This window comes from Isoptericola sp. Y541 (assembly GCF_059445465.1).
In genome coordinates this window covers 221,382-277,128 of sequence record NZ_JCAIUJ010000005.1, presented here as the reverse complement: position 1 = coordinate 277,128, position 55,747 = coordinate 221,382, and the positions used below count along the sequence as shown (strand labels likewise).

General features: G+C 73.7%; 55 protein-coding genes and 1 pseudogene (2 of these 56 only partly in view). 15 read left to right on the top strand and 41 right to left on the bottom strand.

Annotated features, from left to right (window positions below; translation table 11 throughout):
• The 3 genes from AC1C2V_RS13330 to AC1C2V_RS13320 form a co-directional block, all read right to left on the bottom strand.
• Positions 1 to 904 carry the 5' portion of a hypothetical protein gene (locus tag AC1C2V_RS13330; protein ID WP_495390104.1) on the bottom strand. 752 nt of this gene lie to the left of the window's left edge, so 904 of the gene's 1,656 nt are visible here — the first part of the coding sequence; its start codon is at positions 902 to 904; the stop codon falls past the left edge of the window.
• Entirely contained in the window at positions 901 to 1,176 is a 276-nt protein-coding gene (locus AC1C2V_RS13325; RefSeq protein WP_495390103.1) for a hypothetical protein, read from the bottom strand. Before AC1C2V_RS13325 ends, AC1C2V_RS13330 begins: the two co-directional genes overlap by 4 nt.
• A 145-nt stretch (positions 1,177 to 1,321) precedes the next feature.
• Positions 1,322 to 2,218, bottom strand: a complete 897-nt coding sequence (locus tag AC1C2V_RS13320; protein WP_495390102.1) for a sigma-70 family RNA polymerase sigma factor — start codon at positions 2,216 to 2,218, stop codon at positions 1,322 to 1,324.
• A 129-nt stretch (positions 2,219 to 2,347) separates the two neighbouring features.
• Here AC1C2V_RS13320 and AC1C2V_RS13315 point away from each other — a divergent pair, with 129 nt between their 5' ends.
• Both AC1C2V_RS13315 and purB read left to right on the top strand, forming a co-directional pair.
• Positions 2,348 to 3,694: an FAD-binding oxidoreductase gene (locus tag AC1C2V_RS13315; RefSeq protein ID WP_495390101.1), complete on the top strand. Its 1,347-nt coding sequence runs from the start codon at positions 2,348 to 2,350 to the stop codon at positions 3,692 to 3,694.
• A 120-nt stretch (positions 3,695 to 3,814) separates the two neighbouring features.
• Entirely contained in the window at positions 3,815 to 5,338 is a 1,524-nt protein-coding gene (purB, locus tag AC1C2V_RS13310) for an adenylosuccinate lyase (RefSeq protein WP_495390100.1), read from the top strand.
• A gap of 110 nt (positions 5,339 to 5,448) precedes the next feature.
• On the opposite strand, the gene AC1C2V_RS13305 is transcribed toward purB, so the two are convergent.
• The 3 genes from AC1C2V_RS13305 to AC1C2V_RS13295 all read right to left on the bottom strand — a co-directional run bounded on the left by AC1C2V_RS13305 (position 5,449) and on the right by AC1C2V_RS13295 (position 7,882).
• Positions 5,449 to 6,504, bottom strand: a complete 1,056-nt coding sequence (locus AC1C2V_RS13305; RefSeq protein ID WP_495390099.1) for a hypothetical protein — start codon at positions 6,502 to 6,504, stop codon at positions 5,449 to 5,451.
• On the bottom strand, positions 6,501 to 6,893 hold the full coding sequence (locus AC1C2V_RS13300; RefSeq protein WP_495390098.1) for a PadR family transcriptional regulator: 393 nt from the start codon (positions 6,891 to 6,893) through the stop codon (positions 6,501 to 6,503). Before AC1C2V_RS13300 ends, AC1C2V_RS13305 begins: the two co-directional genes overlap by 4 nt.
• Before the next feature lie 149 nt (positions 6,894 to 7,042).
• Positions 7,043 to 7,882 (bottom strand): helix-turn-helix transcriptional regulator, encoded by an 840-nt coding sequence (locus AC1C2V_RS13295; protein ID WP_495390097.1) that lies wholly within the window; start codon positions 7,880 to 7,882, stop codon positions 7,043 to 7,045.
• A gap of 113 nt (positions 7,883 to 7,995) precedes the next feature.
• On the opposite strand from AC1C2V_RS13295, the gene AC1C2V_RS13290 reads away from it, so the two are divergent.
• Positions 7,996 to 8,781, top strand: coding sequence for an SDR family oxidoreductase (locus AC1C2V_RS13290; protein ID WP_495390096.1), 786 nt, complete (start codon positions 7,996 to 7,998; stop codon positions 8,779 to 8,781).
• An 11-nt stretch (positions 8,782 to 8,792) separates the two neighbouring features.
• Here the strand turns inward: AC1C2V_RS13290 and AC1C2V_RS13285 are convergent, their stop codons facing one another.
• Positions 8,793 to 9,764 carry an SH3 domain-containing protein gene (locus tag AC1C2V_RS13285; RefSeq protein ID WP_495390095.1) on the bottom strand — a complete coding sequence of 324 codons (972 nt, stop codon included), beginning with the start codon at positions 9,762 to 9,764 and terminating at the stop codon, positions 8,793 to 8,795.
• Between the two features lie 203 nt (positions 9,765 to 9,967).
• Here AC1C2V_RS13285 and AC1C2V_RS13280 point away from each other — a divergent pair, with 203 nt between their 5' ends.
• On the top strand, positions 9,968 to 11,644 hold the full coding sequence (locus AC1C2V_RS13280) for a glycoside hydrolase family 10-like protein (protein ID WP_495390094.1): 1,677 nt from the start codon (positions 9,968 to 9,970) through the stop codon (positions 11,642 to 11,644).
• 77 nt (positions 11,645 to 11,721) lie between these two features.
• Here the strand turns inward: AC1C2V_RS13280 and AC1C2V_RS13275 are convergent, their stop codons facing one another.
• A complete protein-coding gene (locus AC1C2V_RS13275) occupies positions 11,722 to 12,966 on the bottom strand; it encodes an SGNH/GDSL hydrolase family protein (RefSeq protein WP_495390093.1) in 1,245 nt (414 codons plus the stop codon).
• Between the two features lie 118 nt (positions 12,967 to 13,084).
• Positions 13,085 to 14,653, bottom strand: coding sequence for an AbgT family transporter (locus AC1C2V_RS13270; RefSeq protein ID WP_495390092.1), 1,569 nt, complete (start codon positions 14,651 to 14,653; stop codon positions 13,085 to 13,087).
• A gap of 109 nt (positions 14,654 to 14,762) precedes the next feature.
• Here AC1C2V_RS13270 and AC1C2V_RS13265 point away from each other — a divergent pair, with 109 nt between their 5' ends.
• Entirely contained in the window at positions 14,763 to 16,124 is a 1,362-nt protein-coding gene (locus AC1C2V_RS13265; protein WP_495390091.1) for a M20 family metallopeptidase, read from the top strand.
• 84 nt (positions 16,125 to 16,208) lie between these two features.
• Here the strand turns inward: AC1C2V_RS13265 and AC1C2V_RS13260 are convergent, their stop codons facing one another.
• Genes AC1C2V_RS13260 through AC1C2V_RS13250 form a run of 3 tightly spaced genes read right to left on the bottom strand, consistent with a single transcriptional unit; the run spans position 16,209 to position 17,576 of the window.
• A complete protein-coding gene (locus tag AC1C2V_RS13260) occupies positions 16,209 to 16,463 on the bottom strand; it encodes a hypothetical protein (RefSeq protein ID WP_495390090.1) in 255 nt (84 codons plus the stop codon).
• A complete protein-coding gene (locus AC1C2V_RS13255) occupies positions 16,447 to 16,584 on the bottom strand; it encodes a hypothetical protein (RefSeq protein ID WP_495390089.1) in 138 nt (45 codons plus the stop codon). The genes AC1C2V_RS13260 and AC1C2V_RS13255 overlap by 17 nt, the downstream gene beginning before the upstream one ends.
• Positions 16,581 to 17,576, bottom strand: a complete 996-nt coding sequence (locus AC1C2V_RS13250) for a metallophosphoesterase N-terminal domain-containing protein (RefSeq protein ID WP_495390088.1) — start codon at positions 17,574 to 17,576, stop codon at positions 16,581 to 16,583. The genes AC1C2V_RS13255 and AC1C2V_RS13250 overlap by 4 nt, the downstream gene beginning before the upstream one ends.
• 260 nt (positions 17,577 to 17,836) lie before the next feature.
• On the opposite strand from AC1C2V_RS13250, the gene pgm reads away from it, so the two are divergent.
• Positions 17,837 to 19,534 carry a phosphoglucomutase (alpha-D-glucose-1,6-bisphosphate-dependent) gene (gene pgm / locus AC1C2V_RS13245; protein ID WP_495390087.1) on the top strand — a complete coding sequence of 566 codons (1,698 nt, stop codon included), beginning with the start codon at positions 17,837 to 17,839 and terminating at the stop codon, positions 19,532 to 19,534.
• 75 nt (positions 19,535 to 19,609) lie between these two features.
• Here pgm and AC1C2V_RS13240 read toward each other — a convergent pair whose 3' ends face one another.
• Together AC1C2V_RS13240 and AC1C2V_RS13235 are read right to left on the bottom strand one after the other, a co-directional pair.
• Positions 19,610 to 20,608, bottom strand: coding sequence for a GmrSD restriction endonuclease domain-containing protein (locus AC1C2V_RS13240; RefSeq protein ID WP_495390086.1), 999 nt, complete (start codon positions 20,606 to 20,608; stop codon positions 19,610 to 19,612).
• Complete coding sequence (locus AC1C2V_RS13235) at positions 20,605 to 20,934, bottom strand: GNAT family N-acetyltransferase (RefSeq protein ID WP_495390085.1); 330 nt, start codon at positions 20,932 to 20,934, stop codon at positions 20,605 to 20,607. Before AC1C2V_RS13235 ends, AC1C2V_RS13240 begins: the two co-directional genes overlap by 4 nt.
• Before the next feature lie 58 nt (positions 20,935 to 20,992).
• Here AC1C2V_RS13235 and AC1C2V_RS13230 point away from each other — a divergent pair, with 58 nt between their 5' ends.
• The gene (locus AC1C2V_RS13230; protein WP_495390084.1) at positions 20,993 to 22,273 is read left to right on the top strand and encodes an MFS transporter; all 1,281 of its coding nucleotides are present in this window, start codon (positions 20,993 to 20,995) and stop codon (positions 22,271 to 22,273) included.
• 65 nt (positions 22,274 to 22,338) lie between these two features.
• Here AC1C2V_RS13230 and AC1C2V_RS13225 read toward each other — a convergent pair whose 3' ends face one another.
• On the bottom strand, positions 22,339 to 23,664 hold the full coding sequence (locus tag AC1C2V_RS13225) for an MFS transporter (RefSeq protein ID WP_495390083.1): 1,326 nt from the start codon (positions 23,662 to 23,664) through the stop codon (positions 22,339 to 22,341).
• 30 nt (positions 23,665 to 23,694) lie between these two features.
• Positions 23,695 to 24,879, bottom strand: a complete 1,185-nt coding sequence (locus tag AC1C2V_RS13220) for a VIT1/CCC1 transporter family protein (protein WP_495390082.1) — start codon at positions 24,877 to 24,879, stop codon at positions 23,695 to 23,697.
• Positions 24,880 to 25,162: 283 nt separating this feature from the next.
• On the opposite strand from AC1C2V_RS13220, the gene AC1C2V_RS13215 reads away from it, so the two are divergent.
• Positions 25,163 to 25,771 carry a ribonuclease H family protein gene (locus tag AC1C2V_RS13215; protein WP_495390081.1) on the top strand — a complete coding sequence of 203 codons (609 nt, stop codon included), beginning with the start codon at positions 25,163 to 25,165 and terminating at the stop codon, positions 25,769 to 25,771.
• A 10-nt stretch (positions 25,772 to 25,781) separates the two neighbouring features.
• Positions 25,782 to 26,705 (top strand): DNA-3-methyladenine glycosylase family protein, encoded by a 924-nt coding sequence (locus AC1C2V_RS13210; protein WP_495390080.1) that lies wholly within the window; start codon positions 25,782 to 25,784, stop codon positions 26,703 to 26,705.
• Between the two features lie 72 nt (positions 26,706 to 26,777).
• Here AC1C2V_RS13210 and AC1C2V_RS13205 read toward each other — a convergent pair whose 3' ends face one another.
• The 4 genes from AC1C2V_RS13205 to AC1C2V_RS13190 form a co-directional block, all read right to left on the bottom strand.
• Positions 26,778 to 26,963: a hypothetical protein gene (locus tag AC1C2V_RS13205; protein ID WP_495390079.1), complete on the bottom strand. Its 186-nt coding sequence runs from the start codon at positions 26,961 to 26,963 to the stop codon at positions 26,778 to 26,780.
• A gap of 155 nt (positions 26,964 to 27,118) precedes the next feature.
• Positions 27,119 to 27,799, bottom strand: coding sequence for a DsbA family oxidoreductase (locus tag AC1C2V_RS13200; protein WP_495390078.1), 681 nt, complete (start codon positions 27,797 to 27,799; stop codon positions 27,119 to 27,121).
• 85 nt (positions 27,800 to 27,884) lie between these two features.
• Positions 27,885 to 29,402, bottom strand: coding sequence for a flotillin family protein (locus tag AC1C2V_RS13195; RefSeq protein ID WP_495390077.1), 1,518 nt, complete (start codon positions 29,400 to 29,402; stop codon positions 27,885 to 27,887).
• Between the two features lie 55 nt (positions 29,403 to 29,457).
• Positions 29,458 to 29,922: an NfeD C-terminal domain-containing protein gene (locus AC1C2V_RS13190; protein ID WP_495390076.1), complete on the bottom strand. Its 465-nt coding sequence runs from the start codon at positions 29,920 to 29,922 to the stop codon at positions 29,458 to 29,460.
• A gap of 168 nt (positions 29,923 to 30,090) precedes the next feature.
• Between AC1C2V_RS13190 and AC1C2V_RS13185 the strand changes: the two genes are divergently transcribed.
• Together AC1C2V_RS13185 and AC1C2V_RS13180 are read left to right on the top strand one after the other, a co-directional pair.
• The gene (locus AC1C2V_RS13185) at positions 30,091 to 30,729 is read left to right on the top strand and encodes a histidine phosphatase family protein (RefSeq protein WP_495390075.1); all 639 of its coding nucleotides are present in this window, start codon (positions 30,091 to 30,093) and stop codon (positions 30,727 to 30,729) included.
• Between the two features lie 43 nt (positions 30,730 to 30,772).
• Positions 30,773 to 31,306 carry a PH domain-containing protein gene (locus AC1C2V_RS13180; protein ID WP_495390074.1) on the top strand — a complete coding sequence of 178 codons (534 nt, stop codon included), beginning with the start codon at positions 30,773 to 30,775 and terminating at the stop codon, positions 31,304 to 31,306.
• A 7-nt stretch (positions 31,307 to 31,313) separates the two neighbouring features.
• On the opposite strand, the gene AC1C2V_RS13175 is transcribed toward AC1C2V_RS13180, so the two are convergent.
• Positions 31,314 to 32,225, bottom strand: a complete 912-nt coding sequence (locus AC1C2V_RS13175; protein ID WP_495390073.1) for a CPBP family intramembrane glutamic endopeptidase — start codon at positions 32,223 to 32,225, stop codon at positions 31,314 to 31,316.
• A 168-nt stretch (positions 32,226 to 32,393) separates the two neighbouring features.
• Between AC1C2V_RS13175 and AC1C2V_RS13170 the strand changes: the two genes are divergently transcribed.
• Positions 32,394 to 33,674 (top strand): sensor histidine kinase, encoded by a 1,281-nt coding sequence (locus AC1C2V_RS13170; RefSeq protein WP_495390072.1) that lies wholly within the window; start codon positions 32,394 to 32,396, stop codon positions 33,672 to 33,674.
• A 4-nt stretch (positions 33,675 to 33,678) separates the two neighbouring features.
• On the top strand, positions 33,679 to 34,356 hold the full coding sequence (locus AC1C2V_RS13165; protein ID WP_495390071.1) for a response regulator: 678 nt from the start codon (positions 33,679 to 33,681) through the stop codon (positions 34,354 to 34,356).
• Between the two features lie 99 nt (positions 34,357 to 34,455).
• Here the strand turns inward: AC1C2V_RS13165 and AC1C2V_RS13160 are convergent, their stop codons facing one another.
• From AC1C2V_RS13160 to AC1C2V_RS13090, 15 genes are all read right to left on the bottom strand, one after another.
• Positions 34,456 to 36,042: an HNH endonuclease signature motif containing protein gene (locus tag AC1C2V_RS13160; RefSeq protein WP_495390070.1), complete on the bottom strand. Its 1,587-nt coding sequence runs from the start codon at positions 36,040 to 36,042 to the stop codon at positions 34,456 to 34,458.
• 484 nt (positions 36,043 to 36,526) lie between these two features.
• Positions 36,527 to 36,880 carry a 4-carboxymuconolactone decarboxylase gene (pcaC, locus tag AC1C2V_RS13155; protein ID WP_495390159.1) on the bottom strand — a complete coding sequence of 118 codons (354 nt, stop codon included), beginning with the start codon at positions 36,878 to 36,880 and terminating at the stop codon, positions 36,527 to 36,529.
• 155 nt (positions 36,881 to 37,035) lie between these two features.
• Positions 37,036 to 37,896 carry an alpha/beta fold hydrolase gene (locus AC1C2V_RS13150; protein WP_495390069.1) on the bottom strand — a complete coding sequence of 287 codons (861 nt, stop codon included), beginning with the start codon at positions 37,894 to 37,896 and terminating at the stop codon, positions 37,036 to 37,038.
• On the bottom strand, positions 37,893 to 39,338 hold the full coding sequence (locus AC1C2V_RS13145; protein ID WP_495390068.1) for a lyase family protein: 1,446 nt from the start codon (positions 39,336 to 39,338) through the stop codon (positions 37,893 to 37,895). Before AC1C2V_RS13145 ends, AC1C2V_RS13150 begins: the two co-directional genes overlap by 4 nt.
• Positions 39,316 to 40,152 carry a protocatechuate 3,4-dioxygenase subunit alpha gene (pcaG, locus tag AC1C2V_RS13140; RefSeq protein WP_495390067.1) on the bottom strand — a complete coding sequence of 279 codons (837 nt, stop codon included), beginning with the start codon at positions 40,150 to 40,152 and terminating at the stop codon, positions 39,316 to 39,318. Before pcaG ends, AC1C2V_RS13145 begins: the two co-directional genes overlap by 23 nt.
• Positions 40,149 to 40,964: a protocatechuate 3,4-dioxygenase subunit beta gene (gene pcaH / locus AC1C2V_RS13135; RefSeq protein ID WP_495390066.1), complete on the bottom strand. Its 816-nt coding sequence runs from the start codon at positions 40,962 to 40,964 to the stop codon at positions 40,149 to 40,151. The genes pcaG and pcaH overlap by 4 nt, the downstream gene beginning before the upstream one ends.
• The gene (locus tag AC1C2V_RS13130; protein WP_495390065.1) at positions 40,961 to 42,187 is read right to left on the bottom strand and encodes a 4-hydroxybenzoate 3-monooxygenase; all 1,227 of its coding nucleotides are present in this window, start codon (positions 42,185 to 42,187) and stop codon (positions 40,961 to 40,963) included. Before AC1C2V_RS13130 ends, pcaH begins: the two co-directional genes overlap by 4 nt.
• The gene (locus AC1C2V_RS13125; protein ID WP_495390064.1) at positions 42,184 to 42,840 is read right to left on the bottom strand and encodes a 3-oxoacid CoA-transferase subunit B; all 657 of its coding nucleotides are present in this window, start codon (positions 42,838 to 42,840) and stop codon (positions 42,184 to 42,186) included. Before AC1C2V_RS13125 ends, AC1C2V_RS13130 begins: the two co-directional genes overlap by 4 nt.
• On the bottom strand, positions 42,837 to 43,526 hold the full coding sequence (locus AC1C2V_RS13120) for a 3-oxoacid CoA-transferase subunit A (RefSeq protein ID WP_495390063.1): 690 nt from the start codon (positions 43,524 to 43,526) through the stop codon (positions 42,837 to 42,839). Before AC1C2V_RS13120 ends, AC1C2V_RS13125 begins: the two co-directional genes overlap by 4 nt.
• Positions 43,523 to 44,794, bottom strand: coding sequence for a thiolase family protein (locus AC1C2V_RS13115; protein WP_495390062.1), 1,272 nt, complete (start codon positions 44,792 to 44,794; stop codon positions 43,523 to 43,525). The genes AC1C2V_RS13120 and AC1C2V_RS13115 overlap by 4 nt, the downstream gene beginning before the upstream one ends.
• On the bottom strand, positions 44,791 to 45,621 hold the full coding sequence (locus AC1C2V_RS13110) for an IclR family transcriptional regulator domain-containing protein (protein WP_495390061.1): 831 nt from the start codon (positions 45,619 to 45,621) through the stop codon (positions 44,791 to 44,793). Before AC1C2V_RS13110 ends, AC1C2V_RS13115 begins: the two co-directional genes overlap by 4 nt.
• On the bottom strand, positions 45,611 to 46,474 hold the full coding sequence (locus tag AC1C2V_RS13105) for an ABC transporter ATP-binding protein (protein WP_495390060.1): 864 nt from the start codon (positions 46,472 to 46,474) through the stop codon (positions 45,611 to 45,613). Before AC1C2V_RS13105 ends, AC1C2V_RS13110 begins: the two co-directional genes overlap by 11 nt.
• Positions 46,475 to 47,281, bottom strand: coding sequence for an ABC transporter permease (locus AC1C2V_RS13100; RefSeq protein WP_495390059.1), 807 nt, complete (start codon positions 47,279 to 47,281; stop codon positions 46,475 to 46,477).
• A gap of 85 nt (positions 47,282 to 47,366) precedes the next feature.
• Positions 47,367 to 48,179 carry an ABC transporter permease gene (locus AC1C2V_RS13095; protein WP_495390058.1) on the bottom strand — a complete coding sequence of 271 codons (813 nt, stop codon included), beginning with the start codon at positions 48,177 to 48,179 and terminating at the stop codon, positions 47,367 to 47,369.
• Positions 48,176 to 49,144: an ABC transporter substrate-binding protein gene (locus tag AC1C2V_RS13090; protein ID WP_495390057.1), complete on the bottom strand. Its 969-nt coding sequence runs from the start codon at positions 49,142 to 49,144 to the stop codon at positions 48,176 to 48,178. The genes AC1C2V_RS13095 and AC1C2V_RS13090 overlap by 4 nt, the downstream gene beginning before the upstream one ends.
• A gap of 340 nt (positions 49,145 to 49,484) precedes the next feature.
• On the opposite strand from AC1C2V_RS13090, the gene AC1C2V_RS13085 reads away from it, so the two are divergent.
• Complete coding sequence (locus AC1C2V_RS13085; protein ID WP_495390056.1) at positions 49,485 to 50,693, top strand: hypothetical protein; 1,209 nt, start codon at positions 49,485 to 49,487, stop codon at positions 50,691 to 50,693.
• Here AC1C2V_RS13085 and AC1C2V_RS13080 read toward each other — a convergent pair.
• The gene (locus tag AC1C2V_RS13080; RefSeq protein WP_495390055.1) at positions 50,647 to 51,309 is read right to left on the bottom strand and encodes an MOSC domain-containing protein; all 663 of its coding nucleotides are present in this window, start codon (positions 51,307 to 51,309) and stop codon (positions 50,647 to 50,649) included. The two genes, AC1C2V_RS13085 and AC1C2V_RS13080, sit on opposite strands and share 47 nt — an antisense overlap.
• Before the next feature lie 73 nt (positions 51,310 to 51,382).
• Between AC1C2V_RS13080 and AC1C2V_RS13075 the strand changes: the two genes are divergently transcribed.
• Complete coding sequence (locus tag AC1C2V_RS13075; RefSeq protein WP_495390054.1) at positions 51,383 to 52,669, top strand: NAD(P)/FAD-dependent oxidoreductase; 1,287 nt, start codon at positions 51,383 to 51,385, stop codon at positions 52,667 to 52,669.
• 134 nt (positions 52,670 to 52,803) lie between these two features.
• Here the strand turns inward: AC1C2V_RS13075 and AC1C2V_RS13070 are convergent.
• From AC1C2V_RS13070 to AC1C2V_RS13055, 4 genes and pseudogenes are all read right to left on the bottom strand, one after another.
• Positions 52,804 to 53,028, bottom strand: a pseudogene (locus AC1C2V_RS13070) (amino acid permease); the annotation flags it as partial.
• A gap of 131 nt (positions 53,029 to 53,159) precedes the next feature.
• Positions 53,160 to 54,284, bottom strand: coding sequence for an FtsX-like permease family protein (locus tag AC1C2V_RS13065; protein ID WP_495390053.1), 1,125 nt, complete (start codon positions 54,282 to 54,284; stop codon positions 53,160 to 53,162).
• Positions 54,281 to 54,955: an ABC transporter ATP-binding protein gene (locus tag AC1C2V_RS13060; protein ID WP_495390052.1), complete on the bottom strand. Its 675-nt coding sequence runs from the start codon at positions 54,953 to 54,955 to the stop codon at positions 54,281 to 54,283. Before AC1C2V_RS13060 ends, AC1C2V_RS13065 begins: the two co-directional genes overlap by 4 nt.
• Positions 54,952 to 55,747, bottom strand: the 3' portion of a protein-coding gene (locus AC1C2V_RS13055) for a peptidoglycan-binding protein (RefSeq protein ID WP_495390051.1). The gene runs 335 nt beyond the window's last position; the window shows 796 of its 1,131 coding nt (coding positions 336–1,131); its start codon lies beyond the right edge, outside the window; the stop codon is at positions 54,952 to 54,954. The genes AC1C2V_RS13060 and AC1C2V_RS13055 overlap by 4 nt, the downstream gene beginning before the upstream one ends.

The window sequence follows — 55,747 nt, the reverse complement described above, 5'->3', positions numbered from 1 at the left end:
CCGCCCCGCGCCGGCCGACGACGCCGCTGCCGAAGGGGTAGAGGTCGGCCGTGCGGGCGAGTGCCTCGGCGACGGTGCCCGACGGGCAGTCGGCCCAGTCGGGCGGCGGGCCGGCCAGGTCCGCGTCGGTCAGCGGCAGCACCCGGACCTCGGAGGCGGGCAGCAGCGCGTCGACGACGTCGGACAGCGCCCCCGCGCCCCGCGTCAGGCCGCCCGCGCCCCAGCCGACCCCGGTGACCGCCTCGTCCGCGTACGGCGCGAGGACCCGCCACACGTTCGCCACCAGGCCGTCCGACGGGTCGGTCGCCTCGTGCGTCGCCGGCGGCGGGGGCGCCACGGCCTCCGGGGCGGTGACCCCCACATCGGCGACTCCCGCGTCGGCGCCTCCCGCGTCGGCGCCTCCCAGGCCCTGCCACCACTGCATCCCCTGCGACGCGGCCACGAAGGCCCGCGCCGGCGGGGACGCGGCCACCGCTGCGACCACCACCCCGACCCCCAGGCCCTGCCACGTCAGGAACGCCCCGATCGTGTGGTCGAGGAACGTCTCCGCGCGGCGGTAGAGCCCGGCCGCGAGGCGCAGCCGCAGCGCGCACCGCTCGACGCGGGACGCACGAGACCCCAGCCGTGCGCCGGCGGCGGCGACCCGCTCCGCCATGGCACCCGCCGCCGCGACCTCCCGCCCGTCGGCACGCGGCGCGAAGGGCGGCGCCAGCGGGTCGGGCACCCACGTCCATCGCAGGAGGACGCCCTGCGCGCTCGAGCAGCGGCGCGAGGCCTGCCGCAGCCGCTCCGCCGCGGCGTCGAGCAGCGCGGCCGCGCCCTGCACGGCGTCCGCGTCGACCCGCGTGAGCCCCGGCCCGCCCGAGATCGTCAGCGTCTCCCGCGGGGGTACGCCCCTGGTCATCGGCCCAGCACCGCCGCCAGGTCCTCGAGGCCGCGCAGGTCGCCGTCGAGCCCGGCCAGGAGCGCCGTCATCTCGTCCCGGAACCGCTGGGCCGCCTCCGACTCCCACGCGATGCCGAGGCTGCGGCGGGCGCCGGCCGCGGCGTCGACCACGTCCTCGCGCGCGGCGAGCAGGACGGCGCGCGCCTCGCCCCCCGCGGTCGCGCTCGATGCGCCGAGGGCGGTCGCCGGAAGGAGCGCGGCGGTGGTGTCGGGCGGGACGGGAGTGGTCATGCCGGGACGCTAGGCCGGGCGACGGGCGTCCCGGCCGCTGGTCGGGCACGCCTGTGCACCGCGCCCACCTGGGGACAGGCTCCGCGCCATGGGACACCGCGCCGCCGTCCGGATCAGCCGCCGTCCGGATCAGCCGCCGTCTGGATCACACGGGCTGCGCGACCTCGGACAGGCGTTCGCGGTCGGACAGGATGTCGATTCCCACCACGCGGCCCCCGCGCACCGTGAACGCGAGCACCGAGAACACCGTCCCGTCGTCGAGCACCGTGACGAGCCCGGGCGACCCGCCCACGAGCGCGAGGCGCGAGAACCCAGCGGTGCCGAAGTGCAGCCGCGCCTGCTCGGCCACGGCGCGCGCGCCGCGCAGCAGCCGGGACATCTCGCCCGGGCCGTAGTCCACCCGCACCGTCACCTCGGGGTCGAGCAGGGCGAGGAGCCCGTCGAAGTCGCCGGCCTGCGACGCCGCGAGGTAGGCGGACACGACCTCCCGCCGCCGAACGATGTCGTCCTGCACGGGCACGGCCTCGCGCACCTTGCGCCGCGCCCGGCTGGCGAGCTGGCGCGTGGCGGCGTGGGACCGGTCCACGATCGGCGCGATCTCCTCGAACGGCACCGAGAACTGGTCGTGCAGCACGAAGGCGACGCGCTCAGCCGGAGCCAGCGTGTCCAGCACGACGAGCAGCGCGACGCCGATCTCGTCCGACTCGATCGCCTGCCGCTCGGGGTCGTCGAGCCCGTCGGCCGGCGACACGAGAAAGTCCGGCAGGTGCGCGTCGCCCACGGACTCCCCCAGCGACTCCCACGCCGCCTCCCGGCGCGTGGACCGCGAGCGCAGCAGGTTGAGCGCCACGCGGCCGACGATCGTCGTGAGCCAGCCGCCGAGGTTCTCCACGCCCGCCGTGCCGGCCGACTGCGCCCGCACCCAGGCGTCCTGCACCGCGTCCTCCGCGTCGGCGGCGGAGCCCAGCACCCGGTACGCCACCGAGCGCAGGTGCGGTCGGAACGCCTCGAACTGATCCGCCATGAGCTGGTCCGTGCTCACCGGTCACACTCCTTCGCCGGGCCGTGTCAGAGAGATGACAGCAACCGCTGCCGGTACCCACCGAGCCGTGCCACCCAACCACGGGGCCACGACACCGGCCGCACACGACCGATCATCCGAGGAGCCCGCATGACCCACCTGACCTCTTCCGACACCCTCTCCCGCACCCTCACCGTCGCCCTCACCGGGCGCCTGCTGCTCCCCGGCGACGACGGCTTCGAGGCCGCCTCCACCCCGTGGAACCTCGCCGTGCGGCAGCCCGTCGCGGCCGTCGTCGAGGCGGCCGACGCCGACGACGTCGCCGCAGCCGTGCGGTCCGCGCGGGACGCCGGGCTGGCGGTAGCCGCGCAGTCGACCGGCCACGGCGCGTCGGGAGACGTGGCGGACGCAATCCTGCTGCACACCCGGGCGATCGACCGCGTCGAGGTGGACCCGGCGCGGCGGGTCGCCCGGGTCGGCGCCGGTGCCTCCTGGGGCGCCGTGCAGGCCGCGGCCGCCCCGCACGGCCTCACGGCCCTGCTCGGCAGCGCCCCCGGCGTGGGCGCGGTCGGCTACACGCTCGGCGGCGGGCTCGGCTGGTTCAGCCGCGCCCACGGCCTCGCGGCCGACCACGTGCGGTCGTTCGACGTCGTCGACGCAGACGGCGCACCCGCCACGGTCACGGCGGAGTCCGACCCGGAGCTGTTCTGGGCGCTGCGCGGCGGGGGCGGCGACCTCGCCGTCGTGACCGCGATGGAGATCGACCTGGAGCCGGTGCCGGCGTTCTCGGGCGGCAAGGTCGTCTGGCCCGCTGAGCGCGCCGCCGAGGCCCTCGACATCTTCCGCGAGGTCACCGCGGCGGCCCCGCCCGAGCTCAGCCTGTGGCTGTCCCGCGTCGAGGCGCCCGGCGCCCCGGCCGTCGTCGTGCACGCCGCCTTCCTCGGTGACGCAGGAGCAGCGCGGGAGCTGCTGGCGCCGTTCAACGCCGTGCCTGGCGCCCTCGGGCCGGACGTCGACACCGCGATCGGCCCGGTCGGGCTCGCCGACATCGGCGACATCACCGCCGACCCGACCGACCCGGCCGCGGGCCGCTCGCGCGCCGAGCTCCAGTCCCGGATCGACGACGAGGCGGTGGACCGCCTGTTCACGACGCCGGTCGCGCCGCTGCTGATGCTGCAGCTGCGGCACCTGGGCGGCGCGCTCGCCATCCCGGGGGACGGCGCCGGCGCCCTGGGAGCGATCGCCGAGCCGTACCTGCTGTACGCGTTCGGCCTGGCGTTCGAGCCGGGGCTCGCGGCCGCCGTCGGCCACCGGCTGGAGGCGCTGCCCGCCGAGCTCGCCGGGCCGGGAACCCTGCGCAAGCCGGCGACGTTCCTCGCCCCCGGCGAGAGCGCGGCGGCCGCGTACGACGCGACCGCCCTCGCCCGGCTGCAGGAGCTCAAGCGCGCCCGCGACCCGCACGGCACCATCCGCGGGAACTACCCGCTCCTCGGCTGATGGCACAGATCCCCGGACGAGCGAGCCGTCGGTCGAGCCTGCACCGTCCTGAGCCTGTCGAAGGGTCGCGACCCCGTGGCCTCGGCAGGTTCGACCGGCGGGATTCGCCCTCGTGGGAGAATGTGGGCCGTGACCTCCCCCGCGCCGCAGACCTCGCCGACCGACGTCCAGCCCGCCCGCGTGAACCTCGCCGACGTCACGCCGCCCATCGCGCTCGGCCCGCTCGACGGCCGGTACCGCGGGGCCGTCGCGCCCCTGGTGGACCACCTCAGCGAGGCCGCGCTGAACCGGGCGCGCGTCCACGTCGAGGTCGAGTGGCTGGTCACGCTGTGCAATGGAACTGCGGGCAACGGCCCGTCGACGAACGAGGGCGAGGCCCCGGGCGCCGTCGTCCCCGGCGCCCCCACTCTGACCGACGCCGAGATCGCGTACCTGCGCACGATCCCCGCCACGTTCGGCGCGGACGAGATCGCCGAGCTCGCCGCCATCGAGCGCGAGACGGTCCACGACGTCAAGGCCGTCGAGTACTTCATCAAGCGCCGCATCTCCGCCGCCCCCGACGTCCTGGGCGCCACGAACCTCCCGGCCGCGAGCGAGCTCGTGCACTTCGCCTGCACCAGCGAGGACATCAACAACCTGTCGTACGCGCTCATGGTGCAGGGCGGCGTGCGCGACGTCTGGCTGCCCGCCGCGACCGACCTGGCCGACCAGCTCGCCGGCATGGCTCGTGAGCACGCCGACGTGCCGATGCTGAGCCGCACGCACGGCCAGCCGGCGACGCCCACGACCATGGGGAAGGAGCTCGCCGTCCTCGCGCACCGCCTGCGCCGCCAGCTGCGCCGCATCGAGGGCGCCGAATACCTGGGCAAGCTCAACGGCGCCACCGGCACCTACGGCGCGCACACCGTGGCCGTCCCGGGGGCCGACTGGCCCGCCGTCTCGAAGGCGTTCGTGGAGCACCTCGGCCTCACGTGGAACCCGCTCACCACGCAGATTGAGTCGCACGACTGGCAGGCGGAGATCTACGCCGACGTCGCCCGGTTCAACCGCATCCTGCACAACCTCGCCACCGACGTGTGGACGTACATCTCGATGGGCTTCTTCACGCAGATCCCCGTCGCGGGCGCCACGGGGTCGTCGACCATGCCGCACAAGGTCAACCCGATCCGGTTCGAGAACGCCGAGGCCAACCTCGAGATCTCCTGCTCGCTGCTGGACACCCTGTCGGCGACGTTGGTGACGAGCCGCCTGCAGCGCGACCTCACCGACTCCACCACGCAGCGCAACATCGGCCCCGCGTTCGGGCACTCGCTGCTCGCGATCGACAACGTGCGGCGCGGCCTCAAGGCGCTCAACGTCAACGCCGCCCTCATGGCCGACGACCTCGACCACAACTGGGAGGTGCTCGGCGAGCCCGTCCAGTCGGCGATGCGCGCCGCGTCCGTCGCCGGCGTCGAGGGCATGGAGGACCCGTACGAGCGCCTCAAGGAGCTCACCCGCGGCCAGCGCGTCGACGCCGCGCGGATGCGCGAGTTCGTCGCCGGCCTCGGCCTGCCCGACGACGTCGCCGCGCGCCTCGCGGAACTCACACCCGCGTCGTACACGGGCGTCGCCGCGCAGCTCGTCGCGGACTACCTGGACTGACGGCCACACCCGGCCGCCGAACAGGCGGTTGACACCGTTATGGGCCTCAGACGCCGCCCATAACGGTGTCAACCGCTTGTTCGGCATCGCGGCGGATGCCCACTCGCGGATCAAGCGGCGCGCGACGTGCCCGGCGCCCGGCGTCCACCAGCGGCGGACAGGAGAGCCCGGTGTGAGGCACGCGCCTCGGCCAGCTCGTCGAGTCGGTTGACGAGCCAGCGCATCGCAGTCGTCGCGGCAATCGCGAAGGCGAGCAGCGCCCAAATATTCCCGAGGTCCACCGTCTCCGGATCGAGGGATCCCGACCAGAAGAACGACGAGCGCGCCAGCCCGACGGCAATGACGACCCCGGCGAGCGCCGGCACAGCGTCCCTCGTCCGCGGCCACAGAAGCCCGAGGCCGAACAGGCCCGCCAACGGGACGACGATCGCCTGCGCGGTCCACGTCGTCGAACCGACCCCGGACCACCAGGGCGCCCCGACGTGTGCCGAGTCGGCGAACGTCGCCGCAACGTAGCCGCCAACTGCCGACACCATGAGCGACAGGACGGTCACGGCGCGGCGCCAGTCGTGTCCCGTCACGCGGCAGCGCGCATGCTCCACGACGGCGCCCGCGTGGACGACCAGCCCGACCATCCACCCCGCGTCGAGGTATGCGGCATACTCGCGGCCGGTGAGGGCGAGCACCGCGACCGTCACGACGGCGGCAGCCGCGGCCGTCGCGACCAGCACCCGACCCGTTCGCGCGGCACCAGCAAGGAGCGCGACGACACCGACCGCCCAGATCGCCCAGGGCAGGGCCATGGGCACGGTCGACACGAACGACGGCGCACCGGCGCCGGCGAGGAGGGCCGAGGCGGCGGCCAGCGCCCTCGCCGCCGGGATCACGAGAAGTATCGGGAGGCCGGCGAACAGCACGCCGGTGCCCGAGCGGCGCTGCCCCGGCGTCGACCCCAGCGGCGCGAGCAGCCACTCACGCACGGCGGCACCGAGCAGGTCGTGACGCTCGCCGCGGGTGGGGCGCGACTGCCCGGGCTCGGCACCGTCGAGCAGGTGGCCGAGCATCTCGGCCTCGTGCGCGCGGCGATACGTGTAGGGGAAGAGCCGCAGCAGCCGGCGGTAGTCGCGGACGAGCACCGGCGTCACGGGCATCTGAGCGTCGCTCATGCCGGCACCTCCCCCAGCCCGGCCGCGGCGGGGCGACCAGATCGCGCGGCCCGAGAGCGCTGTGCCTCGAGCCTCTCGAGCGCCTGCCGCGCCTGGACTTCGGACCGCCGCGCCTCGACGTCGAGCCGCGTGCCACCGTCCGCGGTCAGCCGGTAGTAGCGCCGCAGCCGCGAGTCGACCACCTCCTCGTGGTCCACCTCGACGAGCCCAGCCGCGACGAGCCGGTCGATCGCGCCGTAGAGCGTGCCGGCACGCAGGGCGACCCGCCCGTCGGAGCTCGCCTCGACGTCCTGGGAGATCCCGTACCCGTGCGACGGCCCCTGCGCGAGGGCGGACAGGATGAGGAACGCCGGTTCCTGCAACGGTCTGCTAGCGGGCTTCGATGCCATGCCCGGAAACATACCATCGTCACGAGACTATCCCTGCCGACACGCGTCACTGCCGCGCCGCACGTCGTCGAACAGGCGGTTGACACCGTTATGGGCGGCGTCTGAGGCCCATAACGGGGCCAACCGCCTGTTCGGCGCCCTGCCGGGGCCTACTGAGCCATCGCCTGCCGCCCGAGGACGGCGAGCAGGGCGAGCTTCTCCTCCGCCTCGGAGCGGGGCGGCGCGGTGAGCACGAGTAGCGCCTGGGTCTGGTCCTCCGTGAACAGCACCTGGCAGTCCAGCTCGATCGGGCCGACCTGCGGGTGCAGCAGCGTCTTGTGGTCAGCGAAGCGCTGCGACACCTCGTGCCGGTCCCACAGCTCGGCGAACTCGTCGCTGCGCGCCCGGATCGCGGCGACGAGCTCGCCCGCCCGCGAGCGCGGCCCGAGCATCCCGTGCGCCACGCGCAGGGTCGACACGAGGGCCCGGGACTGCCGGTCCCGGTCGCCGGTGGGGTACGTCTCCCGCTCGGCGGGGTCCGTGAACCAGCGGTAGGTGTCGCTGCGCGCCCAACCGGTCAGCCCCGAGCGGTCGCCGAGCAGCGCGATGGCGAGGTCGTTCGCGACCAGGGTCTCGGCCAACGCGGACAGCACCAGCGCGGGCGTGTCGGACAGCCGGTCGAGCACCCGGCGCAGGGCGGGCGAGACGTGCGACGACATCGTGACGCGGTCCGGCGCGCCCCGGCCCGCGACCCGGAACAGGTAGTCGCGCTCGTCGTCGGTCAGCCGCAGGGCCCGCGCGAGCGACGCCAGCATCTGCTCGCTGGGCTGCGGGCCACGCTGCTGCTCGAGGCGCGTGTAGTAGTCGGCCGACATCGCGGCGAGCGCCGCGACCTCCTCGCGGCGCAGGCCGGCGGTCCGGCGTCGCGCCCCCGCCGGCAGGCCGACGTCGGCGGGCCGCACCGCCTCGCGGCGGTGGCGGAGGAACTCGGACAGTGCGGCGCGATCCATGTGCCCATCGTCCGACGTCGTCGGCCCGTCGGCCAGGCCCCAGCCAGGGATCGCCGGTCCCCCGATGACCGCTCCTCTCCCGCCCGCCACCCCGGCGACGCAGGGTGGACGGCATGGACATCACCCGCAGCACCGTCTTCATCCCCGGCGCGACCAGCGGCATCGGGCTCGCCCTCGCGCTCCGCCTCCAGGCCCGCGGCGCCGCCGTGATCGTGGGCGGCCGGCGCACGGCCCTGCTCGACGAGATCGTCGCGGCCCACCCCGGCATCGATGCCGTCCGCATCGACACCGCCGACCCGGACAGCATCACCGCCGCCAGCCGCGAGGTCCTCGAGCGGCACCCGGATCTCGACGCCGTCGTCGCGATGGCCGGCATCATGCAGGTCGAGGACTGGACGTCGCCGGACTTCCTCGCCACGGCCGAGCGGACCGTGGTCACGAACCTGCTCGGCCCGATCCGCCTCGCCGCCGCCTTCCTGCCGCACCTGCGGACCCGGCGGGCCGCAGGTACGAGCGCCGCGTTCGTCACCGTCTCCTCGGGCCTGGCGCACGTGCCGCTCGCGGTGACGCCCACCTACAACGCGACCAAGGCCGCGATACACCGGCTCAGCGAGGGCATCCGGCTGCAGCTCGAACCGGTGGGCGTGCAGGTGATCGAGATCGTGCCGCCGTCGGTCCGCACGGCGCTCATGCCGGGCCACGAGGAGAACCCGATCGCCCTGCCGCTCGACGATTTCGCGGACGAGGTGGTCGACCTGCTCGCCACGCAGCCCGACGCCCACGAGATCCTCGTCGAGCGCGTGAAGCTCCTCCGGTTCGCCGAGACGTCGGGCGCGTACGACGCGACCCTCGCGCACCTCAACGCGACCGACCCGCACGCCGTCGCGCGCAACGCCTGATCGGCGCTGGTTCACTGCTTCTTCGTATTGAGGTACTTCGCCGCGACGTAGCCCACCTTGCCGTTCACGGAGATCTTGACCCATCCCTTCGAGGGCTCCCAGATCTTCTTCACGGCCTTGCCCCGGTTCATCGAGGTCAGGACCTTGCCGCTCGTGCTCGGCTTGGAGCGCAGGCGCAGCCCGTTGACCTCCACGTACCGCGTGCCGAGAGAGGTCAGCGTCGGCGAGACGTAGGACGAGTGCATCCAGCCGGTGGTGCCGTCCCGCGTCACCTTGCGCCACACGCCCGAGCTGGCGCCCGGCTTGGCCGTCATCACCCGGTTGACCCGAACCTCGCGCACCACGCGGTAGTTCGTGCCCGGCCCGGACCGCAGGTTGACCTTCGTGGTCGTGTAGTAGGTGCACGACTTCGGCACGGTGCGCTTGTACGCCCACGCGGCGCCCGCGGTGAGGGACGCGCCGTGGTTCTTCATCCAGGGCAGCGGGTCGGTGGTCTTGCCCGACCCCTTGTACGCGCCCTTCCAGATCTCCAGGTGCAGGTGCGGGGCGGTCGAGGTGCCGGAGGTGCCGACGTCGGCGATGCGCTGCCCGCGCTTGACGTACTTGCCCTTCTTCACGTATTTGTCGCCGTCGATCACGTGCCCGTAGACGGCGAAGACCTTGCCACCGTTGGCGTTGGACCGGATCACCACCACCTGGCCGAAGCCGGGCGCCGACCCGGCCTTGATCACCGTGCCCGGGGCCACGGACTTGATCTTGGTGCCCTTCTTGGCGCCCATGTCCTGCCCGAGATGAGAGGCGGACGCCGCCTTGATCGGCATGCACCGGGGCCCGTAGTACGACGAGAGCCCGTAGGACTTGTCGGGAAGCGGCCGGACGGCGGCCGACGCGGCACCGGCACCCACGACCCCCGTGCTCAGCGCCACCGCGGTGGCGATCCCCATCGTGAAGCCGGTCGTGATGATGCGTCGCAGAGTGCGCACAGCCGTTCCCCTCAGCGTCAGCGTCCCTCGGGCACCCTTGCCCAGACGCACGGTAAGCACGGGTTGTCCAGGACGCACCCGGGAGCGGAACCCTCCTGCCGGATGACGTGAACCTTCCCGTCAGGGTGCAACTGTGAAACTCTTTTGCGTGTCGCGGGGCGCGCCCCGTGACACAAGGGATTCCCGACCACCGGAGGCCTGCAATGACGCACTCGTCCGCTCCCCACCTCACGCCGGCCGGCGACGGCACCGTCGCCGCCCACGCCGTCGACCGACGCCGCTTCCTCACGCTCGCCACGGCCGGCCTCGCCGGCTCGGCGCTGTCGGTGACCGTCGGCTCGATGACGCCCGCCGGCGCGTCGTCCCTGGCCGGCTCGGCCGCCTCGCGTACCACCGAGCAGCCCACCGACCTCCCCGCCGCCCGCAAGCGAGAGCTGCGCGCGATGTGGATCTCGTCCGTCGTCAACATCGACTGGCCCTCGCGCACCGGCCTGAGCTCCGACGAGCTCAAGGCCGAGTACCGGCACTGGCTGGACGTGGCGGCCGGCATGAACCTCAACGCCGTCTTCGTGCAGGTACGCCCCACGGCGGACGCCTTCTGGCCCAGCCCGTACGAACCGTGGTCGCAGTACCTCACGGGCACCCAGGGCGGCGACCCGGGCTTCGACCCGCTGGGCTTCATCGTGGCGGAGACCCACGCCCGCAACCTCGAGCTGCACGCCTGGTACAACCCGTACCGGGTGTCGATGCAGACCGACCCGGCGCAGCTGATCCCCGAGCACCCGGCCCGGCAGCACCCGGACTGGGTGTGGCCGTACGGCGGCAAGCTCTACTTCGACCCCGGCCTGCCCGAGGCGCGCGAGCACATCTACCGCGCCATCCTGCACAGCGTGGAGCACTACGACCTCGACGGCGTGCACTTCGACGACTACTTCTACCCCTACCCGGTGGCCGGCCAGCCGCTGCCCGACGCCGCCACGTACGCCGAGCACGGCGGCGGCTTCGCGACGATCGAGGAGTGGCGGCGGCACAACGTCGACGAGTTCGTGCGCGAGATCTCCGTGCGGATCAAGGACCTCAAGGGCTGGGTCAAGTTCGGCATCAGCCCGTTCGGCATCTGGCGCAACGCCTCGACCGACCCGAACGGCTCGGACACCGCCGGCTCGCAGTCCTACGACAACCAGTTCGCCGACACGCGCCGGTGGGTGCTCGAGGGTTGGCTCGACTACATCAACCCGCAGATCTACTGGCAGTTCGGGCTCGCCGTCGCCGACTACCTCAAGCTCGTCCCGTGGTGGGCCGACCTCGCCGCACAGTCCGGCACGCACCTGTACATCGGCGAGGCGCTGTACAAGGTGACCTCGGGGGTGTTCACGGACCCCGCGGAGATGACGAACCACCTCACGTACTGCGCCGAGGTCACGGCCCAGGGCACGCCGGTGCACGGCAACGTGTACTTCTCGGCGGTGCACGTGCCGCAGGACCCGCTGGGCTCGATGTCGCAGGTGCGCGCCGACCACTACGCGCACCCCGCCCTGGTCCCGACCATGCCCCGCCTGCCGGTCACCCGGGTGCAGCAGCCGGTGCTCACGCACGCCCACCGCGACCGGGGCGGCGTCGAGCTGCACTGGGTGGACGCCGCCCCGCACCGCCGCCGTGCGACGTCGTTCGCGATCTACCGCGCCGCCGGGAAGGGCGGCCGGGTCGACGTCGACGACGCCACACAGCTGCTCGCCACGGTGCGCTCGGACGGGCGGGTGCTGCAGGACTTCACCGACACCACGGCCGCACGCGGCGAGCGCTACACCTACGTCGTGACGGCGCTCGACCGCCTCTGGAACGAGTCCCGCCCCAGCCGGACACGGACCGTCGCTGGCTGAGCCTGTCCAAACCCCGCTGGTTGAGCTCGTCGAAACCTGGGTTTCGACAAGCTCAACCAGCGTTCGGCGGTCAGCGGTCAGCGGTCGCAGTCGAGCGCGCGGAGGTCGACGGCGTCGGCCATCGCGTCGTACCCGGCGTCGTTGGGGTGCAGGTTGTCCCCGACGTCGTAGCCCTCGAGGAGGCTGCGCGGGTTCTCGGGGTCGCGGGTGGCGGCGTCGAAGTCGATGACGGCGTCGTACTCCCCGCTGGTGCGGGTCCACTCGTTGACCTCGGCGCGGATCTCCTCCTTGTCCTCGTCGTAGTAGGAGGCGCCCTCGAACGGGGTGAGGGTGGCGCCCACGATGCAGACGTCCGCCGCGTGGGCCCGGGCGATGAGCTGCCGGTACGCGGCGACCAGCTGGTCGGCCGACGTGGCGTCGCCGTTGCCGATGTCGTTGATGCCTTCGAGCACGACGACGGTCGCGACGTCCGGCTTGGCCAGCACGTCGCGGTCGAACCGCGCCTGCGCGCTGACCCCGGCGCTGTCCACGAGCACGCGGTTGCCCGAGATCCCCTGGTTCATGACACCGAACCGCTGGGGACCGGGCGCGTCCGCGAGGCGGTCCGCCAGACGGTCCGGCCAGCGGTGGTTCGCGCCGACCGTGGAGCTGTGGCCGTCCGTGATCGAGTCGCCGAGCAGCGCGAGCGTGTCCACGCGCTCGGGCGCGTCCACGACGACCCCGCTCACCCAGTACCAGTGCTCCTCGGTCCGGGTGAACGCGTCCCCGCCCTCGTCGGCGGCGACGTCCCCCGCCTCCGAGACGTAGTTCGTCTGCATGGCGAGGTTGTGGCCGGTGAGCGCCGCCTGCTCGCCCTCGGCGTGCACGCTCACGGCCAGGTTGGCGTCGGCGGGGACCTTCCAGCCCACCGGGTCGCTCAGCACCTGCGCCCCGGGCGGGACGGTGATGCTCGAGGCGCCGGAGAACTCCACCTCGCGGTTGCTCCCGGGCACGACCTCGGCACCCGAGCGCTGGAGCCCGACGTACACGGAGTCGAACGTGACGGGCGCCGTGCCGAACGCGTTCGAGAGCTCGATGCGGACGCCTCGCCCGCCGATGCTGGTGTGCACGACGTTCCGCACGGTCTGGTCCGCGAGGGTCCCCGCGACACGGTCGGCGCTGGCGCCCCAAGTCACGACCTGATCGGTTCTCGACCCCGACCCATGGTCGGAGGCCGGGCTGGCGCCGGCCGTCGGCGCGGCGGCCGACACCCCCACGACGGCGGTGGACGCCGCGAGGAGGATGGTGAGGGTGCGACGAACGGCGGTTCCGGTCTGAGGCATCGTTGACTCCTGGTCCGGTTCTTCAGGATGACGCAGCAACCGTCGCCCGGACTGTGGCTTCGCGCAACCGTTGGTTGAGCTTGCGTCGTCCTGAGCCTGTCGAAGGACGACGCCGAGCTCAACCAGCGGAGGAGAGGAAGATTCCGTTGCCCGGGCCGACGGGCAGGTCGAGGAAGAAGAACACCGTCAGGATCGCCGCCCACACCAGCCAGAAGCAGACGGTGAACGGCAGCAGCCGCGCCATCACGGTGCCGAGCCCCGCCTGCGGCTCCCATCGCCGCAGGTATGTGAGCAGCACGATCATGTACGGGTTGAGCGGGGTGATGATCTGCGTCGCCGAGTCGCCCACGCGGAACGCGGCCTGCACGAAGCCGGGCTCGTAGCCGATCAGGGCGAACATCGGGACGAAGACGGCGGCCATGAGGGTCCACAGGGCCGAGCCCGAGATGATGAACAGGTTGAGCAGCGACGCGACGACGAGGAAGCCGAGGATCGCGCCGTAGCCGGTGAGCCCGATCGACTCGAGCGCCGACGCCCCGGACACCGCGATCCACTGCCCCACGCCGGACCAGTTGAACAGCGCGATGAACTGGCCGAGCACGAACGCCAGGACGACGAAGCCGATCATGTCCTTGAGCGCCCGGCCGAACATCACCGGGACGTCCTCGATCCGGCGCACCGTGCCGACCGTGCGCCCGTAGACGATCGCCGGGATCAGGAACAGCGTGAAGACGATGAACACGATCGAGCTGAGCAGCGGCGACTCGGGCAGGAACCCGCCGTCCTCGTTGCGCCACGGCGACCCGGGCACGAGCAAGGCGGCGATCATCACGGCGGCGACACCCAGCGCCATCAGCAGGGCGTGGCGCAGGCCGCGGCGCTCGTCGTCCGTGGTGGCTGCGGTCGCGTTCGCGAGCGGGTCTTCGCCGTCGGTGGCGACCTGCTCCAGGGGCACGCCCTGGCGCCGGATGCGCGGCTCGAGCACCTTGTCGATGAGGAAGCCCGCGAGCAGCGCCAGAACGATCGAGGAGACCGAGTTGAAGAACCAGTTGGACAGCGGGTTCACCGGGTCGCCCGGGTTCGGCAGGATCTGCGCGACCGAGCTGGTGATGCCCGCGAACAGGGCGTCGAGGCTGGTCACCAGGATGTTCGTGGAGTAGCCGGCGCCCGCCGCGGCGAACCCGCCGAGCAGGCCCGCGACGGGGTGCCGGCCGGCGGCCCGGAAGACCATCGCTGCCAGCGGCGGGATGATGATGAAGGCGGTGTCGGCCATGATGCTGCCCATCACGCCGACGAAGCCGACGGCGTAGGCCAGCGCCCACCGCGGGGCGGAGCCGAAGGCGTAGCGCACGGCGGCCCCGAGCAGCCCGGACTTCTCCGCCACCCCCACCGCCATGAGGATCGGCAGCACCGTGACCAGCGGCGGGAAGCCGAGGAAGTTGGCGCCGAGGTTCTCGGTCAGCCACGTGAGCCCTTCGGCGGTGAACAGGCCCTTGACCTCGACGACCTCGTCGCTGCCGGGCATCTGCACCGTCACCCCGGCGAGCGCCATGCCGGTCGACGCGACGGCGATGACGCCGAAGAGGATGAGGAACAGGGTGAAGGGCTCGGGGAGCTTGTTGCCGACCCGCTCGACGCCGGCGAGGAACCGGTCGGTGCGGGATCGTGCGTCGACGGTGCTGGTCACGCGAGCCGACGTTAGTGGTCCGGATCACACGATGCGAGAGTTTCGTCCGCATCGTGAGATTCGCGCCGTTCGTCCGCGCGGCGGGTCCCGCCTCCCTACGATGCCTGACATGAGTACCCGACCCAGCACCGCCTACCTCGACCACCTCTTCGAGGAGGCCGAGACGAAGCGGCGCGCGACGACGCCTCCCGCCGCCGCCCCGTCACCCCTGGACGAGACCGTGACCGCCGCCGTCGAGCACGCCGCGGAGGCGCTCGAGCCCGAGCTGCGCGAGATCATCGAGCGGCTGCACTCTGACCCGGAGCCCGCGTTCGAGGAGCACCGCAGCGCCGCCGCCCTGGTCGAGGTGCTCGCCCGGCACGGGATCGCGGCAGAGCTCGGCGCGCACGGCGTCCCGACGGCCTTCCGGGCGGAGCTCGGCTCTTCCGAGAGTGCAGGCGGCGGCACCGACGGGCCCACGATCGCGATCTGCGCGGAGTACGACGCGCTGCCCGTCATCGGGCACGCCTGCGGCCACAACGTCATCGCCGCCGCCGGGGTGGGCGCGTTCCTCGCGCTGCAGGGCGTCATGACGTCCGAGGGCAGTTCTTCACGCCCGGCACCGGTCGGCCGGGTCGTGCTGCTCGGCACCCCGGCCGAGGAGGGGCACTCCGGCAAGGAGGTGCTGGCGCGTGCGGGGGCGTTCGACGACGTCGACGCGGCGATCATGGTGCACCCGTACGGGCAGGACGTCGCCGAGCAGGTGTGGCTCGGCCGCCGGCTCCTCACGTGGACGTTCACGGGCCGGGCGGCGCACGCGTCGGCGCAGCCGTTCATGGGTCGCAACGCGCTGGACGCGGCGAACCTCGCCTACCAGGGCATCGGCCTGCTGCGGCAGCAGATGCCGCCCGTGGACCGCGTGCACGCGACGGTCGCCGAGGGCGGCACCCGGCCCAGCATCATCACCGAGCGCGCGGTCATGAGGCTGTACGCCCGCTCGAAGTACCCGGACACCCTGCGCGACCTGTCGGAGCGGCTCGACGACATCGCCCGCGGCGCGGCGCTCATGACCGGCACCGAGGTAGAGATCGCCTGGGACGACGGCGCGCTGCCGAGCCTGCCGGTGCGCACCAACGCCGCGCTCACCGAGCGCTGGGTGGCGGCGCAGCGCCGGCGGGGGCGCGACCCGCTGCCGGCCGGCGTCGTCTCCGAGAGCCTCGCCGCGTCCACCGACTTCGGCAACGTCTCGTTCCGCGTGCCGGGGATGCACCCGCTGGTGCAGGTCTCGGGCCCGGAGGTGGCGCTGCACACCGCGGAGTTCGCCGACGCCGCCGCCGGGCCCGCCGCCGTCTCCGCCGCCGTCGACAGCGCGTGCGGGCTGGCCCTCACCGCCCTCGAGTACCTCACCGACGACGCCCTGCGCGCGGCCGTGCACGACGAGTTCGCCGCCCAGGGCGGCCCGCTCGACGTGCCCCGCTACTTCGCTGGTTGAGCCTGTCGAAACCCGCTTCGCTGGTTGAGCCTGTCGAAACCCACGGACCAGGTTTCGACAGGCTCGACCAGCGAACGGAACGGGTCAGCGCGCGGCGTCCTCCCCCGGGTCGGCGGGCCCGACGAGCTCGGGCTGCCGGGTGCCGCCGTCACGCAGCAGGTTCGGCTGCGCGGCGGGCCGCTCGTCGGCCACGGTGAACCGGACGGTCTCGGGGAACTCCCGGCCCGGTTGTCGGTGGCCGTCACCGTCGCGGCGTGGTGCCCTCGTCGAGGTCGGCCGGAACCGGCAGGCGCGCCACAGGTGGGCGTTCGACCGGGTGGCGTTACCGCCAGCTGTCACCCGCGAGGTCCTCGGCGCTGACCAGGTGCTGGTCGCCGAGCGCCGGCGCGTCGCCCTGCTTGCCGCCGTCGCGCCACGCCAGGGCCTGGCCGGCCCAGTCGCGCCAGTGCGGCGTGTTCACGCCGAGCGCGAGCTGCAGGTCGTCGGGCTCGCCGCGGACCGTGTAGCGCTCGGAGAACTGGATGCCGTCGAGCTCCAGCGTGAGGACGCCCGGTCGTGCGCCGTGCTCGAGGGTCTCGTACAGCGCGGCGGCGTTCTCGGTGATGACGTCCCGGTGGTCGACGGCGCGTGCGCCGCGACGACGACGAGCTTGCCCTTCGGCACCTCGGCGAGGTCGTTCTCGAGCCACTCCAGCTGCTGGTCGTCGATCGCCTCGGCGTAGCCGCCGGGGGCCTGGCCCTTGTCGGTGATGTTGTCCAGCACGACGGCGTGTGCCTGGCCGACGTCGTACGAGAAGTAGCCCGGGCCCACCTCCTGGCGGAAGGTGTCGAGGGCGTGGGAGTCGTCCGCCGCGTCGTAGTCCATGTCGTGATTGCCGGGCGCCATGCGGACAGGCCCGTTGGCGGCGGCGTAGATGTCCTTGAGCGCCGGGTAGAGGCTCAGGTCGTCGCCCACGTTGTCGCCGAGCAGCAGGATGCCGCAGCTCGCGTAGTCGTCGCGGGCCATGAGGTCCGCCACGGCGCCGTCCCGGGCGTAGCCCACCTGGGTGAGGTCGTACGTCTGGGTGTCCGCCGCGATCGGGCAACTCTGCGCCGCCTTCGCCGTGGCCTTGTCCTTCGCGAGCGGGAAGTTGACCGCCTCCGGCAGCGGCCCGGTGACCGGGATGCCGCCGTACTGCAGCTCCGGCGATCCCTCAGGCAGGTGGTTGTAGCTGAACTGCGCGACCTTCTGCTCGTCCACGGGCACCTGGTAGCCCGCGGGCTGGGTGACGAAGACGGTCATGTTGTCGAACGCCGGGATGCTGAAGCGGCCCTTGCCGTCCGTGGTGACCACGTCGCGGCCGTTGGAGACCGTGACGCCGGCGATGCCCCTCTCGCGCTTGTCCTGGACCAGCCCGAGGAGCGGGGCGAGCCCTGCGACGGCGCAGGTCAGACGTGTGCTGCGGGGGTTCATGTACGTCCTCCGGGGTCTGGGAGAGCGGATCGAGTACACGCCCTCGTCAGGGCGCTCCGGCATGCCGACGACGACGCTAGTGAGCCAAGGCAGCCGTCCGGTGACGTCGAGACGCCGGGCAGCGGAACGTCAGGGGGAGCCCGGCGAACTCTCAGCGAACCTCGCGCGGCCGGGGTACCAGCGCTCGCGCCCCGCTCGGATCCCCGCTATCACCCGCGGGCGGGGCGGACACCCGGGGTGCGGACTGGCAGTATCGACCTATGCACGAGCGCGCGGGGAAGCCGGCCCAGGACATCGACCTCATCGACGTCGACACGGTGGTGGGGGCGTACTACGACCTCACGCCGGACGCGGACGACCCGGCCCAGCAGGTGGCGTTCGGCACGTCGGGCCACCGCGGGTCCAGCCTGGACACCGCGTTCAACGAGGCCCACATCGCCGCGATCACGCAGGCGATCGTCGAGTACCGCGCGTCGCAGGGCACGGACGGCCCGCTGTTCATCGGTCGGGACACGCACGCGCTGTCGCTGCCCGCGTGGCAGACGGCGCTGGAGGTGCTCGCCGCGGCGGGCGTCACCGTGATGGTCGACGCGCGCGACTCGTTCACGCCCACGCCCGCGGTGTCGCAGTCGATCCTCATCCACAACGGCGCCGCCACCGAGGACGGGGTGCGCACCCACGGCCCGGGCATGGCCGACGGCATCGTCGTCACGCCGTCGCACAACCCGCCGCGCGACGGCGGATTCAAGTACAACCCGCCGCACGGCGGGCCCGCCGGGTCGGAGGCCACCGGCTGGATCGCCGACCGCGCCAACGAGATCCTGCGCGCCGGCGGCCTCGCCTCGGTGCGCCGCGTCTCCCTCGAGGACGCCCTGTCCGCAGAGACCACCCACAAGCACGACTTCCTCACCACCTACATCGACGACCTGCCGAACGTCATCGACGTCGAGGCGATCCGCGCCGCGGGCGTACGCATCGGCGCCGACCCGCTGGGCGGTGCGTCGGTGGAGTACTGGGGGGCGATCGGCGAGCGGTTCGGCCTGGACCTCACCGTGGTGAACCCGCAGGTCGACCCGCGCTGGGCGTTCATGACGCTCGACTGGGACGGCAAGATCCGCATGGACTGCAGCTCGCCGTACGCGATGGCGTCGCTGGTGGAGCGCATGGTGTCGACAGGCTCAGCCGGCGGGGCGGCGCCGTTCGACATCGCGACCGGCAACGACGCGGACTCCGACCGGCACGGCATCGTCACGCCCGACGCCGGCCTGATGAACCCGAACCACTACCTCGCGGTCGCGATCGAGTACCTGTACGGCGGGGCACGTCCCGGCTGGCCGGATGGAGCCGCGATCGGCAAGACGCTCGTCTCCTCGGCGCTGATCGACCGGGTCGCGGACGGCCTCGGCCGCCGCCTCGTCGAGGTGCCGGTGGGCTTCAAGTGGTTCGTGCCCGGCCTGCTCACGGGCGAGATCGGGTTCGGCGGCGAGGAGTCCGCGGGAGCGTCGTTCCTGCGCCGCGACGGCCGCGTGTGGTCCACCGACAAGGACGGCCTGCTGCTCGCGCTGCTCGCCTCGGAGATCCTCGCGACCACCGGGCGCTCACCGTCCGAGCACCACGCCGACCTCGTGGCCCGCCACGGCGAGTCCTGGTACGCCCGCGTGGACGCACCCGCGTCGCGCGAGCAGAAGGGGAAGCTCGCCGCGCTCTCCCCCGACCAGGTCACCTCGACGACCCTAGCCGGGCAGGACATCACCGCCACGCTCACCGAGGCGCCCGGCAACGGCGCGAAGATCGGCGGCCTCAAGGTCACGACCGACGACGCGTGGTTCGCCGCCCGCCCGTCCGGCACCGAGGACGTGTACAAGATCTACGCCGAGTCGTTCGTGTCCGCCGACCACCTTGCCGAGGTCCAGGCCGAGGCGAAGACCCTGGTGGACGGCGCGCTGCGTGAATCCTGATCCGCGACGCAGGGGCGTCGGCGCCGTCAGCGACGACGCGGTGGCGCTCCCCGCTTGATTCACTCGCACCCGGCGCTACTCACAACCCACTCCGTCGCCGTCCCGGTCGAGACGTGAGGAGTAGCCGGGGTCGCCGCGGTGCACCGGGGCGGCCCCGGCCTCGTGCGCCTCGCCGCAGTTCGCGAACGGCTCCCGCTCGTCAGAGGACTGGTCGTCAGCGTTCTGCTCGTCAGGCTCCGGCGCCGTCCCGGTCGCGTCGACGTGCGGGGCGAGGCCGCCGGTGGGCAGCGGCTCGTCGGGGCACCCGGCGAGCACGCGGGCGACGGCGTCGTACTCCGCCTGCGTGACCCACAGCTCGTACGCCTGCTTCACGGCCACCTGCCGTGCCACGTACTGGCAGCGGAACACCTTGTTCGGCGGCAGCCACGTGGCGGCGTCGCCGTCCCCCTTGCCGGAGTTCGCCGGGCCGTCGACGGCGAGCAGGTTCAGCGGGTCGTTGGCGAGCTGCCGCCGCGACTCGGCGTCGAGCTGCTGCGCGCCCTTCTGCCACGCGTCCGACAGCGCGACGAGGTGGTCGATCTGCACCGCCGTCGACGTCTCCTGCCCGCGCTGGAAGTCGATCGTCGTCGCGGTGTACGGGTCGGCGAGCACGCCGGTCAGCACGAGGCAGTCATGGGTGTCGGGGTCCGTCGTGGTGCGGGTCAGGTCGCGGGCCAGGATGTCGTTGCGCGTGTCGCAGCCGTTGCGGTCGACGTCCGCCCAGGCCGGCCCGAACTGCTCGCGCTCGTACCCCGTCTTCGGCGCGCGGCCCTTGATCGGCAGCTCGTCGAGGGCCGCGAGCGCAGAACCGACCTCAGCGGGCTCGGACGGCTCGGGCTCGGACGGCTCGGGCTCGGACGGCTCGGGCTCGGAGACAGCCGGAGCGGACGTGGCGGGCGCAGCATCGTCGGCGACCTCGCCGCCGAGATCCGTCCCACCCGGCTCGACCCCACCCGCACACGCACCGGCGAGCAGCGCGACAGCGACACCCAGGGCGGCGAGCCCGCCGCGCCGGGTGGAGGACGGGGCCCTCACCGGGCGGAGTGCGCGAGCAGGTCGGCGTACTCCGGGTGCCGCTGCACGTAAGCCTTGATGAACGGGCACAGCGGGACGATCTTCTCCCCCGCCGCGCGCACCTGGTCCAGCGCGCCGCGCGCGAGCTGCGCACCGATCCCCTGCCCCTCGAGGGCGGGGTCCACCTCCGTGTGCAGGAAGGTGACGACGCTCCCCGACCGCTCGTAGTACGCGCCGCCGGCGGTGCTGCCGTCGTCGAGCCGGGCGACGAACACCTGCTCGTCGCGGTCGTCGACGACCGTGACGGACGGTGAGGTGGGCCGGGGGTCGGGGGTGTCGTCGCTCATGGGGACATCCTGGCCGCCGCCGCCGACATCTGTCGCCACCCGGTGGGAGAATCCGCCGGTGACAGTGCCCACTCCCGAGGTCCCCGACGCGGCGCCGGTGACCCGGGCCCGCAATCCGTACCTCGACGTCCTGCGCGAGCCCGGCGCCGCCCGGTTCTCCGTGGCCGGTGTGATCGCCCGGCTCCCGATGTCGATGGTCGGCATCGGCACCGTGCTGATGGTGCAGGGCCTGTACGGCTCGTACGCGATGGCGGGCCGCGTCTCCGCCGTCCTCGTGGTGGCGCAGGCGCTGGTGGCGCCGCAGATCGCGCGGCTGGTGGACCGCGCCGGCCAGTCCAGGGTGATGACCCCCATGCTGGTGGCGACGACGGTCGGCCTGTTAGGGCTGGCGGCGGCGGCGGTGCTGGGCGCCCCCGAGTGGATGTTGTGGGTGTGCGCCGCGGTGGGTGGCGCGAGCCAGGGCTCGTACGGGTCGCTCGCGCGGGCACGGTGGTCGTACATCCTCCCCGAGCCGCGGCGGGTGCATACGGCCTACTCCCTCGAGTCGGCGCTCGACGAGCTGGTCTTCATCGTGGGCCCCGTGGTGGCCACGACCCTCGCGACGACGGTCGCCCCGGCGGGCGGCCTGCTGGTGGCGGCGGTCGTGGGCGGCGCCGGCGCGGCCTGGTTCCTCACGCAGCGGGGCACGGAGCCGCCCGCTCGGCCTCGCGCCACTGGGCTTCATGAGGGCGGGGCGCCGCAGGACGCCGAGGGCCGATCGGCGATCCGGATGCCGGGGATGCCGGTGCTCGCCGTGGTCTTCGTCGGCATGGGCGTGATGTTCGGCTCGAGCGACGTCGCGACCGTGGCGTTCGCCGAGGAACAGGGGGTCAAGGGGCTGGCAGGCCTGGTGCTCGGCTGCTTCGCCCTCGGCTCGATGGTCTCGGGGCTGGCGTACGGCGCGCGGCACTGGCTGACACCGCTCTCGACCCGCTTCACGATCACCGCGTGCGGCATCGCCGTCGGGGTCTCGCTGTTCTTCTTCGTGCAGAACCTCGTGGTGCTGGCCGCGGTGATGTTCGTGGCCGGGTTCGCCATCGCGCCCACGCTCATCAACGGCAACGCCCTGGTGCAGGCCCTCGTGGCGCCGCACCAGCTCACCGAGGGTCTCACCTGGGTGGGCACGTCGCTGGGCGTGGGGGTCTCGCTCGGGTCGTGGCTCGCCGGTGTCGCGGTGGACACCGCCAGTTCGCATTCCGGTTTTCTCGTCACGATGTCGGGCGGCTGGCTGTGCGCGCTCCTCGCGCTGGCGGCGCTGCCGGGCATGCGACGACGGCAGCCGTACGCCCCCGCCGGTTGAGCTTGTCGAAACCAAGGGTTCGACCCTTCGACAGGCTCAGGGCAGCGCAAGCTCAACCAGCGAGGTCAGGGCTCCGGGTGGTGGGCGTCGTAGCGCCAGAACCGCGGCTGGAGCCGGACGACGAGCCAGAGGACGGCGATGCACGCGAGGCCGCCGACCACCGCGGCCCACCCCTCGCCGAACCACGTGGCCTCGCTGCCGAGCACCATCTCGCCGAGCCGAGGGCCGCCCGCGACCACCACGATGAAGACGCCCTGCAGGCGGCCGCGCATGTGGTCGGGGGTGGCGGTCTGCAGGATGGACTGCCGGAAGACGGACGAGATCGCGTCGGAGCCGCCGGCCAGGAGGAGCGCGACGCCGGCGAGCACGACGGCGCCCCACAGCACGCCGTCCGGGGCGCCCGGGCCCACCGCGACGAGCACGGCGCCGAACGCGGTGATGCACAAGCCCCACGACGTGATCGCCCAGACGATGATCCGGCCCTGCCAGCGCACGCGCACCAGGGCGCCGGAGAACACGCTCGCCAGGATGCCGCCGATGGCGAACCCGGCCGCCAGCACGCCCGTCGTCGTCTCCCCGCCGCCCAGGTAGAGCGCGCCCGCGGCCGGCCACAGCACGCGCGGGAAGGCGAGGACCATCGCCGCGAGGTCGACCAGGAACGTGGTGCGCACGTTGGGTCGCGTGGCGAGATAACGCAGCCCGTCGAGCACCGAGCTCAACCCGACGCGGCGACGGGCGGGGACGGCGTCGGCCTCGCCGGTGACCTCGCCGCCGACCTCGCCGGCCGTCGGTTCGGGCGGGACCGGCGGCAGCCGCCAGACCGCCCACAGGGCGGCGGCGAACAGCAGCGCGTCGAACGAGTACGCGATGCCGTAGCCGCCCCAGCCCACGAGCGTCGCTCCGATGAGCGGTCCCCCGGTGAGCGCGATGTTCATCGACAGCGTCTGCAGCGCGTTGGCCGCCGGCATGAGCTGCGGCTCGAGCAGGCGCGGCACGATCGACGAACGCGCCGGGTTGTTGATGGCGAAGGCAGCGGACTGCACCGCCACCAGCGCGTACAGCAGGTTCACCGAGCCGACGTCGAGCCAGGCCTGCGCGGCGATGCCCGCCGTCACCAGCCACAGCACCGACGACGCGAGGAGCGAGACGGTGCGCCGGTCGTAGTGGTCCACCAGCGCCCCGCCGTACAGGCCGAGGGCCACCAGCGGCACGAGCGCCGCGATGCCGAGCGTGCCCACCGCGAGCGTCGAGCCGGTCAGCGAATACACCTGCAGCCCGACTGCGACGACCGTGATCTGCGTGCCGATGTTCGACACGCCGAGCCCCCACCACAGCCGCCGGAACGCCGGGGAGACCCGGAGCGGCGTGAGGTCGGCGATCAGGCGGGGCACGGTGCCCCACCGTAGGCGTGTGCCGCGGGATCAGGCGACCGTCGTGCCGAACGCAAGGCCGAGCAGGTACGTGACGCCGGCCGCGCCCAGGCCGATGGCGACCTGTCGCAGCGCCCGCGTCCAGGGCGACGTGCCCGACAGCAGGCCGGTGATCGCGCCCGTGACCAACAGCGACACGCCGACCAGGACGCACGCCACGAGGACCGCCTGGCCACCCGTGAGCCCGAGCAGGTACGGCAGCACGGGGATCAGCGCGCCCGACGCGAAGAAGCAGAAGCTCGAGATCGCGGCCCCCCAGGCCGTGCCGTGGGTCTCGAGGTCCGCTTGCTCCGACGACTCGGCCGACTCAGGGGAGGCTGTCTCGACGTCGGCGTCGTGGTCCAGCACCTCGGGCGCGAGCGTCCCCGTCGCGGCCAGGCCCGCCAGCACGTGGTCGGCCCGCCCCTGCGCCTCGTCCGGCGACATCCCGCGCGCCCGGTAGACGAGGGCCAGCTCGTTGGAGTCGACGTCGAGGTGCGGCAGGACGGTCGCGCTCTTCGGGTCCGGCGTGGACGCCTCGAGCAGCTCCCGCTGTGACCGCACCGAGACGAATTCCCCCGCCCCCATGGACAGGGCCCCGGCGAGCAGGCCCGCCACGCCGGTGAGCAGCACGGTCTGCGACGAGACCCCGGACGCCCCGATACCGAGCACGAGGGCGAGGTTGGAGACGAGGCCGTCGTTGGCGCCGAAGACGGCGGCGCGGAACGTGCCGGACATCCGGTTGCGGCCCCGGGTCGCGAGGGCCCGCACCACCTCGCCGTGGATCTGCTCGTCGGCCGCCATGGTGGCGGTCGCGAACTCTTCGCGGTCGTACGTCGAGCGGGCCTCGGCCCGTTGCGCGAGGGCGAGCACGAAGACGCCGCCGAACCGGCGCGCGAGGAGGCCGAGCATGCGGGTCCGCAGGTCCCCGCGCAGCGGGTGCCCGACGTCGTCACCCAGCAGGTCGAGCCAGTGCTGCTCGTGCCGCCGCTCGGCGTCGGCGAGGGCGAGCAGGATCGCGCGCTCCTCGCCGGTCCGGCGCCGGGCGAGGTCGCGATAGGTCGCCGCCTCGGCCCGCTCGTCGGCGAGGTAGCGGCGCCACCGGCGCACGTCCGCGGGCCGGCGGGCCGGTCCGTCGTGAGGGTGCGCCGTCGTCGCGTCGCGCGCAGCGCTGCCACCAGCCGTGCCGTCATCCATGCCGTCATGATCGCCGCTGCGGCGCGGCCGTGGGTTCCGGCCGGAGCCGCGCCCGCTTCCGGGGCTTCGCGCCACGTTTTTCGGATGTCCGCACCCGCCGTGTGGACACGCACCCGAGTGTCACCGGCACGGGGCACAATAGGGGCGGCGCCCGGGGTCTGCCCGAGCGTCGCTCGTGGGCGGCCTCGTGGGTGACCTCGTGGGTGAACAGGAGCGGCAAGCCAGCAACAGGAACATCAACCAGGAGCAGGACACCAGGGCTCGGACACTGGGGGACTCCGGCGTGATCATTGTCAGCACCGACGGCTCGTGCCTCCGCAACCCCGGAGGCGCGATCGGCTGGGCGTGGATCGCCCACGACGGCGGCCGGTTCGACTCCGGCGGCGCCGCGTCCGGAACCAACCAGGTCGCGGAGCTCACCGCCCTGCAGCGCGCGATCGAGGCGCACCCGGGGGCAGAGCCGCTCTTCATCGAGTCGGACTCCCAGTACGCGATCCGCTGCGCGTCGGAGTGGATCCACGGGTGGAAGCGCAAGGGCTGGCGCACGGCCTCCGGCGGCCCCGTGAAGAACCTGGAGCTGATCCAGGCGATCGACCTCGCGATCACCGGCCGCGAGGGCCCGGTCCGGTTCCGCTGGGTGCGCGGTCACGTGGGCAACCCGTTCAACGAGCGGGCCGACCAGCTCGCCGGCCTCGCGGCACAGGAGTGGGCCGCGGGCCGCGGCCGCGTCGACGAGTTGCTCGTGATGGACGACGCCGCCTCGGAGGGCCCGGCGCGGGACGACGGCGGCCCCAAGGACGCGGAGCGCCCGGCCGCGAGGCCGCCCCGCGATGCCGAGCCGGTGGGTGCCCGAGCCGACACCGGCTGGGAGCTCGGAACCCTCTTTGACTAGCACCGACCTTTTGAACAGCCTCGACGCCCAGATCGTCGTCGAGCACACCTCCGACCGCCCGGTCGACCTCGGCCTGACGCTCACCCCGCTGCGGCACGGCGCGTACGACCCGACGTTCCACCGCACCCCCGACGGCACGGTCTGGCGCACGACCCTCGTACGGTCCGGCCCCGTCACCCAGCGGCTCGTCCCCACGAGCGACCGGACCGTCGTCGCGCAGCACTGGGGGCCGGGCGCCCGGGAGGTGGCCGACGACCTGCCGCACCTGCTCGGCGAGGCCGACGACACGACCGGGTTCACGCCGCCCCTGCAGGCGCGCGACGCCGTGCGGCGGGCGGCCGGCCTGCGGATGTGCCGCAGCGGCCGCGTGCTGGAGGCGCTGGTGCCGGCGATCCTCGAGCAGAAGGTGCAGGTCGTGACGGCGCACCGCGCGTGGCGGTGGCTCGTCCTGCGGCACGGCACGCCCGCTCCAGGCCCTGCGCCCGACGGGTTGCGCGTGGTTCCCACCGCCCGGGGCTGGGCCGCCGTCCCGACGTGGGACTGGCACCGCGCGGGCGTCGACCCCCGCCGCGCACGCACGATCGTGCGGAGCGCCCAGGTGGCCGCCCGCCTCGAGCAGGCCGGCACGCTGGCCGGCGCCGAGGCGCGGGCACGGCTCGAGAAGGTGGCCGGGGTGGGTGTGTGGACGTCGGCCGAGGTGGCACAGCGCGCGTTCGGCGACGCCGACGCCGTGTCGGTGGGCGACTTCCACCTCGCCGGCGCCGTCGGCTGGGCCCTGACGGGCGAGCGCACCGACGACGAGGGGATGCTGCGACTCCTCGCGCCCTACGCGCCGCACCGGCACCGGGTGGTGCGCCTGCTGTTCCTCGAGCGCCGGGCACAGGCGCCGCGCCGAGGGCCGCGCCTGTCGATCGCGGACTACCGCGCGTTCTGAGCGACCTGTGGTTGAGCTTGTCGAAACCTGGTCTCGACAAGCTCGACCGGCGTCACTCGGGCTCGACCGGCGTCACTCGGGCAGGGCGCACACGCCGTCGACGCAGACGGCGCCGTCGTCGCCGAGAAGCTGCAGCGGGCGTTCGCCGCCGGGGGTGTCATGATGCGGGGCCGCGGCCTCCGCGGCGCTGACGGACATCAACGTGGTGCGGCGCGGGTTGGCGATCGAGTGGGACGAGCTCGCGGTGGCGTCAAACATGATCCTCCTCCAAGGGCCTCACGGCCGCGGGGCTCGAGCCTGTTCGACCCCTCCGCGACGTTGCCCGCGACGGTGCGGGACGAGGCTTCGATTCTGAGTGATACCGCGTCTCACTGCCAGGCGTGGCGTTGTGAGATGCGCCTCGTTGGGCCGCGTCAGGCGGCATCACCCTCGGCCCGGACCTGGTCGAGCACCTGGACGAAGACGTCCGGGTCCTGCGCACCCGAGACGCCGTACCGCCCGTCGAGCACGAAGAACGGGACGCCGTTGATGCCATACGCCCGGGCGCGCGCGATGTCGTCCTCGACCGCCTCGGCGAACGTGCCGGCATTGAGGGCGATGACGACCGCCTCGCGCTCGAGGCCGACCTCCGCGGCGAGGTCGGCGAGCTCCTCGACGTGGCCCACGTGCTCGCCCTCCGTGAAGTACGCGCGCAGCAGGCGCTCCTTCATCTCCGACTGCTTGCCGAAGGCCTTGGCGATGTGCAGCAGCTCGTGCGCCTTGAGCGTCTTGGTGTGCTTCACCTGGTCCATGCGGTAGGTGAGGCCCTCGGTCGCTGCGAGCTGGGTCACCTGGTCCTGCATCTGCTGGGCGGTCTCCAGCGGGATGCCCTTGTGCTCGGCGAGGAACTCGGTGGCCGAGCCCTCGAAGTCCACGGGCGTGTCGGGGGAGAGCTCGAACGAGTGGTATTCGATCTCCACCTCCGGCGCCGCCCCGTCGCGCTCGGCGATCCGCTCCAGCGCGGACTCGAACCGGCGCTTGCCGATGTAGCACCAGGGGCACGCGACGTCGGACCAGACGTCGATCTTGAGAGGAGCCGTTTTCAGAGGAGTCACGACAAGGCGAACGCCCCGCCCCGGGTCTCGATTCCCGGGGCGGGGCGTGGCGTGCGTCGCACGGCCCGATCGCGTCAGGTCAGCGTCAGTTCAGCGGTACCGCACCGTTCGCGCTCTCGGCGGGCTTCGTGCCCGACCCTGCGGCCGACCTTGCGGCCGGGCTTGCGGGCGTCAGCTGGGAGCCGGCGATGCCCGCGATGAGCTCGTGGATGTCCACCCCGGTGAGCTGCTTGATGACGCCCTGCCCCTCGCCGAGCACGGACGCGACCGACTTCGTCACCGACGACGCGCCGTCGGTCGAGATCACCGTCATGCCCTGGATCGAGCCGATCGGCTCCGCGGCGGCCCGGACGATCTCGGGCAGGCGCTCGATGAGCTCCTGCACGAGCGCCGCCTCGCCGTACTTCTTGAGCGCCTCGGCCTTGGCGTCCGTGGCGACGGCCTCGGCGCGGCCCTCGGCCTCGACGGCGAACGCCTTGGCCTCGCCCTCCGCCTTGACACCGGCGGCGAGGGCGATCTGCCGGTCACGCTCGGCCTCGCCCGCACGGCGGACGGCGGTGGCCGACGCCTCGGCGTCCTGGATGGCGGCCGTCTTGTTCGCCTCCGCGATCGTGGTCCGCTTGAAGGCCTCGGCCTCCGTGGCGGCGTTCGCCGCGTCACGACGAGCCGTGGCCTCCTGGACCTCCGCGTACGCCTGCGCCTCGGCCGGCTTGCGGACCTCGATGTCCAGGCGCTCCTGCGTGACGCGGGCCTTCTCGGCCAGCGCCTCACGCTCCTGCTGCGCCACGAGGCGGTCCTGCTCGGCCCGGGCGAGCTGACCGGAGGCGTCGGCCTGGGCGTTGGCGCGGTCCGTGTCGGCCTTGATGACCGCCTTCTTCAGGTCGAGCGCCTTCTGCCGCTCGGCGATCTGCTCGGCCGCCTCGATGACGGCGAACTCCGACACCCGGCGGGCCTCCGCCTCGGAGACCTCCGCGACCTGGAGCGCGCGGGCGCCCTCGGCGCGGCCGAGGTTCGCCAGGTATTCCGATCCCGGGGTGGAGATGTCGGAGATGTTGAGCAGGTCGACCTGCAGGCCCTGCTCGGACAGGTCGGTCTTGGTCGACTCGACGACGCGGTCGGACAGGCCCTTGCGGTCCGAGATGATCTGCTCGATCGTCATGTCACCGACGATGGAGCGCAGCGAGCCCTCGAGGGACTCCTTGATGATCTCGGTGAGCATCTCCTGCTGGGACAGGAAGCGCTGGGCGGCGCGGCGCACGCCCTCGTCGTCCCCGCGGACCTTGAAGTTGATCGACGCCTTGATCGCGATCTTGATGCGGTTCTTGTCCACACCCTCGACCGTGATGCCGATCTGGCGCTGCTCGAGGGAGATCGCGAAGCCCTGCTGCAGGATCGGCCAGACGAACGTGCGGCCGCCGATGACGACCCGCTGGCTCTGCCCGGCGGATGCCGTACGACCGGCCCCGCGGCCGACGATGACGAGCGCCTGGTTGGGCGGGACCCGGCGGATGCGCTGGGCGACGAAGGCGCCGACGGCGAGCAGCGCGACGACGAGCGCCGCGACCGCGATCGTGGTGATGAACGTGGGGTCGTTGGTAGACATGGTGGTGCGCGCCGAGGGCGCGACTCCTTCCAGCTGGGAGGGGAGGGTGCGTGCGTCAGCGGGTGTGCAACCCGACCCGCACGGTGGAGCCGGAGTGCTCGAGGACGACGACGCGCGAGCCCGCCGCGATCGGCTCGTCCGACCGGGCGAGCCGGCGCTCGAGCTCGCTGGGGACGTCGATGGAGACCTCGCCCGACGTCGGCGTCAGGTCCGTCATCGCGGTGCCGTGTGCCCCGACCAGCGAGACGGCGACGCCGTCGTCGCTCGACGCCAGCCGGTGCACCAGCACTTGCGCGAGAAGGATGGCCAGCACCCCCAGCGCCGCGGACGCCACGTAGGCGATCCAGACGTCGAGACCGTTGGCGACGACGATCGTGCCGACCGCGCCGAACACCACCGCCCCCACGCCGATGGACGTCCCCGACAGCGCCCCGTCCCCGAGGTCGACCAGGTCGCCCACGAGGAGCGAGACGAGCAGCAGGACCATCCCTGCCGCGCCGATGAGGACGAAGACGAGCACGCGGTCTCCCCGGGTGGTGTCGCGAGTGATGAAGATGTGATGGTCGTGTGACGACCGGCACAGTCTAGCGAACTCTGGGAACGCCCTGGACACGCCGTCCACAGCCCTTCGAGATGCCCCGCAGCTCTTCGACGTGCCCCGCCGGAGACGCTGCGCGATGCTCGGACCATGGCCCTCGTGCCGAGCAAGGACCCCCAGCTGGTGCTGCTGCGCCACGGCGAGACGGAGTGGAGCGCGAGCGGCCAGCACACCGGCCGCACCGACATCCCGCTCACGCCGGCGGGCGAGGAGCAGGCCCGCACGGCCGGCCGCGCGCTCGCCGGCATCCCCTTCACCGTCGTGTACACGTCACCGCTGGAGCGCGCTCGGCGCACCGCCGAGCTCGCGGGGCACCCGGACGCCACCGTCGACCCCGACCTCGCCGAGTGGGACTACGGACCCGTCGACGGCCGCTCCAGCGCAGACGTCTCCGACCTCGTCGGCCACGACTTCCAGATCTTCGACGACGGCGTGCACCTGCTGCCGCCCGACCCGGAGTACGGCGAGGGCCGCGAGGGCGAGCTGCTCGAGGACGTGGCCGCCCGCGCACGGCGCTTCGTCGAGCGCGCCGACGCCACCCTGAGCGACGGCGGCAACGTGCTGGCCGTGGCCCACGGGCACCTGCTGCGGGTGCTGGCCACGGCGTGGCTCGGCATCGACCCCCGCTTCGGGTCCCGGCTCGAGCTCGGCACCGCGGCGATCTGCCAGCTCGGCTACGGGCATGCCCTGCGGACCATCGAGGGCTGGAACCTGCCGCCGCACGTCTGACCGGCGTGCCACCGGCCGGCGCAGTTCTGGCACCATGTCCGGCATGGCGCTGAACGAGGACCACCTCATCGACGGCGAGCACGTCGTCCTGGAACTGCACGAGCACGCGAAGGCCCTGATCTGGCCGTTCCTGCTCCTGGTGCTCCTGCTGGTCGCCGCGGCGTTCTCGTTCGTCGTCCCGGTCGACGACCTTGCCCGCTGGATCGTGCTCGGCCTGCTCGCCGTCGTCGCGATCGTGTGGGTGTTCGTGCCGTGGCTGAAGTGGCGCACCACGTCGTGGACCGTCACCACCAAGCGCATCGCCATGCGGTCCGGGATCGTCACGCGCGTGGGCCGCGACATCCCGCTGTACCGGATCAACGACATCGCGCTCGAGAAGGACCTCGTGGACCGGCTGCTCGGCTGCGGCACCCTGCAGGTCTCCGACGCCACCGAGAAGGCGGGCATGGTGCTGCGCGACGTGCCGCACGTCGAGCAGGTGCACGTCCAGCTGCAGGAACTGCTGCACGCCGCCGACGACGGCTCAGACGACGGCGAGTGGCCGCCCGCCGAGCCGTCGCGCGGCCGCCGGCGCTGAGCTAGCCCTAGCCGCCCGTGGTCTCGACGAGCGCCCCGTCCGCCGAGTCGTCCGGGCGGTACACGCGGCGCCACCCGTTCTGCCCTCGTCCCCCGTACCGCGGGCGAGCCAGCATGATCCAGGCGCAGGCCGCGCCCATCGGGACCATGGTCAGCGCGATGACGACGATGCGGTCCAGCGAACCGCCCTCGCCCGCGGTCAGGGTCGTCGCGGTCAGCAAGGACAGCACCATGTTGTTGCCCGCGTGGGCGAGGCTCGACGTCCAGACCGTCCCCGAACGCAGGCGCAGCCAGGTCAGCAGGATCTCCTGGAGCACGAAGGAGGCCGTCCACACCGCCAGGCCCAGGAGCACGTGCGAGAACTCGATGTACCCGAGGAACGCCAACGGGTAGTGCCACACCGCCCAGATCAGTCCGGTCAGCAGCGGGGACGCCCAGGGCCGGTGCGGCACCAGCCGCAGCCGCAGGTACGAGGTCCAGCCGAACTCCTCGCCGCAGTACAGCGGGGTGAGGACGAGGACGAGCGCCTGGAGGCCCACGACCGTCACCCACCAGGGGGTGCCGCTCCCGTCGAACATGCTCGACGACGGGGCCCAGAGGCCGAGCACCGCGGCGGTGGCCAGGGTCCCGGCGGTGAGCGCGAGCGGCCCCCACCAGGCGATCAGGTAATGCGGCCAGGCCGTGCGCCACCGCGGCCCGAGCCCGGCGTCGGCGAAGCCCTCGCGAGTGATCCACCGCCGCACGACGACGGCCGCCACGGCCGGGGCGAAGGCGAACGGGAGCTGGACGAGCGGGTCCACCACGGACCAGCCCAGGACGAGCCGTGCGACGAGCACGTACCCCCATGCCGGGACGAAGGCGAGCACAAGGAACCAGACGAGTCCGCGGGTCCGGGAGGAAGAGCGAGGGGGCGAGGGCATGGGGCGACTCGGTCCTTTCTGGAGAGGAGGCTGGTGGGATCGATCGTCGCGTCGACGGGCGCGCCGGGAATCCCGAGCGGGAGCGAAGTTTCTTCGCCCGAACGAGGGGGGCCGCACCTCCCTCCCCTGGGGGAGGTACCGCCGGTGGTCGACCGCGAGACTTGGCGCGTGCCGACCCTCATCCACCGCCTCTTCGGGCCCGAAGCGTTCCGCGCCGCGGGCTACACCGTCGGCGGCCTCGCGCCCGCCGTGCTGCCGACTCCGTTCGCCCTCGTCGCCGCGCTCGCAGCCCGGCTGCCTCCGACCGGCCGCCTCCTCGTCTTCGCGGGCGCCTGGGCGGTCCTGGTCGTCGCCCTCGGCCTGATCCCGATCGTGCACGAGGGCTATGTCCGCCTCACCGACCGGCTGCTCGGAACGAGCCTGAGCGCAGTCCGGCGGGCCGGCGGCCGGCAGGTGGGGACGGGCGTGTGGGCCCTCGTGCACGCTGTCGCCGCCTGCCTCGCCTGCGGGGTGTGCTTTCTGCTCGGACTCACCGCTGCCACGCCCCTCCTCGTGTGGCTCGACGGGGGCGGAAGCATGGCGCTCCTCCGCTGGCAGGTGACCGTCCCGACGGGGCCGGCCGGCGCGTGGACGGTCGTGCTGGCGTTGTGCTGCGGCCTCCTCGGCGCCGCCGCGACCGCCGTCCTCGGTGCGGCGCTCCGAGCCTGCGCGCCGCTGCTCCTCGGCCCGCGCCAAGACGACCTCGTCACCGCGGCCGAGCAGCGCGCGGCGGTGCTCGCCGACCGCAACCGCCTGGCGCGGGAGCTGCACGACTCGATCGGGCACACCCTGACCGCGTCGACGATCCAGGCGGCCGTGGCCGGGCGCCTGGTAGACATCGAGCCGGACGCGGCGAAGGCCGCGATGGCGAGCATCGAGCACACCTCACGGGTGGCCCTGGAGGACCTTGATCACGCGCTCGGGCTGCTGCGAGACGAATCAGCCTCTCCGCGTCGCCCGCAGAGGACGCTCGCCGACCTCCCGGAGCTCCTCGACCACGTGCGGCGGACCGGGACAGCAGTGCGGGCCGAGCTCGAGCCCGACGAGGTGTCCATCCCGGCGACGGTCTCGAAAGAGGCGTACCGGATCGTCCAGGAAGGGCTGACGAACGCGATGCGTCACGCGAGAGGGGCACCGGTTCGGGTGACGGTCCGAGTGACGGCCGCCGCGTCGGGCGGGCAGCTGGAGATCGAGGTGGCGAACCCGATACCGGCACGGGCCGGCCGGCCCGGACACTCCGGGGCGGGGCGGCAGGAGCACGCGCGGCACGGAGGCGGGCACGGGTTGCCCGGCGTGGCGGACCGTGTGCGCACTCTGCGGGGAGTGGTGGGCTTCCGCCCGGCCGACGGCCCGGACGGACCGGAGTGGCGCTTGTCGGCCTGCCTGCCCCTGTCGACGGGGCGGGGGTGAGGGCGTGCGCGTGCTGATCGTGGACGACGAGGAGCTCACTCGGAGGGGGTTGCGGGCGCTGTTGTCGTTGGAGCCCGACATCGAGGTGGTGGGGGAGGCCGCGGACGGCGCGGAAGTCGTGCCGTCGGTTCTGGAGCTCCGCCCGGACGTGGTCCTGATGGACGTGCGGATGCCGGTGATGGACGGGATCGCGGCGACAGTCGCGCTTCGTGATGCCGCGCTGCGCGAGGCGGCGCTGTACCAGGACGCGCCGGAGCCGCCGAAGGTCGTCGTGGTGACGACGTTCGAGAACGACGAGTACGTCTACGACGCGCTGCGCGCGGGCGCGGACGGGTTCCTGCTGAAGCGGGCGCCGGCGGAGCGGATCGCGGCGGCCCTGCGGCTCGTGGCCTCCGGGGACAGCCTGTTGTTTCCCGAGGCAGTCCGCCGTCTGGCGCAGGCCCGCCCCACCACGACGGGGATCATTCCGGAGGGGACGTTGACGACAAGGGAGCTGGACGTGCTGCGACTCATGGCGGGCGGGCTGTCCAACCAGGACATCGGCGCTCGGTTGTACGTGACCGTGGAGACCGTGAAGACCCACGTGGGGAACGTCCTGACCAAGCTCCGTGCGACCAACCGGACGCAGGCAGTGGTCATGGCCTATGAGTCGGGCCTCGTGGCGCCCGGGGGAACCCGGTAGCGCATTGCCGTGCCGCAGCACTCGTGGCCTGCTCAAACCATGGCCTGCTCAAACCATGGCCTGCTCAAAACATGGCCTGCTCAGAAACTCGTGGCCTGCTCAGAACGGCGGCGACGTGCCCTCGTCAGCGCCGTCGACCGCGTCGGGACGTCCGGCGGTTGGGATCTGGTCGGGCGGGATCTGGTCGCGCGGGATCTGGTCAGGTGGCCCGTGGACCGCGGGCGGCCGGTCGTGCCGGTGCCCCGTCGGCGCAGTCCAGCGGGTCATGCCGGACGCGGAGTCACGGTCGACCCGCCAGCCGCCGCTGGTCTTGGCCCGATGGTGCGTGCGGCACAGGGCGTGCAGGTTGGCACCGTGCGTCTGTGGCCCTTCGGCAGTCGGGTCGAATGGGTCGACATGATCGAGGTCGGAGGATGCCGCGGGCACCCGGCAGCCCGGAAACGTACACGTGACGTCCCGCGCGACGACGGCCGCGCGCAGTGCCTCGCTCGGGCGGTACGACCGCGACGACACGTCAGTCAGCACGCCGCTCGCCGGGTCGGTGAAGATGCGCTGCCACACGGTGTCCGGGTCGCTGGCCAGCGCCCGCGCCATCGGGGCCGGGATCGGCCCGTGACCCGCGAGGATCGCCGGCAGGTCGTCCGAGCCCAGCAAGGTCGACGCCGCCACCGTCACCCGCACGGCGCCGCCGCGCGATCCGCGAGGTCGCCCGGTCGCAACCCCGGCGCCGCCGCTCTCTTCACCCGCGGTGGCCCCACAGCCCGCAATGGACGCACCGCACGCGGTCGCCCCACCGCCCATCGTGACCCCGCCGCCCGTTGTGCCTGCACCGGTCGGGCCCACCCCCACTGAGCCGAGGCGTCCGCTGACGAGCCCGACCAGCGCATCGGCCCGGCACTCGTCCAGCCGTCGCTCCTCCCCCGGCGCCCGGCGCATCGCCAGGGCGACGTCGTCGACGGTGGCGAACACGCGGGCGGCGTCGTCCGCGGGCAGGTAGGCGGTGAGGTACGCCATCGCGTCGTCCACGGGCTCGAGCCGGACGAACCGTTCGGCCCGCGCCGCGCGGTGCCGCTCGTTTGCGCCCTCCGGATCCGTCGCGATCTCGGCGCGGCGCATCCGCTCCCGGAGCTGCGGGGCGGTGAGGTGCTCGGCGTCGGGCAGCACCGTGGCGATCGCCTCACGGCGCCGGTCGTCGGGGAGCCGCCCGGTGGAGACCAGGACCTCGGCCTTGCGCCGGTCGACGACGCCCGCCGCGAGGGCATCCGCCACCTCCGGCAGCCGCGCCGTCCCGTGCGCCACCGTGACGAGCTGCGCGCCCGCGTGCCGGGTCAGGCCGAGCCGCGCCGCCACCGCGTCGGCCACGAACTCGTGCCGCGACGACCCGCGGGTGCGCTCCAGCATCTCGGCGAGCACGCGCGCCGATCCCGCCTGCGCCCACGCGGAGATCCGCTCCCAGGCGGCGAGCACCTCCAGGATCGTGAAGTCGTCCAGGTCCGCCTCGCTCAGCGACGCCAGCGTCCTCGCGAGGTCCGGGCCGGGGAGCGCCGCGTCCAGCAGCGCCAGCAGCGGGCGGCCGGTCTCGACCACGCCCGGCGCGGCAGCACCATCGCGCGCCAGCGCGCCCAGCGCGGCAGCGCGGTCGCGCGGCGTCGCGCCAGGCACGTCCGCAGCGGGACGCGCCGACACCGCGACACTCTGCCTACCCTGACCGCGATCACCGTGCTGGCCGCTGCGCGCCCGGTCACGGACGGCCTCCGCGACCCGGTCGCGGGCCGCTTCGCCGACCTGGTCACCGCCGGCGTCGTCACGGCCGTGGCCCACCGTGTGCCACCTGACGGCGACCGGCGCCCAGCGGAGATCCGTCGCTCCGGCACCACGGCGCTCCGTGCGATCGCCCTCGGCCACGCCTGCGCCGCCTGCGCCTGCACGTGCACCCACGCCAGCGAGCGCGAGTTCGACGAGCGACGCGCGTACCGCCGTGACGGACGGTACGCGCGACGTGTTCGGCTCCGGCGCGACCGGGGCACGGGTCGCGCCGGAGCCGTGTGCCCGAGAACGACGGCTACCGGCCGCGTGGGCGGACGCTGCCACTTCGTCGTCTTCGAACATGTGTTCGAGCGTAGCCGTTCGACACCCACCCCACAAGGGCAGATCCGCGGGCTTTGGACGGTCAGATCAGGCCGTCCTCGCGCAGCACGCGCTCGGCCACCGCGAACGCGCTGTTCGCGCTCGGCACGGAGCAGTAGACGGCGGTCTGCAGCAGGACCTCGCCGATCTCGTCCACCGTGAGCCCGTTGCGGACGGCCGCCCGCACGTGCATCGCCAGCTCGTTCTCGTGCCCGCCCGCCACGAGCGCGGTCAGTGTGATCATCGAGCGACTGCGTCGGTCGAGCCCGGGGCGCGTCCAGATCTCCCCCCACGCGTAGCGGGTGATCAGGTCTTGGAAGTCGGCCGTGAACGACGTCGTCCCGACCACCGCCCGGTCCACGTGCGCGTCGCCCAGGACCGCTCGCCGCGCCGTCATCCCGGCAGCATGCCGCGGATCGTCGTTCGCCGCCGGATCGTCGTTCGCCGCCGGATCGTCGTTCGCCGCCGGATCGTCGTTCGCCGCCGGATCGTCGTCCCGCGGGCCCTCGCGCCCCGCCACGTCGCCGTCCCGCCGACCGTCGTCCTGCCTCATCACTGCGTCCCCTCGGCCATGAGCTCGCGCACCAAGGTCGCGGTGCGGCCGGGCCACTCGGCGGGCGCGAGGTGCGCCGCCTCGTGGATCACGACGAGCCTCCCGTGGCGCACCCCCTCCGCCACCTCCGCGACGACGTCGGGCGGCGTCGCCGGGTCGTCGGCACCCGCGACGGCGAGCACCGGCGTGCCGATCTCGGCGAGCCGGTCGCGCACGTCGAACCGGGCCAGCGCCCCGCACACGGCGGCGTAGCCGAACCGGTCCGCGGACTGCAGCGACGCGAGCAGCCGCGTGCCCACCTCAGGCTCGCGCTCGAGGAAACCCGGCGCGAACCAGCGCCCCGCGGCGGCGGAGACCTGCGTCGGCGTGCCTGCCGCTGCCACCAGCTCCCCCCGGTCGTGCCAGGGCCCGGGCTCACCAAACCGGGCCGCGGTGCAGCACAGCAGCGCCCCGCGCACCCGCTCGGGCGCGTCGAGCAGCAGCTGCTGGCCCACCGCCGCGCCCGCCGAGACGCCCGCGTACCAGAACGGCGAGCCCGGGTCGCCGCGCTCGGCCTGCGCCCGGTCGACGAGCGCCAGTACCTCGGCGGCCAGGTCCTCGATCGTCAGGTTCCCGAGCGCCAGGCCCCCAAGGGCCACGTCCCCAAGAGCCACGTCCCCGAGCGACCCCGGCGCCACCGCGGGCGACGTGCCGTGGCCGGGCAGGTCCCACCCGAGCAGATCCAGCTGGTCGTCCAGCAGCGGCACGACGTCGTGCCACACCGCCGACACCGACGTACCCAGCGACGGGCCGAGTACCAGCAGCGGCCGGGTCGCGTCGCGCAGCGCGAGGGCGACCGCGCCCAGCTCGGGCCGGGTCACTCGTCGCCTCCACCCGCACCTGCAGTGCCCCCGTACCGGGCGAGCACCCGGTCGACGACGGCGGTCGCCGCCCCGACGTCCCAGCCGGGCCCATCCTCGCCCGCGCTCGTGCCCGCGTCCCCGGGACCGTCGTCGTCCCGGCCACCGGGCAGGTACTCCCGCAGATTTCGAGCGACGGCGTCCAGGTCCACCTCGAGGCCCGCGAGCAGCTCGGCCGCGGCGTGCGACGCCGCCACGGCGTGCCGGGCGAGCTGCTGCAGCGCGGGCCACTCGGCGTGCCAGGCGCCGTCGGGCCGCTCGTCCACGGCCTGGCCGGAACTGCCGACGACCTGCGCCGCCAGCAACGGGGCCGCGAGCGCCGACCGGCGCACCAGCACTGACAGCACCGGGTTGCGCTTGTGCGCCATGGCCGTCGACGTGCCCCGGCCAGGCGCGGCCGGCTCGCGCAGCTCGCCCACCTCGGCGCGGGAGCCGACCAGGATGTCGGCCGCGACCGTCCCCAGCGCGGCGCACACCTCGGCGAGGGCGTCGGACACGCGGACCATCGGGAAACGCGTCACGTGCCAGGGTCCTGCGGTGACGGGCAGGCCCAGCTCCGCGGCCCACGCGTCGACGAGCTCGGCGGCCCGGGACGCGGCGGGCTCGAGCGGCGGCGTGGTCTCGACAGGCTCGACCGACGAAACCGGCTCGAGCTGCGACGTGGTCTCGACAGGCTCGACCGGCGACACAGGCTCGACCGACGACGCAGGCTCGACGAGCGCCACGGTGCCCGCAAGTGTTCCCGCCGCGCCGCCGTATGCGAGCGGCAGCGCGCGGGCGGCGGCGGCGAGCCGCTCGCGGGCCTCTGCCACGGCCTGCAGCCAGCCGGCACCGCGGGCGCCGAGCGTCGTGGGCACGGCGGGCTGGGTGAGCGTCCGGGCCAGGGCCGGGACGTCGCGGTACCGACGCGCGAGCCCCGCCGCCGCGTCGACGGCACGCCCGAGCCCCGCGTCGGTGGCGCGCGCGGCGTCGCGCAGCACGACGACGAGCGCGGTGTCGAGCACGTCCTGCGACGTGAGCCCGGCGTGCACCGCCCCGACGACCTGCGCCACCGGCGTCCCGCCCTGCACGGCCGCGCCGCACCCGGCCTCGACGGCGGCGCGCAGCCGGGCGAGCAGCGGGATGACGGGGTTGCCGCCCGCGGCCGCGTCCCGCGCGACGTCGGTCGCCAGCGCGAGCGCGGCGGCGTCGTCGGCGGCCAGCGCGACGACCGCCCGGTCGACGACGGACCCCACCGCAGCCGGGACGACACCGCAGCGCACCTGGGCTCGCACCCACGCCGCCTCGGCGGCGAGCATCGCCCGCAGCACCGCGACGTCGTCGGTGACGGCGGCTGGCGACCCCCGGCCGAGGTCCGCGCCCGGGGTGAGCAGGCCGACGTCAGGCACGGGGGGTCCCGACACGTGGATCCTGAGCCTGTCGAGACCTGGTTTCGACAGGCTCGACCGGCGGAGCGGAAGGCACCCCGTTCAGCGCCGCGCCGCTCGGGTCACGCAGGTCGAGCGGGTCCGACGGCGGGCCGGGCGCGACGCCGCGGACGACGCCGTGCACGTGGTCGGGCACGGGCTCGGGCACGTCGTGACCCGTGCCCCGGCGGGAGCTGGTGTCGGAAGAGATGTCGAGGAACACCGTCTCCCCCTCCCCCTGCAGCCGGATGTCGTGCCGCAACGAGCCGTCGGGCTCGCGCGTCGCGACGAGCGTCGCACGACGGTCCGGCTCCAGCCCGGCGAGGAACGGGTCGGCCGCGAGCGACGCGGCGGCTTCCGGGGAGTCGCGGGGCAGGTAGATCCGCGTGAACAGCCGGTCGGTGAGGCCGCGGGCGAAGACGGCCATGGCGATGACGGCGGCGTTGTCGGGCGCGGTCGGGCCGGGCTCGAGCGTGCGGAACCAGTACCCGCCCTCGCGGTCGGTGGCGGCGCGGCCCCAGCCGGTGAACGTGCCGTCGCGCAGCACGGAGCCGCTGCGCCGCACGACGGCACCGCTCGGGTCGGCGTGCCAGATCTCCAGCATGGCGTCGGGCACGGGTCGACCTGCGCCGTCGAGCACCCGCCCGTGCAGCCGCACCGCGCCGGGAGTGCCGGGCTCGACCAGCTCGTGGCCGTGCTCGTACGGCAGCGCGAAGCCGAAGAACGGGCCCACGGTCTGGCCGGGGGTCGGGCGCAGCTGCGGCATGCCCGTCGTGCTCCGCGCGCGGCCGGATCGCGTCTCGTCACTCATGGTCGTCCTCCGGCCTCGTCGTCATCGTCCCCTGGCTCGGTCCAGGTGCGCCCCGCCCCGGACAGCACGATGTCCCACCGATAGCCGGTGGACCACTCGTGCGACGTGAGCGCGTGGTCGTAGACGGCGACGAGCCGATCGCGGGCCTGCGGGTCGCGGATCGACTGGTAGATGGGGTCGAGGGCGAACAGCGGGTCGCCCGGGAAGTACATCTGCGTCACGGTGCGCTGCGTGAAGTCCGTGCCGAACAGGGAGAAGTGGATGTGCGCGGGCCGCCAGGCGTTCACGTGGTTCTTCCACGGGTACGGGCCCGGTTTGATGGTGGTGAACCGGTACCAGCCGTCGTCGTCGGTGAGGGCGCGGCCCACGCCCGTGAAGTTCGGGTCGATCGGAGCGGGGTGCTGGTCGCGTTTGTGGATGTAGCGCCCGCCCGCGTTGGCCTGCCAGATCTCGACGAGCTGGCGGCGCACGGGCCTGCCCGCGCCGTCGAGCACGCGGCCCGCGACGACCATGCGCTCGCCGATCGGCTCGCCGCTGTGCGCCGCGGTGAGGTCGGCCTCGAGGGGGCCGATGTCGCGCTCGCCGAAGACGGGCGAGAGCAGCTCGATCGTCTCCGGGTCGGCGTGCCGCAGGTCCTTGGTGGGGTGCCGCAGCAGCGAGCTGCGGTACGGCGCGAAGTCGCGACGCGGCCCGGTCTCCTCGGGCGCGCCGTCAGCACGGGGCTCGGCTGTACGGGGCTCGGCGCGGGCGTCCCGATACTCCTGGTGGCTCGCGCGGATCTCGGTGGACAGGTCGGTCTGGCTCTCGCTCACATCGCTCCTTCGGTCATGATCTGTCCCCAGCCGGTGTACCCCTCGGCGAGGAGGCGTCGCCCGGCGTCCGACGCGACGAGCGTGCGCAGCTCGGCGAGCCGGCGCCGGTGCTCGAAGCCGGACTCGCCGGGGTGCGTGTGCAGCATCCGGCTCATCCACGCGGAGAAGTGCTGTGCCCGCCAGACGCGCTCGGACACGCGGCGGCCGTACTCGTCGAGCAGGGCGTCGTCCCTCGCCGCGCCGCCCGAGCGGGACAGCCACCGGCTGAGTACGTCGTGCAGCACGACGACGTCGGCGAGCGCGAGGTTGAGCCCCTTGGCGCCGGTGGGCGGCACGGTGTGCGCGGCGTCGCCGGCGAGCAGCAGGCGGCCGTGCCGCACCGGCTCGACGACGGACGACCGGAACCGCAGCACCGAGCGCTCCTGGACGGGACCCTCGGCGAGGCGGAAGCCGTCCGGGCCGGCGACCCGGCGCTGCAGCTCGGCCCAGATGCGGTCGTCGCCCCACCCGGCGGGGTCCTCGTCCGGGTCGCACTGGAAGTACAGGCGCTGATGGGTCTCGGTGCGCTGGCTGATGAGCGCGAACCCGTGCTCCGACGCCGTGTACACCAGCTCGGGGGCGCTGCGCGGCGCCTCGACGATGACGCCGAACCAGGCATACGGGTACTCGTGCACGTAGTGCCGGCGCACGTCCTCGGGCAGGGAGTGGCGGCAGGCCGAGTGCGAGCCGTCGGCGCCGACGAGCACGTCGCACCGCAGCTCGTGCTCGCGGCCCTCGGCGTCGGTCCACCGCACCCCGGGGGTGTCGGTATGGATGTCGAGCACCTCGGTGACCGTGGCCTGCCAGCGCACGTCGCCGCCGTCGGCCGCGCGGCGGTCGGCGAGGTCGGTGAACACCTCCGTCTGCGGGTACAGCCAGACGGCGCTGCCGGTGAGGCCGTGCAGGTCGATGCGGTGGCTCTCGCCGTCGAACCGCAGCGCGATGCCGTCGTGCCGGTCGCCCTCGCGCAGCACCCGGTCCAGGCCGGCGTCGACCAGCGTGGACACCGAGCTCGCCTCGAGGATGCCCGCGCGGGTGGTCCGGTAGATCTCGTCGCGGGTGCGCGACTCGAGGACGACGTGCTCGATGCCCGACGTGTGCAGCAGGTGCGACAGCAGCAGCCCCGCCGGGCCGCCGCCCACGATCGCGACGGGGGTGCGCTCGACCTCCACCTGACTGGTCATGCCTCGCCCCCCAGGGTCAGTCCGAGCAGGTCCTCGAGCTCCGTGTGCCCGATGCCGAAGCGCTCCACGACCGTCGCACCGTCGGGGCCGACGTCGAGCACCGCGCGGTCCGCGTAGACCCGCGAGACGCAGCCGACGCCCGTGAGCGGCAGCGTGCACTCCTCGACCAGCTTGGGCGCGGCGTTCTTGGTCAGCAGGGTCATCATCACGACCGTGCGCCGGGCGCCGACGGCGAGATCCATTGCGCCGCCGACGGCGGGGACGGCGTCGGGCGCACCGGTGGACCAGTTGGCGAGGTCGCCGCGCACGGACACCTGGAACGCACCGAGCACGCAGACGTCGATGTGGCCGCCGCGCATCATCGCGAACGAGTCGGCCTGGTGAAAATATGACGCCCCGTTCAGCTCCGTGACCGGCACCTTGCCCGCGTTGATGAGCTCGGGGTCCACGTCCTCGGGGGCGGGGGCCGGGCCCATGCCGAGCATGCCGTTCTCGGTGTGCAGCGTGATGCCCGAGCCGGCCGGCAGGTGCTCGGCGACGAGCGTCGGCAGCCCGATGCCGAGGTTCACGTACGAGCCGGGCGCGATGTCGGCGGCGACGCGCGCCGCGATCTGCTCACGGGTGAGCGCGCCGGTGGCAGGCGAGGCCATCATGCCGACACCCCCGCGATCGCGGTCTCGCTCCTGAGGGCGACGACGGCCTCCACGTAGATGCCGGGCGTCACGACCACCTCCGGGTCGAGCGCGCCCGCGGGCACGACGTCGCGCACCTGGGCGACGGTCCGCGCGGCCGCGGTGGCCATCACCGGGCCGAAGTTGCGCGCCGTGCGACGGTAGACGAGGTTGCCGACCGTGTCCGCGCGGTGCGCCTTGACCAGCGCGACGTCGGCGCGGATCGGTGTCTCCAGCACCATCGGGGAGCCGTCAAGCACCCGCGTCTCCTTGCCCTCGGCGAGCGGCGTGCCGTAGCCGGTGGGCGTGAAGAACGCGCCGATGCCCGCGCCGGCCGCCCGGATCCGCTCGGCGAGGTTGCCCTGCGGCACCAGCTCCAGCTCGATGCGCCCGGACCGGTACGCGGCGTCGAAGTGCCACGAGTCCACCTGACGCGGGAACGAGCACACGATCCGGCGCACCCGGCCGTCGCGCACCAGCCGGGCGAGCGCGTCGTCGCCGTTGCCGGCGTTGTTCGACACCACGACGAGGTCTGCGGCGTCCGAGGCGAGCAGCGCCTCGATGAGCTCGACCGGCTGCCCGGCGGGGCCGAACCCGCCGATCATCACGGTCGCGCCGTCCGGCACGTCTCCCAGCGCCTCGAGCGCGGTCACCGCGACGCGCGTCATGCACTCTCCCCCCGGTCGTGGCCCGCGGCCGGGGCCACGTTCTCCAGCACGACGGCGGTGCCCTGGCCGACGCCGATGCACAGCGCCGCGACACCCCACCGCGCGCCCGACGCCTGCAGCCGCCGCGCCAGCGTGCCGAGCACGCGTGTGCCGGACGCACCCAGCGGGTGCCCGAGGGCGACCGCGCCGCCCCACGCATTAAGAATCCCCGCGTTGAGGATCCCCACGCCGTCGTCGTCGAGCTCCACGTCGATGCCCCACGCGTCGGCGCACGCGAGCGCCTGCGCGGCGAACGCTTCGTTGAGCTCGACGGCGCCCACGTCGTCCCAGGTGATCCCGGAGCGCTCCAGCGCGCGGTTCACGGCCTCGACGGGCGCGAACCCGAAGTACTGCGGCTCCCCGGCGACGGTCGCCCGGCCGGCGATGCGCGCGAGCGGCTCGAGGCCCGTGAGCGCCGCGGCTCGCTCAGACCCGATGAGCGCCGCCGACGCGCCGTCCGACAGCGGGGACGCGTTGCCGGCAGTCACCGTGCCGTCCGCCGTGTCGTCGGCAGAACCACGGAACGACGGGGCGAGCGCCGCCAGCTTCTCGAGGGACGTGTCCGGGCGGATCGCTTCGTCGCGGCGCAGGTCCGTCCCGGGGTACTGGGCCACCAGGTCGTCGTAGCGCCCGGCCTCCCAGGCGCGGGCGGCGAGAACCTGGCTGCGCAGCGCGAACGCGTCCTGCCGCTCGCGGGAGATGCCGTGCTTCTCGCGCAGCCGCTCGGTGGCCTCCCCCAGGGAAACCGTCCAGTCGGGCTCCATGCGCGGGTTCACGAGCCGCCAGCCCAGCGTGGTGGACACGAGTGCGGCGTCCCCGGCGGGGAACGCCCGCGCGGGCTTGGGCAGCACCCACGGCGCGCGGGACATCGACTCGACGCCACCCGCCACCACGACGTCTGCGTCGCCGGTCTCCACGGCCCGCGCGGCCTGCACCGCCGCCTCCAAGGACGACCCGCACAGCCGGTTCACCGTGGCGCCCGGCACGCTCAGCGGTAGCCCGGCCAGCAGCACGGCCATGCGCGCGACGTCGCGGTTCTCCTCCCCCGCGCCGTTCGCGTTGCCGAGGATCACGTCGTCGATCGCCGCCGGGTCGAGGCCCGGGGCGCGGCGTACCTGCTCGCCGACGACGAACCCGGCGAGGTCGTCGGGGCGCGCGCCCGCGAGCGCCCCGCCGTACCGGGCGAACGGCGTCCGCACGGCGTCGTACACGTACGCGTCCTGTGTCACCGGAGCCTCATCAGGTCGTCCTCGATCCGCTTCGCCGCCGCCAGCAGCGGCGGCACGATGTCGTCGCGGATCTCGGCCACGTCGCCGCGCCGCACCGGGGCGGAGGCGTTGACGGCGGCCACGACGTTCCCGCTCGCGTCGTGCAGCGGGGCCGCGACCGACCGCAGCCCGTCCTCCAGCTCCTGGTCCACGATGGCCCACCCCTGGTCGCGTACCCGGGCCAGCTCCGTGCGCAGGGCCGCGGCGCTGGTCACGGTGCGGGCGGTGAGCGCGGGCAGCTCCGCGGCGGCGAGGAACGACTCCCGCTCGTCGTCCGGCACGTGCGCGAGGATCGCGCGGCCCATCGACGTCGCGAACGCCGGGAAGCGGGTGCCCACCCGGATGGCGGCCGACATGATCCGGTGCGTCGCGACGCGCGCCACGTAGACGATGTCCGTGCCGTCGAGCACCGCGACCGACGACGACTCGCCGACCTCCTGCGACAGCTGCTCCAGGTGCGGCGCAGCGACCTCGGGCAGCGTGAGGCTGGACAGGTAGGCGTAGCCGAGGTCGAGGACGGCGGGCCGCAGCGTGAACTCCCGTCCGTTCGAGCGCACGTACCCGAGCTCGACGAGCGTGTGCAGGAACCGCCGCGCCGACGCCCGGCTCAGCCCGGTGACGCGGGCGACGTCGCTCAGCGTGAGGGCCGGCCGCTCCGCGCCGAACGCGCGGATCACCGCCAGCCCGCGGTCGAGGGACTGCACGAACTCGCCGGACCGGGCCGGGTTCTCGCCGGCAGCCTCGTCCACGCTCTCGTCCACGCTCTCGTCCACGGCCTCAGCCGGCATGGGTCAGCCTCGCGTCCGCCAGGGAGCGCACGCCCTGCTTCGCCTGCTGCACCAGCTCGTAGACGTGGGTGCGCAGCCGCGCGAACTCCGGGGCCCCGCGGGTCTCGAGCTGGTCGCGCTCGGGGCCGAGGCCCACCCGAACGTCCTCGAGGATCACGGTCGGGCGCGCGGAGAGCACGAGTACGCGCTCGCCGAGGTAGATGGCCTCGTCGATGTCGTGCGTGACGAAGACGACCGTCACCCCCAGCCGCTTCCACAGGGCCCGCACCAGGTCCTCGAGCTCGAAGCGTGTCTGGGCGTCGACGGCGGCGAACGGCTCGTCCATGAGCAGCACCTGCGGCTCGTACGCCGCGGCCCGGGCGATCGCCACCCGCTGCTGCATGCCGCCCGAGAGCTGCCACGGGTAGGAGCGGCCCACGTCCGCGAGGCCCACCGCCTCCAGCGCCTCGGCGACCAGCCGCGCCCGCTCCGCGCGGGCCACGCCCTTCTCCTTGAGCGGCAGCTCGACGTTCTGCGCCACCGTCATCCACGGGAACAGCGAGCGCCCGTACTCCTGCAGCACCACCGCCATCCCGGTCGGCGGCCCGGTGACGGGCGACCCGGCGAGCTCGACCTCGCCCGACGTCGCCGGCATCAGCCCGGCGAGGCAGCGCAGCAGCGTCGTCTTGCCCGCCCCGGACGGTCCCACCACGCACACGAACTCGCCGTCGTCGACCTGGAACGACAGTTCGGCGATCGCCTCGACGGGCTCGCCGCGCCCGGCATAGACCTTGTTCAGGCCGCGGACGTCGAGCATCGAGCTGGACGGGGTGGACGGGGTGGACGAGGTGGACGGGGTGGACGGGGTGGTCATCTAGGCACCTCCACGTTGGGACCGCAGGTACCCGTGGTACCAGGCGAGGACCGCGGCGGTCGCGATCCGGAAGACGAAGGACAGGAGCACCCCGAGCAGGCCGAGCATGATGACGCCGCTCCACATCTCGGGGATGGCGAAGCTGCGCTGGAACTGGACCACGGAGAAGCCGAGGCCGTCGCGCGCGGCGAACATCTCGCTGATCACCATGAGGATGATCGCGATCGACAGCGCCTGTCGGGCACCGGTGACGATCTGCGGGCTGGCGCCCGGCAGCATGAGCCGGCGAATGCGACCCCACCGCCCGAAGCGGAAGGCGCGCGCGGTGTCCTTGAGCACCGGGTCGAGCCCGCGCACCCCCTCGACCGTGTTGAGGAGGATGGGCCACAGCGCACCGGTCGCGATGACGAACACCCGCATCGACGTGCCCACCCCGAGGAAGAGCATGAGCACGGGCACCATGACGGGCGGCGGGATGGCCCGGAAGAACTCCAGCACCGGCTCTGCGAGCTCGCGCAGCGGCCGAATCGCGCCGATGAGCAGCCCCAGCGTCACCCCGACCACCAGGGCGACGGCGTACCCGGCGAGGAGGCGGCCGAGGCTCGGCAGGATGTCCTGCACGAAGCGGGTGTCCGCGAACGTGTCCCCGGAGAACCACGTGGGCCCGATCGTCGCGAAGATCTCCGACAGCGGCGGGTTGTAGGGCGAGACGCTGTTCGCCGTCACCGCCCACCACAGGGCGAGCAGCACCAGCGGCAGACCCACCGCCAGCAGCAGCGAGCGGAGGGCGCTCGTGACCGTACTCATGCGATCCCCCTCTCGCACGATCGCTGCGGTGCCTCGCTCCGGCACACCTCGTGCCTCGGCGTACCTCCGCGGGGGCTCCTCGCGCTCATGCCATGACCTCCCCACGCACCGACGGGTGCCAGAACAGGGCCCGGTGCTCCAGCGCGCGGGCCAGCAGGTTGACCGCCACGCCCAGCAGGCCCGTCACCACGACCAGCGCGTACATGGACGGCACGGCCCCGGACTCGCGGGCGACGGCGAGCAGCTTGCCGATGCCGGGCGTGCCGATGAGCATCTCGCCGGTGACGGTGAGGATGAGCGCCACCGCGGCACCCAGCCGCAGTCCCGTCATCACGTACGGCAGCGCCGTCGGCCACACGAGGGTGCGCACCCGGGCGAGCACCGAGAACCGGTACGACCGGGCGGTGTCGCTCGCGACCGGGTCCACGTCCTGCACGCCCGCGAGCACCTGCACCAGCACCTGCCAGAACGACGCGTACACCACCAGCAGCAGCGTGGCCTGCATGCCCGTGCCCCACAGCAGCACCGCGATCGGGATGAGCGCCACGGACGGCACCGGCCGCAGGAACTCGATCGTCGACGCGGTGACCGCGCGCAGGAACGGGACCATACCGATGACCACGCCGAGCACGACGCCCGCGACGACGCTGATCGCGAGGCCGGTGATCCACGTGACCAGCGTGTCGCCCAGGGCCACCCAGAACTCCGGCGTCTGCACGCGCTCCACCAGCGCGGCGAGGATCATCGTCGTCGTCGGCAGGAAGTCCGGGTTCACCAGGCCCGTGGCCGGCAGCAGCTGCACCAGCACGAGGAGCGCGACGACACCCGCCATGCCGAGCAGCGCCGGTCGAAGACTCGCCGGACGGTGGCCGGTCAGGCGCGGCGCGGCCGCCGTCATGGCATCAGCGCCGAGACGTCGACCGGCTCGTCGAACATGCCGTACTCGAGGCCCAGGTCGGCGAGCAGCTGCACCTGCGCCTCGTCGAGCTCGGCGGTGAAGCGGGGCATCACCATGGCGTCCTTCACCGCCGGTTCGATCTCGGTGTACGAGTCGAGCACGGCGCGCGTCTCGTCCGGGTTCTCCTCGGCGAACGTCAGCGACTTCTCCAGCGCGGCGGTGAACGCGTCCACAGTCTCCGGGTCGTCGGCGATCTGCTGGTCGGAGGTGAAGTAGGCGGCGATGAGCAGGTTCGGGTCGGTCTCCGCGAAGTTCCACACCACGGGCTCGGCCCCGGACTGCAGCGCGCGGGTGAGGTGCGGCTCGAGGATCCACGCCGCGTCGACCTGGCCGCTCTCCACCGCGGCGGGCATGTCGGGGAAGCCCATCTCGACGAACTCGACGGCGGTCGGGTCGCCGCCCGCGTCGTCCACCACCTTGCGCACCGTGGTGTCGCCGATGTTGTTGAGCGTGTTGACGGCGACCGTCTTGCCCGCGAGGTCCGCGGCCGTCTCGATCCCGGAGTCCGGCAGCGCGACGACGGCGGCGAAGTCCTTGCCCGGCTCGCCGGTCGTGAGGTTCCCGGGGGCGACGATCTTCAGGGGCAGGCCCTGCTGCGAGGCGAGCAGGAGGGACGTGACGTTGCTGAACCCGAACTGGTACTCGCCGCTCTGAACGGCGGGCACGATCGCGGCGCCGCCCTGCGCCAGCTCGAGCGTGATGTCGAGGCCCTCGTCCTCGAAGAACCCCTGCTCGACGCCCAGGTAGATGGGCGCGACGTCCACGATGGGGATGACGCCCACGGTGACGGGCGTGAGCTCGCCGTCGCCCGACGCGGTGGGGTCGGGATCCCCCGACGAACCGCCGCACGCGGCGAGGGCGAAGGCGGACGCCGCGGCGACCGCGGCGGGGACGACGCGGCGCACAGCGCTCCTCATCGGCCCAGCGATCGACATCGGACCGGCGATCGACTTCGGACCCACGCTCTTCCTTGGCACGGTGTTCTCCTTTGAATGGTCCGACCGGATCGACGGACCGTCATTGGTCCGTTCTCCGAACGAGTGTGCTGAGAGTGAACATAGTGGGCGCCGGTCGGGCCGGTCAACGGTCCCCGCGGCGACCGTGGGCGCGCGACGCGACCGCCCCTTGCCCCTGAGCCGCACCGCCCCGTTCACGCACCCGGAGGATGCGGTTCCCCCGCCGGGGGGAGGCCGGGGCGCCGGCCGCGGCGGGAACGTGGAGCCAACCCACCGAGGAGGCACCACGATGACCACCAGGTTCATCCCCCACGACGGCCCCGCACGCGAGGTCCCGACCCCCGTGCCCGCCCCGGGGAATCGAGGTTCTCGGCCACCGGGCAGGTCGCTCGGCGCCGCCTCGCTCGGCACATCGGCCGCGATGGCCGCGCTGCTCGGGTTCTTCGCCGCGCGGCCCGACGTCGACCCGTTCCGCGAGGCGGACAACACCCTCGGACACTCCCTCCTGCCCGGCCTGCCGCTCACCTGGCTGCTGCTCGCGGTGGCTCTGTTCGGCACCGCGACGGCCGCGGTCCTGCTGGCCACCGGGCGGCAGCCCTGGCGGGCGGTCACGCCGGTCGCCCTCGTCCAGGTCGCCGCGTTCGGGTTTTTCGCCCAGGGCTCCGGGACGCTCAGCGTCGCCGGCTACCTCGTCGCCCTCGCCGTGCCGGTCCTTGCGGTGTGGGCGGGGACGCAGATCTTCCGGACGCATCCCGCGTGGCGGCTCCCGCTGCTGCTCGCGGCGGTGGCCGCCGTAGTGGGGGTCGTCGTCGCGCGCGACGCGTTCGCCACCTGGCTCGGCGGCATCACGACCGGGTTCGCGCGCGAGCGGTGGAGTCCCGTCGCAGTGCTCCTCCCGCTCGCGACGGCGTCCGCCTGGGCCGGGCTCGTCCTCGTCGGCGCCTGGCGGCGTGGTTCGCTGCAGCGAGCCACCGCCTGGGTGACGCGCCACCGCCGACTCTTCACCATCGTCGCGGCACTCGGCCCGCTGCCGTACGCGCTCGCCCGGCTCACCTGGCTGACCCCATGGCCGCAGCTCGCGGGCCCCGGGGAGGAGCTCACCCTCGCCGTGCGGATCCAGGGCCTGTCGCTCTCGTCGGGAGCCTGGCTCGGCATCGTCCTCACGCTCGGCCTGATCCTGCCGTGGGGCGAACGGCTCCCCCGGTGGTTCGGGCGGCGGGCGGGGTGGCCTGTGCCGCCGGCGGCCGCGATCGTCCCCGGCGGGATCGTCGCCGTCATGCTCTGCGGCGCGGCGGTCCCGATGCTCCTCATGATGGGCGGCACCGCGGCGCTGTACTTCCCCGCGTGGTTCTGGGGGCCGGCGCTCGCACTCGCCGTCTGGGGCTACGCCGGGCGCCGGTACGGCGTCGGCACCGGGAAGGCCGACCCGGACGAGCCCGGCGCCGCCGGGGTCAGCGCACCAGCGCCTTCTCGGCCCGCTCCCGCATCTCGTCGCTGAGCCGCAGCTCGCCGACGTCGTGGGCGACCAGCAGCGCCTTCGCGACGTCGGCGAGCTCGGGCGCGCCGTCGAGCCGGTTGAACGCCCCGAACCAGTCCGTGAGGGTGACTCCGTGGGCGGGCCGGTGCACGACCTCCACGGCGTCGCCGGAGCCCAGGTCGCCGTTCTCGACCACGCGTAGGTAGGCGCCGGTCCGGTTCGCCTGGGTGAACCGGCGCACCCAGCGCGGCGGCGAGCCGAGGCGGCGGGCGAACGTCTGGCACGGCGTGCGGGGCTGCGTCACCTCGAGGAGGGACGAGCCCACGCGCCACTGCTCGCCGACGACGGCGCGGCTCACCTCGAGCCCGCGCGTGCGCAGGTTCTCGCCGAACAGTCCCGGCGTCACCTCGTACCCGAGGTCCGCCCCCCAGGCCTCGGCGTCCTCCTGGGAGTAGGCGTAGACCGCCTGGTCGAGGCCGCCGTGGTCGGCGCGGTCGGCCTGCACGTCGGCGTACAGCCCGTACGGGCGGGCCTTCACCCGGCCGTCGACGGGGCGCTTGTCGATGGCGGTGACGCCGACCGTGCCCGCATCGGGCAGGAGGGCGAACACGCGGCAGACGGCGAGGAGCTCGGGCACGGGACCATCGTCTCAGGCCCGGCTCGGTCGACGACAGCAGGGCACACCGCCGCCGTTCGCCTACGGTGGTCCCGTGAGCGAACGCACCGACCTACCCCACGTCGTCGTCGTCGGTGGAGGGTTCGGCGGGCTCGCCGCCGTGAAGGCCCTCGCCGGCGCTCCCGTCCGCGTCACGCTGATCGACCGCCGCGTCTACAACACGTTCCAGCCCCTGCTCTACCAGGTAGCGACCGGCGGGCTCAGCCCGGGCGACGTCACCTACTGGCTGCGCGGACTGCGCCTGAAGCAGAAGAACGTGCGGGTGCTGCACGAGCACCTGGTGGGCATCGACCACGACGCGCGCCGGATCCGCCTCGCCAACGACGAGACGGTCCCGTTCGACTACCTGGTGCTCGCCAACGGCGTGACCGTGAACTTCTTCGGGACGCCGGGCGCCAAGGAGAACGCGGTCGGGATGTACTCCCGCTCCCAGGCCCTGCGGATCCGCGACCAGCTGTTCATCCGGCTCGAGCGGTCGGCGTTCACCCCCGGGTCGGACGACGGGCTGCGCGTCGTCGTGGTGGGCGGCGGCGCCACCGGCGTCGAGGTCGCCGGTGCACTGGCCGAGCTGCGCACCGCCGGGCTCGCCCCCGCCTACCCGGAGATCCGCGGCGACGCCTTCGAGGTGACGGTCGTGCAGCGCGGCACCGAGGTGCTCAAGTCGTTCCACCCGAGCCTGCGCGAGTACGCGGCGAAGGAGCTGGAGCATCGCGGCGTCCGGCTGCACCTGGGCGCCGGCGTGGCCGAGGTGCAGCCCGACGCGGTCGTCCTCACCGACGGCACGCGCATCCGCTCCGACCTGACGGTCTGGTCGGCGGGCGTCGCGCCCCACCCGGAGGTGGACGACTGGGACCTGCCACGCCGCGACGGCGGTCGCATCGCCGTCGCCGCCGACCTCCAGGTCGAGGGACGGCCGGGCGTCTTCGCCGTCGGCGACATCGCGGAGCCGCCCGAGTGGCTGCCCCAGCTCGCGCAGCCCGCGATCCAGGGTGGTCAGCACGCCGCGCGGAACATCCTTGCGCTGCTCGCGGGTCGCCCGACGACGCAGGTGCGCTACCACGACAAGGGCACGATGGCGGTGGTCGGGCGTCGTGCAGCCGTCGCCGAGCTGACCCTGCCGGGCACCTCCAAGGCGCTGCGGCTCACGGCGGGGCGCGCCTGGTTGGTGTGGCTCTTCGTGCACATCATGTCGCTCGTCGGGCCCCGTAACCGCGTCACGACGCTCGCCGGCCTCCTGACCCGGTACGGCTTCCCGTTCCACCGCCGGCCGATCCCGATCGTCGGCGACGTCCCGACCGTGCGGCCCGCGAAGCCGGACTGACCCCGCTCCCCTCGCCGGGCGTCAGTCGCGAGCGCGCCGTACGCCGCGCGTCAGGGCGTAGACGGCGAGGATGACCACGACCAGACCGGCCGTCGCGGTGAGCTGGGCGCGGGCCGCCGGGTCGGACAGCATCAGCCGAGCAGGAACCCGGCCCAGCGGCCCATCGCGGCCTCGGCGTACACGGAGAACGAGCCCGAGGCGGGCATGGCCGAGGCCATCTCCGCGAGCATGCGCATGACGAGCACGACGGTCGCGCCCGCGATCGCATCACTGATGAGCACGGCGGGCCCAGCGGTGCCGATCGCCTGGCCGGAGCCGAGGAAGAGCCCGGCCCCGATGGCGGAGCCCAGGCCCATCATGGTCAGGTGCCGCGGCCGCGGCCCGTGGGCGAGGTGTGCGTCGGACGACGGCGCCGGCGTCCCCTGCTGGTCGGTGGTAGTCACAGCCGACCACGGGAACCCGGCACGGCCGCGCCGGAGGAACCCGGGCCCTACGGGACGCGGAGCTCGGTCAAGGGGTCACGACACGCGGCCCACCACGCGGGTAGGGCGCTCATCGTCGCGGTCGTCGCCGCCATGACGACGGCGACGGCGACCATGTACGACGCGTCGGGGAGCGGATGCCCTGCCCACCACAGCCAGGCAGCTCCGGCCACTGCCCCGACGCAGCCCCCGGCCACCGACAGCAGGGCGACCTGCCCCACGACGAGCGTGACGATCATCCGCCGGGTGGCGCCGAGCGCCCGTCGGCGGCCGAAGTCCCGGCGCCGGATCAGGGCCGCGCCCCAGACCACCACGGTGACGGCGCCGACCGCGGCTCCCAGGGCGCCGAGGACGACGGCACGGCTCTGCTGCGTCAGCTCGCCGTCCACCAGCGCGTAGGCGGTGGCGAGGTCCTGTGACGTCTCCACCATGAGATCCTCCGGTGGGATGTGCCGCAGCTCGCCGCGCACCAGGTCACGGACCCCCACGACGTCGGCGGCCCGGCCGGCGACGACGACGAGGGTGCTGATCGGTGCGGAGCCGTCCTCGGCGCCCGACACCGGCGGGGCGAGCAGGACCGGATCCCAGGAGCGGACGGCGTCCGGGAGGACCACCTGTCGGGAGACGAGGTACCGCGCGTCGGTGGACGGGGCCCGGAGCATGCCGCGCTCGGGCAGGCCGAGGACGTCGACGGCGAGCGGGGTCGCCCACACCTGACGGGCGCCGGCGACCTGCTCCGCCGACATCGGCGGCGCGCCCGGGAGCTCGCCGTGGACCTCCCGCACGGCGACGAGCGCTCCCGCGGGGTTGCCCGCCGCCCGGACGTCTGTTGCGGGACCGAACCCCGTGGCCGATGCCACGACGTCGTACCGCTCGAGCCGCCCGACCACGTCGGCCGTCATCGACTCGGCGCCGTCCCCGGTGGCGTGGACCGTGACGGTCCTGGTACCGACCTGTTCCATCCGGGCGAGCACCGCGGTCTGCGCCCCCTCCGCGCGCCCGGCGGTGACGAGCACCGTCGTCGTCCCGCCGAGCACCACGAGGACCGTGAGCAGCGAGACCACGCGCTGCGCCCGGACGGCGGCGAGGGCCTCGACCAGCATCGCCCGGACGAGCGCCACCCCGGGCCTCACGCCGTGCCTGCCGGGAGGCCCGCCCCGAGCCCGAGGTGGATGTCGGCCTGCGCGGCGACGGCGGGGTCGTGCGTGACGACGATGACGCAGCCGCCCGCCCGGGCGTGCTCGCGGAGCTCGGTCAGGACGACGTCGGCCGTCGCGCGGTCGAGGTTGCCGGTGGGCTCGTCGGCGAACACGACGTCCGGGTGCGACAGCAGTGCCCGGCACAGCGCGATGCGCTGGGCCTGTCCGCCCGAGACCTGGCCCGGGCGCCGGCGCAGCGGCACGTCCACGCCCACGCGGTCCATCAGCTCGGCCGCGCGCCGGGCGTGCCGCGCCGGGTCCTCGTGCCGGTACAGCGCGGACTCCACGACGTTGTCCAGGACCGTCCGGGTTGGATCGAGCACCGCGTCCTGGAAGACGAACCCGAAGCGGTGTGCGCGGATCCGGGCACGCCTCGCCGCGGACAGCCGCTCGACCGCGTACCCGTCGAGGAGGACCCGGCCACCGGTCGGGCGAGCGAGCAGCGCCAACAGGAACAGCCGGGTCGACTTGCCGCACCCCGACGGGCCGGTCAGCGCGGTGACGCTCCCGGCGGCGAAGGACGCCGACCAGCCGTCGACGACCGGCTCGCGCGCGCCCGGGTAGGTGAAGGAGAGGTCGTCGACCGCGAGCCGCAGCTCGGTCACGGGACGACCGTCCCGGTGGTGGTCCCCGCGTCCTGCGTACCGACCGGGACACGGACGCGCACTCCGGGTTCGAGTCCGTCGACGACCGCCTGTCCACCGTCGACGGCGGACACGGCGACCGGCACAGCGGTCCCGTCCGCGAGCGTGACCTGCGTCGCCCCGCTCGCGCCGACCTCGACGGCGGCGACCGGCACCGTCGTCCCCGCGGTCGGCGGCGTCACCACCACCTGGGCAGGCAGCAGCTGCTCGCCGCCGGCGGCGACGTCCTCGCAGCGACCGTCGCACACCGACGCGGCGCCCGCCGCCGGTTCGATCCGCGCGATCGCCGACATCGCGCCGACGGTCGCGTCGTCCCCCGGCCTGATCTCCCCGAGCCGGCCGGCAAGCCGAGCGTCATCCACCGTGATCTCGACCGTCATGCCCGGTTCGACCAGCTGCTGCTGTCCCTCGGGGAGGGTCATCTCGAACGTCACCTCGTCGGGGACCACGTGCCCGACGACGGCCCCCGACGACAGGCGCGTCCCGAGCGGAACGTCGGCGGCCCAGTCCGCGACGCCGGGAAGGCCGGGCACGAAGACCACCTGGCCGGCCGGAACAGCTCCCGTCACCGGGAGCCCCGCCCGCTCCTGCCACGCGCGGACCTGCTGCTCGGTCGCACTGCCGAACTCGCCCTCGGCGGGGGTGGTGCGCAGGCCGACCGTGACCAGCATCTCCTGCAGCTGCCGGACGTCGTCGCCTTCGTCGCCGCGCGACAGGTCACGGAAGACCGGCACGTCGCCGGACGCGACGACG

Coding starts and splice junctions, on each gene's coding strand:
- AC1C2V_RS13325 (WP_495390103.1), bottom strand. CDS start 1,176: ATGACCACTCCCGTCCCGCCCGACACCACCGCCGCGCTCCTTCCGGCG.
- AC1C2V_RS13315 (WP_495390101.1), top strand. CDS start 2,348: ATGACCCACCTGACCTCTTCCGACACCCTCTCCCGCACCCTCACCGTC.
- purB (WP_495390100.1), top strand. CDS start 3,815: ATGTGGGCCGTGACCTCCCCCGCGCCGCAGACCTCGCCGACCGACGTC.
- AC1C2V_RS13305 (WP_495390099.1), bottom strand. CDS start 6,504: ATGAGCGACGCTCAGATGCCCGTGACGCCGGTGCTCGTCCGCGACTAC.
- AC1C2V_RS13300 (WP_495390098.1), bottom strand. CDS start 6,893: ATGGCATCGAAGCCCGCTAGCAGACCGTTGCAGGAACCGGCGTTCCTC.
- AC1C2V_RS13295 (WP_495390097.1), bottom strand. CDS start 7,882: ATGGATCGCGCCGCACTGTCCGAGTTCCTCCGCCACCGCCGCGAGGCG.
- AC1C2V_RS13290 (WP_495390096.1), top strand. CDS start 7,996: ATGGACATCACCCGCAGCACCGTCTTCATCCCCGGCGCGACCAGCGGC.
- AC1C2V_RS13280 (WP_495390094.1), top strand. CDS start 9,968: ATGACGCACTCGTCCGCTCCCCACCTCACGCCGGCCGGCGACGGCACC.
- AC1C2V_RS13275 (WP_495390093.1), bottom strand. CDS start 12,966: ATGCCTCAGACCGGAACCGCCGTTCGTCGCACCCTCACCATCCTCCTC.
- AC1C2V_RS13265 (WP_495390091.1), top strand. CDS start 14,763: ATGAGTACCCGACCCAGCACCGCCTACCTCGACCACCTCTTCGAGGAG.
- AC1C2V_RS13250 (WP_495390088.1), bottom strand. CDS start 17,576: ATGAACCCCCGCAGCACACGTCTGACCTGCGCCGTCGCAGGGCTCGCC.
- pgm (WP_495390087.1), top strand. CDS start 17,837: ATGCACGAGCGCGCGGGGAAGCCGGCCCAGGACATCGACCTCATCGAC.
- AC1C2V_RS13235 (WP_495390085.1), bottom strand. CDS start 20,934: ATGAGCGACGACACCCCCGACCCCCGGCCCACCTCACCGTCCGTCACG.
- AC1C2V_RS13220 (WP_495390082.1), bottom strand. CDS start 24,879: ATGGATGACGGCACGGCTGGTGGCAGCGCTGCGCGCGACGCGACGACG.
- AC1C2V_RS13205 (WP_495390079.1), bottom strand. CDS start 26,963: ATGTTTGACGCCACCGCGAGCTCGTCCCACTCGATCGCCAACCCGCGC.
- AC1C2V_RS13195 (WP_495390077.1), bottom strand. CDS start 29,402: ATGTCTACCAACGACCCCACGTTCATCACCACGATCGCGGTCGCGGCG.
- AC1C2V_RS13185 (WP_495390075.1), top strand. CDS start 30,091: ATGGCCCTCGTGCCGAGCAAGGACCCCCAGCTGGTGCTGCTGCGCCAC.
- AC1C2V_RS13180 (WP_495390074.1), top strand. CDS start 30,773: ATGGCGCTGAACGAGGACCACCTCATCGACGGCGAGCACGTCGTCCTG.
- AC1C2V_RS13175 (WP_495390073.1), bottom strand. CDS start 32,225: ATGCCCTCGCCCCCTCGCTCTTCCTCCCGGACCCGCGGACTCGTCTGG.
- pcaC (WP_495390159.1), bottom strand. CDS start 36,880: ATGACGGCGCGGCGAGCGGTCCTGGGCGACGCGCACGTGGACCGGGCG.
- pcaG (WP_495390067.1), bottom strand. CDS start 40,152: ATGAGTGACGAGACGCGATCCGGCCGCGCGCGGAGCACGACGGGCATG.
- AC1C2V_RS13130 (WP_495390065.1), bottom strand. CDS start 42,187: ATGACCAGTCAGGTGGAGGTCGAGCGCACCCCCGTCGCGATCGTGGGC.
- AC1C2V_RS13125 (WP_495390064.1), bottom strand. CDS start 42,840: ATGATGGCCTCGCCTGCCACCGGCGCGCTCACCCGTGAGCAGATCGCG.
- AC1C2V_RS13120 (WP_495390063.1), bottom strand. CDS start 43,526: ATGACGCGCGTCGCGGTGACCGCGCTCGAGGCGCTGGGAGACGTGCCG.
- AC1C2V_RS13110 (WP_495390061.1), bottom strand. CDS start 45,621: ATGCCGGCTGAGGCCGTGGACGAGAGCGTGGACGAGAGCGTGGACGAG.
- AC1C2V_RS13105 (WP_495390060.1), bottom strand. CDS start 46,474: ATGACCACCCCGTCCACCCCGTCCACCTCGTCCACCCCGTCCACCCCG.
- AC1C2V_RS13100 (WP_495390059.1), bottom strand. CDS start 47,281: ATGAGTACGGTCACGAGCGCCCTCCGCTCGCTGCTGCTGGCGGTGGGT.
- AC1C2V_RS13095 (WP_495390058.1), bottom strand. CDS start 48,179: ATGACGGCGGCCGCGCCGCGCCTGACCGGCCACCGTCCGGCGAGTCTT.
- AC1C2V_RS13085 (WP_495390056.1), top strand. CDS start 49,485: ATGACCACCAGGTTCATCCCCCACGACGGCCCCGCACGCGAGGTCCCG.